Source organism: Leifsonia poae (assembly GCF_027921845.1).
GTDB lineage: Bacteria > Actinomycetota > Actinomycetes > Actinomycetales > Microbacteriaceae > Leifsonia > Leifsonia poae.
The window spans coordinates 57672-111121 of sequence record NZ_BSEN01000013.1 but is presented as its reverse complement, the minus strand read 5'-3'; the positions used below and the strand labels follow the sequence as shown (position 1 = coordinate 111121).

The 53450-nt window shown below is 68.3% G+C and carries 60 protein-coding genes (1 of these 60 only partly in view); 34 read left to right on the top strand and 26 right to left on the bottom strand.

Translation table 11 applies throughout. The features are described 5' to 3' along the window. Window positions 1-84: 84 nt before the first annotated feature. Window positions 85-570 (bottom strand): hypothetical protein, encoded by a 486-nt coding sequence (locus tag PKE84_RS13545; RefSeq protein ID WP_271177787.1) that lies wholly within the window; start codon window positions 568-570, stop codon window positions 85-87. Between the two features lie 394 nt (window positions 571-964). Between PKE84_RS13545 and cls the strand changes: the two genes are divergently transcribed. Continuing rightward, the gene (gene cls / locus PKE84_RS13540; protein ID WP_271177786.1) at window positions 965-2434 is read left to right on the top strand and encodes a cardiolipin synthase; all 1470 of its coding nucleotides are present in this window, start codon (window positions 965-967) and stop codon (window positions 2432-2434) included. Window positions 2435-2454: 20 nt separating this feature from the next. On the opposite strand, the gene PKE84_RS13535 is transcribed toward cls, so the two are convergent. The 6 genes from PKE84_RS13535 to PKE84_RS13510 all read right to left on the bottom strand — a co-directional run bounded on the left by PKE84_RS13535 (window position 2455) and on the right by PKE84_RS13510 (window position 6282). Further along, the gene (locus PKE84_RS13535) at window positions 2455-3459 is read right to left on the bottom strand and encodes a glycoside hydrolase family 6 protein (protein WP_271177785.1); all 1005 of its coding nucleotides are present in this window, start codon (window positions 3457-3459) and stop codon (window positions 2455-2457) included. Window positions 3460-3626: 167 nt separating this feature from the next. Beyond that, window positions 3627-4001 (bottom strand): thioredoxin, encoded by a 375-nt coding sequence (gene trxA, locus PKE84_RS13530; RefSeq protein WP_271177784.1) that lies wholly within the window; start codon window positions 3999-4001, stop codon window positions 3627-3629. Between the two features lie 57 nt (window positions 4002-4058). Continuing rightward, window positions 4059-4250, bottom strand: a complete 192-nt coding sequence (locus tag PKE84_RS13525) for a hypothetical protein (protein WP_271177783.1) — start codon at window positions 4248-4250, stop codon at window positions 4059-4061. 243 nt (window positions 4251-4493) lie between these two features. Next, window positions 4494-5063 carry a DUF3618 domain-containing protein gene (locus PKE84_RS13520; protein WP_271177782.1) on the bottom strand — a complete coding sequence of 190 codons (570 nt, stop codon included), beginning with the start codon at window positions 5061-5063 and terminating at the stop codon, window positions 4494-4496. Continuing rightward, entirely contained in the window at window positions 5060-5476 is a 417-nt protein-coding gene (locus tag PKE84_RS13515) for a phage holin family protein (protein ID WP_271177781.1), read from the bottom strand. The genes PKE84_RS13520 and PKE84_RS13515 overlap by 4 nt, the downstream gene beginning before the upstream one ends. Continuing rightward, window positions 5473-6282, bottom strand: coding sequence for a hypothetical protein (locus PKE84_RS13510; RefSeq protein WP_271177780.1), 810 nt, complete (start codon window positions 6280-6282; stop codon window positions 5473-5475). Before PKE84_RS13510 ends, PKE84_RS13515 begins: the two co-directional genes overlap by 4 nt. Window positions 6283-6546: 264 nt before the next feature. Here PKE84_RS13510 and PKE84_RS13505 point away from each other — a divergent pair, with 264 nt between their 5' ends. After that, entirely contained in the window at window positions 6547-6705 is a 159-nt protein-coding gene (locus PKE84_RS13505; protein ID WP_271177779.1) for a hypothetical protein, read from the top strand. Between the two features lie 45 nt (window positions 6706-6750). Here the strand turns inward: PKE84_RS13505 and PKE84_RS13500 are convergent, their stop codons facing one another. Continuing rightward, window positions 6751-7704 carry a manganese catalase family protein gene (locus PKE84_RS13500; RefSeq protein WP_271177778.1) on the bottom strand — a complete coding sequence of 318 codons (954 nt, stop codon included), beginning with the start codon at window positions 7702-7704 and terminating at the stop codon, window positions 6751-6753. A 206-nt stretch (window positions 7705-7910) separates the two neighbouring features. Here PKE84_RS13500 and PKE84_RS13495 point away from each other — a divergent pair, with 206 nt between their 5' ends. Then, on the top strand, window positions 7911-8585 hold the full coding sequence (locus tag PKE84_RS13495) for a flavin reductase family protein (protein ID WP_271177777.1): 675 nt from the start codon (window positions 7911-7913) through the stop codon (window positions 8583-8585). Between the two features lie 69 nt (window positions 8586-8654). Here PKE84_RS13495 and PKE84_RS13490 read toward each other — a convergent pair whose 3' ends face one another. After that, window positions 8655-9344, bottom strand: a complete 690-nt coding sequence (locus tag PKE84_RS13490; protein ID WP_271177776.1) for an MgtC/SapB family protein — start codon at window positions 9342-9344, stop codon at window positions 8655-8657. A gap of 207 nt (window positions 9345-9551) precedes the next feature. On the opposite strand from PKE84_RS13490, the gene PKE84_RS13485 reads away from it, so the two are divergent. After that, window positions 9552-10562, top strand: coding sequence for an aldo/keto reductase family protein (locus PKE84_RS13485; RefSeq protein WP_271177775.1), 1011 nt, complete (start codon window positions 9552-9554; stop codon window positions 10560-10562). A gap of 60 nt (window positions 10563-10622) precedes the next feature. Here the strand turns inward: PKE84_RS13485 and PKE84_RS13480 are convergent, their stop codons facing one another. The 3 genes from PKE84_RS13480 to PKE84_RS13470 all read right to left on the bottom strand — a co-directional run bounded on the left by PKE84_RS13480 (window position 10623) and on the right by PKE84_RS13470 (window position 13897). Next, a complete protein-coding gene (locus PKE84_RS13480) occupies window positions 10623-12647 on the bottom strand; it encodes a DUF6777 domain-containing protein (RefSeq protein WP_271177774.1) in 2025 nt (674 codons plus the stop codon). Between the two features lie 241 nt (window positions 12648-12888). Next, complete coding sequence (locus tag PKE84_RS13475; protein ID WP_271177773.1) at window positions 12889-13251, bottom strand: hypothetical protein; 363 nt, start codon at window positions 13249-13251, stop codon at window positions 12889-12891. Window positions 13252-13396: 145 nt separating this feature from the next. Beyond that, the gene (locus PKE84_RS13470) at window positions 13397-13897 is read right to left on the bottom strand and encodes a pyridoxamine 5'-phosphate oxidase family protein (RefSeq protein ID WP_271177772.1); all 501 of its coding nucleotides are present in this window, start codon (window positions 13895-13897) and stop codon (window positions 13397-13399) included. A 17-nt stretch (window positions 13898-13914) separates the two neighbouring features. On the opposite strand from PKE84_RS13470, the gene PKE84_RS13465 reads away from it, so the two are divergent. Beyond that, complete coding sequence (locus PKE84_RS13465; RefSeq protein ID WP_271177771.1) at window positions 13915-14277, top strand: YciI family protein; 363 nt, start codon at window positions 13915-13917, stop codon at window positions 14275-14277. After that, window positions 14274-15572 (top strand): RNA polymerase sigma factor, encoded by a 1299-nt coding sequence (locus PKE84_RS13460; protein WP_271177770.1) that lies wholly within the window; start codon window positions 14274-14276, stop codon window positions 15570-15572. The genes PKE84_RS13465 and PKE84_RS13460 overlap by 4 nt, the downstream gene beginning before the upstream one ends. On the opposite strand, the gene PKE84_RS13455 is transcribed toward PKE84_RS13460, so the two are convergent. After that, window positions 15569-16315, bottom strand: coding sequence for a class I SAM-dependent methyltransferase (locus tag PKE84_RS13455; protein ID WP_271177769.1), 747 nt, complete (start codon window positions 16313-16315; stop codon window positions 15569-15571). The genes PKE84_RS13460 and PKE84_RS13455 overlap by 4 nt on opposite strands. A 127-nt stretch (window positions 16316-16442) precedes the next feature. Here PKE84_RS13455 and PKE84_RS13450 point away from each other — a divergent pair, with 127 nt between their 5' ends. The 15 genes from PKE84_RS13450 to PKE84_RS13380 all read left to right on the top strand — a co-directional run bounded on the left by PKE84_RS13450 (window position 16443) and on the right by PKE84_RS13380 (window position 27379). Then, window positions 16443-17024, top strand: a complete 582-nt coding sequence (locus PKE84_RS13450; protein ID WP_271177768.1) for a mismatch-specific DNA-glycosylase — start codon at window positions 16443-16445, stop codon at window positions 17022-17024. 230 nt (window positions 17025-17254) lie between these two features. After that, window positions 17255-17707: a hypothetical protein gene (locus PKE84_RS13445; protein ID WP_271177767.1), complete on the top strand. Its 453-nt coding sequence runs from the start codon at window positions 17255-17257 to the stop codon at window positions 17705-17707. A gap of 76 nt (window positions 17708-17783) precedes the next feature. Then, a complete protein-coding gene (locus PKE84_RS13440) occupies window positions 17784-19229 on the top strand; it encodes a dihydrolipoyl dehydrogenase family protein (protein ID WP_271177766.1) in 1446 nt (481 codons plus the stop codon). Window positions 19230-19268: 39 nt separating this feature from the next. Continuing rightward, a complete protein-coding gene (locus PKE84_RS13435; RefSeq protein WP_309297489.1) occupies window positions 19269-19709 on the top strand; it encodes a VOC family protein in 441 nt (146 codons plus the stop codon). Beyond that, window positions 19706-19909: a hypothetical protein gene (locus PKE84_RS13430; RefSeq protein ID WP_271177764.1), complete on the top strand. Its 204-nt coding sequence runs from the start codon at window positions 19706-19708 to the stop codon at window positions 19907-19909. The genes PKE84_RS13435 and PKE84_RS13430 overlap by 4 nt, the downstream gene beginning before the upstream one ends. Before the next feature lie 95 nt (window positions 19910-20004). Further along, window positions 20005-20475, top strand: coding sequence for a MarR family winged helix-turn-helix transcriptional regulator (locus PKE84_RS13425; RefSeq protein WP_271177763.1), 471 nt, complete (start codon window positions 20005-20007; stop codon window positions 20473-20475). Continuing rightward, window positions 20472-21131, top strand: coding sequence for an NADPH-dependent F420 reductase (locus PKE84_RS13420; RefSeq protein WP_271177762.1), 660 nt, complete (start codon window positions 20472-20474; stop codon window positions 21129-21131). Before PKE84_RS13425 ends, PKE84_RS13420 begins: the two co-directional genes overlap by 4 nt. Window positions 21132-21174: 43 nt before the next feature. Further along, the gene (locus PKE84_RS13415) at window positions 21175-22275 is read left to right on the top strand and encodes an LLM class flavin-dependent oxidoreductase (RefSeq protein WP_271177761.1); all 1101 of its coding nucleotides are present in this window, start codon (window positions 21175-21177) and stop codon (window positions 22273-22275) included. A gap of 260 nt (window positions 22276-22535) precedes the next feature. After that, window positions 22536-23462 (top strand): DUF2510 domain-containing protein, encoded by a 927-nt coding sequence (locus PKE84_RS13410; protein WP_271177760.1) that lies wholly within the window; start codon window positions 22536-22538, stop codon window positions 23460-23462. A 208-nt stretch (window positions 23463-23670) separates the two neighbouring features. After that, window positions 23671-24183, top strand: a complete 513-nt coding sequence (locus PKE84_RS13405; protein ID WP_271177759.1) for a methylated-DNA--[protein]-cysteine S-methyltransferase — start codon at window positions 23671-23673, stop codon at window positions 24181-24183. 37 nt (window positions 24184-24220) lie between these two features. After that, on the top strand, window positions 24221-24706 hold the full coding sequence (locus PKE84_RS13400; protein ID WP_271177758.1) for an RNA polymerase sigma factor: 486 nt from the start codon (window positions 24221-24223) through the stop codon (window positions 24704-24706). Further along, window positions 24703-25323, top strand: a complete 621-nt coding sequence (locus PKE84_RS13395; protein ID WP_271177757.1) for a methylated-DNA--[protein]-cysteine S-methyltransferase — start codon at window positions 24703-24705, stop codon at window positions 25321-25323. Before PKE84_RS13400 ends, PKE84_RS13395 begins: the two co-directional genes overlap by 4 nt. 1 nt (window position 25324) lies before the next feature. Further along, window positions 25325-25969, top strand: coding sequence for a hypothetical protein (locus tag PKE84_RS13390; RefSeq protein ID WP_271177756.1), 645 nt, complete (start codon window positions 25325-25327; stop codon window positions 25967-25969). Between the two features lie 121 nt (window positions 25970-26090). Next, window positions 26091-27068, top strand: coding sequence for a PrsW family intramembrane metalloprotease (locus PKE84_RS13385; protein WP_271177755.1), 978 nt, complete (start codon window positions 26091-26093; stop codon window positions 27066-27068). A gap of 146 nt (window positions 27069-27214) precedes the next feature. After that, window positions 27215-27379, top strand: coding sequence for a hypothetical protein (locus PKE84_RS13380; protein WP_271177754.1), 165 nt, complete (start codon window positions 27215-27217; stop codon window positions 27377-27379). On the opposite strand, the gene PKE84_RS13375 is transcribed toward PKE84_RS13380, so the two are convergent. Beyond that, window positions 27357-27626: a hypothetical protein gene (locus PKE84_RS13375; protein ID WP_271177753.1), complete on the bottom strand. Its 270-nt coding sequence runs from the start codon at window positions 27624-27626 to the stop codon at window positions 27357-27359. The two genes, PKE84_RS13380 and PKE84_RS13375, sit on opposite strands and share 23 nt — an antisense overlap. A 208-nt stretch (window positions 27627-27834) precedes the next feature. On the opposite strand from PKE84_RS13375, the gene PKE84_RS13370 reads away from it, so the two are divergent. Further along, window positions 27835-28017 (top strand): hypothetical protein, encoded by a 183-nt coding sequence (locus PKE84_RS13370; protein WP_271177752.1) that lies wholly within the window; start codon window positions 27835-27837, stop codon window positions 28015-28017. A 47-nt stretch (window positions 28018-28064) separates the two neighbouring features. On the opposite strand, the gene PKE84_RS13365 is transcribed toward PKE84_RS13370, so the two are convergent. The 5 genes from PKE84_RS13365 to PKE84_RS13345 form a co-directional block, all read right to left on the bottom strand. Further along, window positions 28065-29042, bottom strand: a complete 978-nt coding sequence (locus PKE84_RS13365) for an aldo/keto reductase (protein WP_271177751.1) — start codon at window positions 29040-29042, stop codon at window positions 28065-28067. A 135-nt stretch (window positions 29043-29177) separates the two neighbouring features. Further along, window positions 29178-30680 (bottom strand): glycoside hydrolase family 36 protein, encoded by a 1503-nt coding sequence (locus PKE84_RS13360; RefSeq protein ID WP_271177750.1) that lies wholly within the window; start codon window positions 30678-30680, stop codon window positions 29178-29180. Window positions 30681-30744: 64 nt separating this feature from the next. Then, entirely contained in the window at window positions 30745-32085 is a 1341-nt protein-coding gene (locus PKE84_RS13355; RefSeq protein WP_271177749.1) for an ABC transporter substrate-binding protein, read from the bottom strand. A gap of 47 nt (window positions 32086-32132) precedes the next feature. Next, window positions 32133-33131: a carbohydrate ABC transporter permease gene (locus tag PKE84_RS13350; protein WP_271177748.1), complete on the bottom strand. Its 999-nt coding sequence runs from the start codon at window positions 33129-33131 to the stop codon at window positions 32133-32135. A 9-nt stretch (window positions 33132-33140) separates the two neighbouring features. Then, complete coding sequence (locus tag PKE84_RS13345) at window positions 33141-34070, bottom strand: carbohydrate ABC transporter permease (protein ID WP_271177747.1); 930 nt, start codon at window positions 34068-34070, stop codon at window positions 33141-33143. Window positions 34071-34302: 232 nt separating this feature from the next. Here PKE84_RS13345 and PKE84_RS13340 point away from each other — a divergent pair, with 232 nt between their 5' ends. From PKE84_RS13340 to PKE84_RS13325, 4 genes are all read left to right on the top strand, one after another. Beyond that, entirely contained in the window at window positions 34303-35442 is a 1140-nt protein-coding gene (locus PKE84_RS13340; RefSeq protein WP_271177746.1) for an ROK family transcriptional regulator, read from the top strand. A 168-nt stretch (window positions 35443-35610) separates the two neighbouring features. Further along, window positions 35611-36582, top strand: coding sequence for a diacylglycerol/lipid kinase family protein (locus PKE84_RS13335; RefSeq protein ID WP_271177745.1), 972 nt, complete (start codon window positions 35611-35613; stop codon window positions 36580-36582). 248 nt (window positions 36583-36830) lie between these two features. Further along, window positions 36831-38702, top strand: a complete 1872-nt coding sequence (locus PKE84_RS13330; protein WP_271177744.1) for a potassium transporter Kup — start codon at window positions 36831-36833, stop codon at window positions 38700-38702. A gap of 72 nt (window positions 38703-38774) precedes the next feature. After that, window positions 38775-39893: a magnesium and cobalt transport protein CorA gene (locus PKE84_RS13325; RefSeq protein WP_271177743.1), complete on the top strand. Its 1119-nt coding sequence runs from the start codon at window positions 38775-38777 to the stop codon at window positions 39891-39893. Window positions 39894-39906: 13 nt separating this feature from the next. Here the strand turns inward: PKE84_RS13325 and PKE84_RS13320 are convergent, their stop codons facing one another. Then, entirely contained in the window at window positions 39907-40521 is a 615-nt protein-coding gene (locus PKE84_RS13320) for a TetR/AcrR family transcriptional regulator (RefSeq protein ID WP_271177742.1), read from the bottom strand. A 117-nt stretch (window positions 40522-40638) separates the two neighbouring features. On the opposite strand from PKE84_RS13320, the gene PKE84_RS13315 reads away from it, so the two are divergent. After that, a complete protein-coding gene (locus PKE84_RS13315) occupies window positions 40639-42378 on the top strand; it encodes a CocE/NonD family hydrolase (RefSeq protein ID WP_271177741.1) in 1740 nt (579 codons plus the stop codon). A gap of 26 nt (window positions 42379-42404) precedes the next feature. On the opposite strand, the gene PKE84_RS13310 is transcribed toward PKE84_RS13315, so the two are convergent. Together PKE84_RS13310 and PKE84_RS13305 are read right to left on the bottom strand one after the other, a co-directional pair. Next, window positions 42405-42671, bottom strand: a complete 267-nt coding sequence (locus PKE84_RS13310) for a hypothetical protein (protein ID WP_271177740.1) — start codon at window positions 42669-42671, stop codon at window positions 42405-42407. Window positions 42672-42689: 18 nt separating this feature from the next. Then, entirely contained in the window at window positions 42690-42986 is a 297-nt protein-coding gene (locus PKE84_RS13305) for a hypothetical protein (RefSeq protein WP_271177739.1), read from the bottom strand. 193 nt (window positions 42987-43179) lie between these two features. On the opposite strand from PKE84_RS13305, the gene PKE84_RS13300 reads away from it, so the two are divergent. Next, the gene (locus PKE84_RS13300) at window positions 43180-44055 is read left to right on the top strand and encodes a CPBP family intramembrane glutamic endopeptidase (RefSeq protein WP_271177738.1); all 876 of its coding nucleotides are present in this window, start codon (window positions 43180-43182) and stop codon (window positions 44053-44055) included. 28 nt (window positions 44056-44083) lie between these two features. Further along, entirely contained in the window at window positions 44084-44497 is a 414-nt protein-coding gene (locus tag PKE84_RS13295) for a hypothetical protein (protein WP_271177737.1), read from the top strand. Here the strand turns inward: PKE84_RS13295 and PKE84_RS13290 are convergent. Further along, window positions 44430-46850, bottom strand: a complete 2421-nt coding sequence (locus tag PKE84_RS13290; protein WP_271177736.1) for an HAD-IC family P-type ATPase — start codon at window positions 46848-46850, stop codon at window positions 44430-44432. The two genes, PKE84_RS13295 and PKE84_RS13290, sit on opposite strands and share 68 nt — an antisense overlap. 24 nt (window positions 46851-46874) lie before the next feature. After that, window positions 46875-47741, bottom strand: coding sequence for an alpha/beta hydrolase (locus PKE84_RS13285; protein ID WP_271177735.1), 867 nt, complete (start codon window positions 47739-47741; stop codon window positions 46875-46877). 100 nt (window positions 47742-47841) lie between these two features. On the opposite strand from PKE84_RS13285, the gene PKE84_RS13280 reads away from it, so the two are divergent. The 4 genes from PKE84_RS13280 to PKE84_RS13265 are packed head-to-tail and all read left to right on the top strand — an operon-like array spanning window position 47842 to window position 50544. Next, a complete protein-coding gene (locus tag PKE84_RS13280) occupies window positions 47842-48582 on the top strand; it encodes an SDR family NAD(P)-dependent oxidoreductase (RefSeq protein WP_271177734.1) in 741 nt (246 codons plus the stop codon). Between the two features lie 46 nt (window positions 48583-48628). After that, on the top strand, window positions 48629-49093 hold the full coding sequence (locus tag PKE84_RS13275) for a MarR family winged helix-turn-helix transcriptional regulator (protein ID WP_271177733.1): 465 nt from the start codon (window positions 48629-48631) through the stop codon (window positions 49091-49093). A gap of 31 nt (window positions 49094-49124) precedes the next feature. Next, window positions 49125-49547, top strand: coding sequence for an organic hydroperoxide resistance protein (locus tag PKE84_RS13270; RefSeq protein ID WP_271177732.1), 423 nt, complete (start codon window positions 49125-49127; stop codon window positions 49545-49547). Window positions 49548-49566: 19 nt separating this feature from the next. Then, entirely contained in the window at window positions 49567-50544 is a 978-nt protein-coding gene (locus PKE84_RS13265; protein ID WP_271177940.1) for a zinc-binding dehydrogenase, read from the top strand. A gap of 44 nt (window positions 50545-50588) precedes the next feature. Here PKE84_RS13265 and PKE84_RS13260 read toward each other — a convergent pair whose 3' ends face one another. Both PKE84_RS13260 and PKE84_RS13255 read right to left on the bottom strand, forming a co-directional pair. Next, entirely contained in the window at window positions 50589-52298 is a 1710-nt protein-coding gene (locus PKE84_RS13260; RefSeq protein ID WP_271177731.1) for an ABC1 kinase family protein, read from the bottom strand. Between the two features lie 5 nt (window positions 52299-52303). Then, window positions 52304-52843 (bottom strand): PadR family transcriptional regulator, encoded by a 540-nt coding sequence (locus PKE84_RS13255; RefSeq protein WP_271177730.1) that lies wholly within the window; start codon window positions 52841-52843, stop codon window positions 52304-52306. A gap of 159 nt (window positions 52844-53002) precedes the next feature. Here PKE84_RS13255 and PKE84_RS13250 point away from each other — a divergent pair, with 159 nt between their 5' ends. After that, on the top strand, window positions 53003-53450 hold the 5' portion of the coding sequence (locus PKE84_RS13250) for a DUF1440 domain-containing protein (protein WP_271177729.1). Its footprint extends 140 nt past the window's final position; 448 of the gene's 588 nt are visible here — the first part of the coding sequence; its start codon is at window positions 53003-53005; its stop codon lies off the right edge, out of view.

The following is a 53450-nucleotide window of genomic DNA, read 5'->3' as shown; positions in this document are numbered from 1 at the left end:
ATCACACTTCGTCGAGGGGCGGCAAACGCAGCCAAAACCGCGGTTTTGGCTGCGTTCGCCGCCCCTCAACGGATCGTGACTTGGCTAGAGGAGGCGGCGGAACTGCATCACACTGAGCGGCTCCTGCGGATAGTTCGCGTCGAAGAGGCAGAACTGCATGTAGGCCCAGCCGCGGCCGAGCGTTCCGTAGCCCTGCTCCTTCTGGTCGACGGTGAACGCTCCGAGATGCTTGCGTCCGTCGCAGGTGAGCGACGCCGCGTGCGTCTGGCTCCACGCGGTCGCGATGTGGCCGCCGCCGGATCCCTCGTCCTTCAACGCCGGATCGGCCGTGCGGGTCGCGTTCTGCTTGACCGAGATCCACACGTGCGTCTGCTCGGCGGTGCCGGTGCACGAATAGACCGCGAACAGCAGCGCGGTCGTCGCCGACGTCTTCCAGATCGGTCCGATGACGTTCACAGACGTCACCTTCGGTTGATGCTCGTGCCCTGAGGCGGATGCGGGCGCGGCCGTTCCGAGCAGCGCGCCGAGGGCGACGACGGCCGCAGCCACGACGGTGATGATCTTGCGCATAGTGCTTTCTCCTTCGGGAGTAGCGGTGCACATCCCGGATCCCCCGGAACGCGCGATGCCGGCAGGCGCAGGCGGAACGCTCCGCCGGATGCGCTCGCGTCGAGTCGCGAGCGCTGGTGTGGTGTCGGGCCGCGGCGCCTTCGCCGGGCCGGGTGTCACGGGCGCCGGGCGTCATGCGCACTCCGGCACTCGGTGACGTGCGTCTCGTCTCCGCCCGAACAGAGGCGCAACGTGGATCCGGATGCCCGGACCGCTCACCGTCGTCGACGGGTTCGCGACGACACGCCCACCGTACTGCCGCCACCGGCCGCACGGCTAGGTCGCCGACCGCATTCGGGTCGGTCTCATCCGAACTAGGTGATGTGCGGCAGCAGGTTATGCGGTGCGATGAGGTGTGAACGACCAGTTTCCGCTCATCGGCGGCATCCTCATCCTGATCGATCTGGCGATCCGGATCACCGCGCTCATCATCGTGCCGCGAGACCGCAAGCCCACGGCCGCCATGGCCTGGCTTCTCGCGATCTTCCTCATCCCGTTCGTCGGCATCCTGCTGTTCCTCATCATCGGCAACGTCAAGCTGCCCAAGAAGCGCCGGGACAAGCAGAAGGAATTGGACCGGATGATCCACGAGCGTTCGGAGGCGTTGGAGCCGCCGTCCGGTCGGGCGGCGTGGCCCGACTGGTTCAGCGCGCTCGTGCGCCAGAACCGCAAGCTCGGTGCCCTGCCGGCCGTCGAGGGGAACAGGGCGACACTGCTCGGCGACTACAACGCGTCCATCGACGCGATGGCCGCCGAGATCGACACCGCCACCCGATTCGTGAACATCGAGTTCTTCATCGTCTCGTTCGACGCGACCACGAAGGGGTTCTTCTCGGCGATGGAACGTGCCGTGCAGCGCGGTGTGGCCGTGCGGCTGCTCGCCGACTTCGTCGCATCCAGGCGGGCAGCGCACCACGACGAGACCTTCGCCGAGCTCGACCGGATCGGCGTGAAGTGGAGCTACATGCTGCCGGTGCGGCCGTTCAAAGGCGAATACCAGCGGCCCGACCTGCGCAATCACCGCAAGCTGGTGGTGGTCGATGGCCTCGTCGGCTACATGGGGTCGCAGAACCTCATCGATCGCAGCTACAACGCCCCCAAGAACATCAAGCGCGGGCTCCAGTGGCAGGAGCTGATGGCCAGGACGACGGGACCGGTCGTGGCGGCGATCAACGCCGTCTTCCTCTCCGACTGGTACCTGGAGACCGACGAACTGCTCGGCGACGAGGCGAACGTGCGCGCGGTCGACATCGCTCCGGATGCGTCCCCGGACGCCCTCGTCTGCCAGGTCGTGCCGAGCGGGCCCGGGTACGAGGGCGAGAACAATCTGCGCCAGTTCCTCACGCTGGTGACGTCGGCACAGCAGAAGGTGATCATCACGAGCCCCTACTTCGTGCCCGACGAGGCGATGATGTACGCGATCACCTCAGCGTGCGACCGCGGACTCGACGTGCAGTTGTTCGTCTCGGAGGTCGGCGACCAGGGATCCGTCTGGCACGCCCAGCGCTCCTACTACGCTCCCCTGCTGAAGGCCGGCGTGCAGATCTGGCTCTACCCCGGCCCGTTCATCCTGCACGCGAAGCACCTGTCGATCGACGACGACGTGGCGGTGATCGGCTCGAGCAACATGGACATCCGCTCGTTCGCCCTCAACGCCGAGGCCACCCTGCTCGTGCGCGGCGCGTCGTTCGTGGAGCAGATGCGTGCGGTCGAGCAGGGCTATCGGGATGCCGGCCGCCGGCTCACCCTCGAAGAGTGGGAGAAGGAGCCGGCCTCGGCGACCTTCCTCGACGGCGTCGCGCGGCTGACCTCAGCGCTGCAGTAGTTGTCGGCAGCGTCCGCTCGTCAGCGCGACCGCACCAGGGACTCCGCCGCGCTCTGGAACCACGCTCCGGCATCCGGGCCGCCGTTGCAGGTGCCGTCGCTCGCGCCCGGATGCTTGACCCACAGCAGAGCATCCAGTTTCGAGTCGGGACCCTCGGTGATCTGCGGATCCTGCCCGAGAGCAGCGCCCGGCGGATTGCACCAGGTGCCCGTCCAGCCGTTGCCGTTGCGCGACACGTCGATGATGAAATGCTTCCAGCCGACGCGTGACGACACCTTGCCGGCGTAGTCGCGCTCGGACTGCGTGCGGTCGAAGTTCGAGACGTTCGTGAAGAAGCCGCGCGCGTCGGCGATTCCCGCGGCCTTCAGCCGGTCGGCCTGCGCGGCGGGAGACAGCCAGCGGGCGTTGCCGCCGTCGAGGTACGTGGCGACTCCCGCCGAGGCGAGGATCTTCACCGCCGAATGGATCACGCTCGGACGGGATGCGGCGACACTCGCGCACTTCGCGCTCGCGAGCATGGCCAGCGAGTCCGGCTCGACGAGCACCACGGCGTGCCGGCCCGCGAGTTCGGAGGCGATGACGCGATTCCACGCGAGGTACTGGTCCGGTGCGAGTCCGCCGGCGGAGTACCCACCGCAGTCGCGGTTCGGGATGGCGTACGTGACGAAGACGGGCGTCGCGTGCTGCGCCTCGGCGGCGCGCAGGTGCCGTTGCAGCACGCTGCGCAGCAGGGTGGGTGACGCATACCAGTCCCCCAGCCAGACGGCCGTCGGCTGATCGGCGATCGTGTCGATGAGCGCGGCGCTCGTGGTCTGGCCGCGCACCGCCAGCCAGTCGGCGACGATGCGGGCGTCGCTGTACGGGTCGACGTAAAGGCGACCGGGGAAGACCGGGGCGTCGGCGGCCGCGATCGCGGATGACTGCGCCGGCGGTCGGCTCGGGCCGTTGGCAGGCGCCTGTGCGGTGCCGACGGGCGCGAGGGCACCGAGCATCACGACGACGAGTGCGGCGATGAGACTTTTCATGAGGAACCTCGGTCCTCTCCGTGTGAACGATCGACCGGATGTCCCCTTCGACTATCGACCGATTGTCACCCTCGGTCAGCGATCGCACCACCCGCCACGCAAAAACCGCCCTCCGAGGATTGTGATCCTCGGAGGGCGGTTCGTCAGGCCGTGCGTGGGGCTGTTGCTCAGCGCCCCTCGGCCGCAGCCTTCTGCTTCTCGTACTCGGCGCGGATCTCGGTCATATCGAGAGCGCGCAACTGACCGATCAGGTCTTCGACCGCCTCAGCGGGAAGAGCACCGGCCTGCGAGAAGAGCGGAATGCCGTCGCGGTAGGCGACGAGGGTCGGAATGGACTGGACGCCATACGACGCAGCGAGGTCCTGCTCGGCTTCAGTGTCGACCTTGCCGAAGGTGATGTCGGAGTGCTTCTCCGACGCGCCCTCGAACACGGGAGCGAACATGTGACACGGGCCGCACCAGTCGGCCCAGAAGTCGAGGAGAACAATGCCGTCGGCGACCGACTGGTCATGGTTCTGGCTAGTGATTTCTGTGGTTGCCATGCGGTTAATAACAACCTCCGACCGGGGATATTCCATCCGCCCGACCGCGTCGGACCCTCAGTCGGCCGAAGCGGGCGATTCCGTCCGCGCCGTGTTCCGGTCCGGGGCAACCGTGTTCGGATTCGCCAGCTGCCAGTTGATCGAGTGCGCGAGCGCCGCGAGGAGCGCGATGGACAGCCCTGCGCCCAGCGCCCACAGTGCGAGAGCGACCGTCACCGTGTCGGACGTATCCGTCAGCCAGATGAGCAATAGGAGGACGCCGATCGTACCGAGGGTGGTTGCGATCGTGTAGAGGACGAAGAGGGGCCGGTTCTCCCGAACGGCCGGCCGGTTCAGCTACATGAGCGAAGCCTATGCGCGGCGCCCGTACCGGGACAGGACCCCGATGAGGTGACGGCCGGGACGCACCATGCGCGGTTCCGTCGTTTGCCACTTGTGGTGGTTATCCCGGCCGTGAGACAACCGCAAGTGGCAAACGACGGATGCGACTTCCTAGTCGGTCGACGAGCTCTGCTGCTGTACGGCGTCCTTGCTCGACTGCGCCTGCTCCCGCACGCCGTCGGCCGCGTCGGACGCCTCGGCCTTCACCGTGTCGACCGCATCCGTCGCCGTAGACTTCACAGCGTCGAACGCGTCCTGCGCGGGTTGCTTCAGGTCGCTCGCGACGCCCTTGGCCGTGCTTGCGAGGTCGTCCATCAGCGGTTGCGCGGCATCCTTCACCTGCGAGGCCAGCTTCTTCTCGGCGTCGCTCGCGGGGATGAGGGATGCGGCCAGCCAGCCGATCCCCACGGCGATGAGGCCGACGGCGAGCGGGTTGCCCTTGACCGCGGACTGCGCCTTGTCCGCCGTGTCGGACACCGTGCTCGAGGCCGAGTCGCGGGCGTCCGAGGCGGAGCCCATCACGTGTTCGCGAGCGGAGCGGAACGCGCCCTTGACCTTGTCCGCCTGACGTTCGGCGATCTTCGACGGGCTCACCTTGTCGGCCAGCGCGTCGACGTTCGTGCCGAGTTCGCGACGTGTCTCTTCGATGTTGGAGCGGATCTCATCCGGATTGTTGCTCATCGGTTCTCTTCATTTCGTTTCAGTGTTTCGGGAATCTCTTTGATGGTGTCGACGGTCTGAGGCGCTCCCGCGACGGACTTGAGGGCCTTGCGTCCCTGCAGGTACAGCACCAGGGCGACGACCAGCCAGATGACGGCGACGATCAGACCGGACCAGGCGTTCCCGACCAGGTAGCCGAGCGCCCACCAGACAGCGATCGAGATGAACAGCACGCCCATGACGGCGGCGTAGCCGGCCCCGCCGAGCAGTCCGGCGCCTTTGCCCGCGCGGGTGGCGGACTCCTTCACCTCGGCCTTCGCCAGCTCGAGTTCCTGACGCATCAGGGTGGAGACGTCGCGGGTGACCTCGCCGAGGAGGTCGCCGAGCGAGGTGTTCGCCGCCTTCTGCTCCGACGGGGTGGGGATGTCGGTCATCGGGTGATGTCCGGATCCTGGCCCTCGTCGTCGCTTGCGACATCGTCGCTGCGATCGGTGAGGAGTTCGGCGTACAGGGGCGTCGTGGGCTCGGCGGGCGCATCCGGGGTCGCGTATGACGCGTTCTGGATGCCCGGCTCGCGGACCTCGGGAGCGGGGACCGGCGACTGGCCCCACGGCATCTGGGGCTCGGGCTGCGCATCGGCGTGCGGCGCAGCAGCGGATGCGGACGAGCCGGAGCTCCCTGCGCCGGACGCGTCCGAGGTACCGGAAGCATCCGAAGCGTCGGAGGCGCCCGAGGCGAGCGAGCGCGTCAGGCGCCCGGCCACCGCACCGGCGGCGACGGCGAGCGCGATGAACGCGCCCGGCCGGCGGGCGGCGTACGACTTGAGCTCGGTGAGCAGCGATCCGGGGTCACGGGAGTCGAGGTACGACGCGGCGCTTCCGGCGCGAGCAGCGGCGCGCGAGACGAGGTCGGAGGCGAGTCCTCCGGACGAGTTGCGAGCCATGTCGGCGAGTTCGTCGCTGACCGACTGCAGACCGTCTGCGACGCGCTGCTGCTGCAGGGCCGCCTGCTCGCGGAGCTCGCTCTGCGTCTGGTGCAGCAGGTCGGTCGCCTGCGACTTGGCCTCTCCGACGACGTCGGCGGCCTGGTCTTTCGCGGTGTCGAGGACACGGGTGCCGCCGTCGACGACCTCGTCCTTCATCGCGCCCGCCTGATCGGCGACGACCTGCTTGGTGGACTGGTCGGCGGCGGCGTCGCGCGGGAATGCGTTCGGTGCAGCGCCGGAATAGGTGTCTGTCATGATGTGGTTTCCTTCGGGTCGATCTGGCGGTCGATGTCGGATGGACCGCCGTTGGTGGTCTCAGTGTTCGTGCACGATGCGGCACCGACAAGGGATTGTGGAGTGCACGGGTGGCGGGTACACGCGGGGGCGGAAGACTGCGAGGCGGCGGCTTTCGCGTGTCGCCGGTATCTCGGACGCGACCATTGACGCGGACCCGATGCAGTGGTTCATTCGGGTGAGTTGCCAGGACCTCGGCGGCACCCAAACGATCGGAGACCGCTGATGAGCGACACGGACAAGACCACCGGCACGGACACGACGGGCTCGGCCGACCCGAGCGACGCCGAGAAGAAGCGGACGGACGACATCCCCGACGGATCGTCGTCGGAAGGTTCCGATGACACCGACCGTGACACCGCGTCAGGCGGCCCCGCCGAGTAATCCCGGGTGACCCCTCGATCGTCCGATCGAGGGGTCACCGCCGGGCTACTTGCCGATGCGGCCGTACATGGCGTCGACATCGGCCAATTCGAGATCCGCCGTCGCCTGGATCAGCTTCAGCAATTCCGGATCGAGTCCGGGTGCGTACTCTTCGAAGCGCTCCGTCGCGATGACGGACGGGACGCCCTCCGGTGCCTGCTCGGACGCATCGAGCTCCGTGCCGTCCTTCGACGGCGACAGCCCCCGGAAGATCTTGCCGGCCTCGGATTGGCCGGCGAGGTCGAACGTGTACTGCTTGCTCTGCAGGCCGAGGTCGGTCAGCTTCTTCACCTCGGGAAACTTCTCGGCGTTGGTCTTCGGGATCGGGAGCAACTTGTTCCAGTCGACTCCGAGAGTCTCGAGGGCCTTCGCATAGCCGTTCTCGTGAGCCTGGTCGCGAACGATCAGGTACGAGATCGTGGATCGCGCCGTCTTGTTCTCGGTCATCTCGTAGATGCGGCACTTCTGCAGCCGGCCCGTCGATTCGAGCATCAGGTTGTACAGCAGGTCGAGCACGAGGTTGCCCGAGTTGTAGACGTAGCTGCCCGACCACGGGTTGCCCACCGCGTCCACCGGGAGCGCACCCTGTGCGCCCACCAGATAGTGGTGGATGTTGCCCTCGGAGAGCGCGATGTTGAGCGGGATCGCACCGCCGGCACCCGGCTTGTCGAGCGGGTCGGTCTTCTTGCCCTGGTACTGCGGCGAGCCGTCGAGCAGGCGGGAGATCGTGGTTCCGATCAGCTCGACGTGGCTGATCTCCTCGGTGCCGATGCCCTGGATGAGGTCACGGTACGGCTTGGCCGCGGGACCGCGGAAGTTCATCGCCTGGAAGAGGTACTGCATCATCGTGCGCATCTCGCCGAACTGGCCGCCGAGCCCTTCCTGGAGCGCGTTGGCGGCGCCGGGATCGGGCTCGTCCTGCTCGATGTCGTTGATCAGATTCTGGACGTGAAAGAACATGAGACCTCCAGGTCTTGTGCCGGCGCGGGATGGCCGACTCCCTGTTGACGGTCCTCAGATAACGGGCGACCACCACCCATTGACCTCAGGTCGATTGACGGATCGGGACGCGGCGTCCGAAACCCGCCAGCGTTGAGGAGCGACGCGTCGAAGGATGGACTCGAGGCGCGGATGTGAGCGCGCCGCCGACCAGCGAAGGATCCTCAGTGACCAGCACCCACGTCGCCATCGACCCGGCCATTCTGTACTTCGGCACCCCCGTCGCCCTCATCAGCACACAGGACGAGGATGGCGTGCAGAACCTTGCCCCGATCTCGTCGATCTTCTGGCTCGGGCACCGTGCCGTGCTCGGCGTCGCCGCGCGGTCGCAGACCGGCCTCAACCTGACGGGCACGCGCGAATGCGTAATCAATCTCCCCGATGCCTCTCTCGTCGACGCCGTCGATCGGCTCGCGCTGACGACGGGGCGGCATCCGGTCTCCGAACGCAAGTCGGGCGTGGGCTACCGACACGTGCGCGACAAGTTCGCACATGCCGGCCTCACTCCCCTGCCGTCGGACACCGTTGCGCCCGCGAGGGTCGCCGAGTGCCCCGTGACGATGGAGGGGCCGGTCATGCGCCTGCACGAGCTGGAAAGCGATGATCCGGCCCGAGCAGGCGGCATCGTGCTCGCCGAGGTTGCGGTGACACGGGTGCATGTGCACCAGGAACTCCGGATGGCCGGACATCCGAATCGCGTGGACCCGCTGCGCTGGCATCCCCTGCTGATGTCATTCCAGCGGTTCTTCGGCATGGGCGGCGAGGTCAGCCCGTCGCGTCTCGCCTCGATCGACGAGGAGTGGTACCGGCCGGGGGCCCCGGCACGGGTCCTCGTGCAATGAGGGGTCGCAACACGCCGTGTGGTCGACCCCGAAGCGGCGTGTTGCGACCCCTCATTCCGGCGTCTCGCCTCAGGAGAGCCCCGTCGTGTCCGCGGAGACCCGCTTCACGCCGTCGAGTTGCGCGATCGCGGAGATCAGCGCCTCGACGTCGGACCTGCGACCCTTCACGTGGATGCTGAACTCCATCGCCGCGCCGTTCTCGGCCTGACTCATCTCGTCGATGCGCGTTTTCGCGCCGTTGGCCGCGCACAGGTCGATCACCGCCTGGATGGCGTCGCCGTCATGCGCCGCGAGCACGACGACGGTCGCCCCGGTCGTGCGCCGGATCAGCCGCCCGGCGATCGGCATCGACCCCACCGTCACCAGATGGAGCGCCGTGCCCGCCACCGCGAGGATCGGCAGGCCGGCGGCGCAGGCCATCCCGACCGCGGCCGTCACCCAGATGGACGCAGCGGTCGTCAGGCCAACCACGTTCCCGCGATTGACGAAGATCACGCCCGCGCCCACGAATCCGATCCCCGTGACCACCTGGGCGGCGATCCGGGTCGGGTCGATCGGATGCAGGCCGAGGCTCGTGAAGCCGTAGGCGGAGACCAGGGTGAACAGGGCGGCGCCCACCCCGACCAGGATGTGCGTCCCGAGCCCCGCGCTCTTGAACCGGCGCTCGCGCTCGAACCCGATCACGCCCGACAGCACGAACGCGAGCAGGAGCAGCAGAAGCTGGGTCGCGAGACCCCCTCCGCCGAGCCACACCTCCACGCGACCACCACACCTTTCCTCGTCCGGCCCCGCAGTGCCGAAGTCCCGGTGGTGTCGCACGGTAGCGCCGCACGGTGATCGAGGGCATCACCCGGACCGGATGATGTGCCGGCGGTGCTGTGTCCAGGCGGTTGCGCATCCCGTCGTTCGAGGACATCATCGCTCACGGAGTCGCCATCGTGGCGTCGCCATCGAAGGAGAAATCGCATGCAGTTCAGGTACCTCGGCAACTCGGGTTTCAAGATCTCGGAGATCACCTACGGCAATTGGCTCACTCACGGGTCGCAGATCGAGAACGACACAGCCACCGCATGCGTGCGAGCAGCTCTGGATGCCGGGATCACCACCTTCGACACGGCCGACGTCTACGCCAATACGGTGGCCGAGTCGGTGCTCGGCGAGACCCTGAAGGGCGAGCGCCGCGCCTCGATCGAGATCTTCACCAAGGTGTTCGGGCCGACGGGACCGAAGGGCCACAACGATGTCGGGCTCTCGCGCAAGCACATCCTGGAGTCGATCAACGGTTCGCTCGAGCGCCTCCAGACCGACTACGTCGACCTCTACCAGGCGCACCGCTTCGACTTCGAGACCCCGCTCGAAGAGACCATGCAGGCCTTCGCGGACGTCGTGCGCCAGGGCAAGGCCCTCTACATCGGTGTGAGCGAGTGGACGGCCGAGCAGTTGCGCGCCGGTGCCGCCCTTGCGAAGGAGCTCAACATCCAGCTGATCTCGAACCAGCCCGAGTATTCGGCCCTCTGGCGCGTGATCGAGGAGGAGGTCGTTCCGACGTCGAAGGAGCTCGGCATCTCGCAGATCGTCTGGTCGCCGATCGCGCAGGGGGTGCTCACCGGCAAGTACAAGCCGGGCGCTCCGCTGCCCGAGGGCAGCAGGGCGACCGACGAGCGCGGCGGCAAGGACACCGTCAAGCGCTTCCTCGGCGACGACATCCTGACGCGGGTGCAGCAGCTCGAACCGATCGCCCGGGAGCTCGACCTGACGTCGGCGCAGCTCGCCGTCGCGTGGGTACTGCAGAACGACAACGTGGCTGCAGCGATCATCGGGGCCTCCCGCCCGGAGCAGGTCGCCGAGAACGCCGCGGCGTCCGGGGTCACGATCCCGGCGGAATTCCTCTCACGGATCGACGACGTGCTCGGCGACGTGGTGGAACGCGACGCGTCCCACACGGCGACGCGCTCGCCGGCAACACGCGAGGCGTAGCGCTCGGTGCAATGCGACCCGGGCGGCCGGGTCGCATCGCCAGCGGCCCTGCCGCGAACGTCAGTTGCTGTGGCAGCCGAGTTGCACGAGGTCGGCGGGCAGCAGGTTCTCGGCGCAGACGTTGTTCCTCGACCGAACCGTCCAGGCGCCGTCGACCCACTCGAACACCGCCGTGATCTCCGACTGCTGCAGGATGACGGCGGCGATGGCCCACGTGCCGCTGCACTGCGGATGATCGATCGTGCCGTCGAGCCCGGCGCGCGTGCGGGCCGCCTTCAGCAGGTCGGCACTGCACTGCGGAGATCCGGCCGCCGCCGTCGGTGACGGTGTCGGTGAAGGGGCGGCGGAGGGTGTCGCCGAGGGCGTGGTCGGCGGTGCCGTCGCCCCACCGCGCGACGGCACCGCCCCGTATCCGATGGCCCCCATCGGACCGGCGATCTGGCCGATCATCGCCCACGTGTTTCCATCGGAGCTCGACGCGACCCTCGAACCGACGAGCGCGTGCATGGGATTCGGCAGGTCGGACTCCTCCGTCGCGACGAGCCAGCGGCCGGAGCCGTAGCCGGCGGCTTCGACCCTGGTCCCCTCGAGACCCGCGGCAGGAGCTGTCTGCCACGACGCGCCGTCCGTGCTCGTGTCGGCGAGGCCGTCGGTCGGCGATGGGGTGAACGTCAGCGGATCCGGGAGCGCGTGGGTGTTCGCATTGATCAGCCAGGTCCCCGATCCGTAGGTCACGGCTCCTCCCGTCTGGTTCTCCAGCGCGTCCGCCGCCTGCGGCGTCCAGTGCTCGCCGTCGGTGCTGCCGTAGACCTTCACCGGCGGAGCGAGCGCGATCCCCGCGACAGCAGTCCAGCGGCCGTCTCCGTAGGCGACCGACGACAGCCCGGTGAGGCCGTACTTGCTCGTATCGGCCACCGTCGCGACCGGTCGCCAGTCGGATCCGTTCGAGCTGGAGTAGACGATCCCCGCTCCGCCCGCCTGCGATTGATAGCCGAGCGAGCCGGCCGGCGCATCCCCCACCGCCTCCCATCGGCCGCCGCCGAAGGCGACCCCGTTGAGCTGTCCGGGAACACTCGCCGCCTTCTTCCACGTGCGCAGATCCGCGCTGGTCAGGATGTCCGACTGAGGCACGTCGAAGACCGGGGGCAGCGTGACCGCGACCCAGTGCCCGTTCGCGTAGCCGAGCCCGGAGATCAGTTCATGCGGAACGGTGGCGACGTGCGCCCAGGATCTTCCGTCCGCGCTCGTCCAGACCTCCGTCTGGTCGACGATGCTGGTGCCGGTCGATGTGCTCCAGGATGCCGCGGCCCACAGCGCGGTCACCGGTCCGACCGCCTGCTGATAGACCGTGCCGGTGCCGAGATCGACGAGTTGCAGGTCGCCACCGCTGGCCCCGGGCTTCACCGCGATCACGTTCTTCGGGGCGTAACCGGCCCACCGCTTGCCGACCACATGCGCCGCGGTGAGAGACAGGGGCTGGGGCGCGGTCAGCGGGTTGCCGCAATTGCACTTCACCCGTGGCGTGCCGGTCGCATCCACCATCACCGCCGTGCCCGCCTGCAGAACGGAGACGAGCGTTGTCGCCGCCCCGTTGCGGTAGCCGTGGTTGATCACGAGGGTGTCGCTGTTCAGGATGACCGGCGTCAGCGACGCCACGTACGCGCCGATGTTCTTCGCCCGGACCCCCAGTACGCGGGCCCAGGCCGCAGCCTTCGCCGGGTTGGCCGTGAGGAACGACACCAGCTTCTGCGGATCGCAGACCTGGGCGTCCCCGCTGCCGCCGTAGAGTCCTGGCGTCGTTCCGGTCGCCACCGGCGTGTGCGTGGCTTTGGCGACGGGGAGCGTCTTGCGCAGCTGGGCGCTCTTCTGCACGACGGTGTCGGCGGCGTCGGGCGTCGCACTCGCGACGGTCGCGGTGAACGGATTCGCTCCCGGCGTGGACGACGGCACGAGAGCCACCGACACGGCAGCGTTGCTCGACACGGCGAAGTACACCGCGCCCGCGGCGCCGACGAGCACCACGGCCGCGACGATCGCGCCCACGATCCACCAGCGCCGACGGCGCCCGACGGATGTCTCGGTCACGGCTCACCCGCTCACGACATACGACGGCAGGCGGCGAGACCCTCGCCCGTCGAGTCGTTGCTGTTCAGCGGTTGATCGTGAAGTCGTTGTCGCCGTTGCCGTCATCGTCGGCATCCGGTCGCGTGGCCGGCTTCCCACCATCTTCAGGCATCTGAGCCTCCTCGAGGCGGCCTCGGGTGCCGCCTGATGGCTGGATACTAGTCCTCCGGGTCAGTCGCGGTAAAGCTAAATTGAGGATTCGTCATTCATTCTTGCGACGCATCCAGTGCTCGCGCAGGAAGACCCGGCCGAACCACGCGCTGAGGCCGTTGCCCTCGTACTCGTTCGGATCGGCGTCGAGCACCTCGGTTCCCTGGGGCTCCGGCAGCGCGGCGGCGTCGTCGACGGTCAGCGTGGTGTGCACGGCCGCGGTCGTGATCCGCCCCACGAGGTCGGCGTCGACGAAGCGCAAGCCGGCGCTCGTCTTCACGGCGATGCCGTCGAAGAGGTCGATCGAGGGGTCCTGCAGCACGTGCTCGACCGTGCCGAGCTCGGTGCCTTCGGCTGTCAGGATCGGCGTGCCCTTGGCGAGCGCGGTGTAGGCGATAGTGGTCTCATCCGTCATGCCGGCCACTGTAACCCCGCCGCTCGCGCGCGGGCCAGCGCACGATGACCGCGTACTGTGCATCTCGCCATACTCACCGTGCCGCGGTAGCCTGTGCGCATGACCTCGGGGAGCGGTCAGGTGGGGATCCGGTCGGAGTCGTCGCTCAGGGCCCGAGGTCCACGTCGCGCATCTCGGCACCCCGACCGCGAAAATCGCCGTAACGGGCCCACATCAACCGCACCCGGATGACCACCACGCCCGACGCGAGGGAATCCGCGAACTGCGGGAACGCCGATACGTACGCCGCTGCACAACGCTCGAGTTCCTCCCCCTCCGGCAGGTCTGCCTCGCCCTCGCACTGCAGAGTCGTGCCGTCGGCGCCGCCGATCACCACGGCCACGCGCGAATCGCGCCGGATGTTCGACACCTTGCGCGACGACGGCCGGGCATCGAAGACCAGTTCGCCTCGATCCGTCGCGGCGACGGACAGGTACGCCGCTTGCGGTGCGCCATCCGGACCGATCGTGGACACGACTGCGTCACCGTGCCCCCGCACATATCCGATGAATTCCGTTCGATCCATGCGTTGCATCGTATTCGGCGCGGTGCTGTCGATTTCTGCATTGCTGTTCGACAGACAGGTGTAAGGAAAGATAGTCCCCACCGGAATTGGAGAACCCCATGGCCCAGTACGCGGTCCTGATCTACACGAAGAACCCCGCCGACGAGAACCTGACCACCGACGATCGCGACGCGCACAGCCGCTACGCCGACGAACTCGTCGGGTCGGGCGCGATGGTCGCGGCCTTCGCGCTGCACCCGGCCGCCACCACGGCGACCTCGATCCGAAGCGATGCGGTCACCGACGGTCCCTTCATCGATGCCAAAGAGGTCGTAGCCGGCTTCTATGTGATCGAGGCACCCGATCTGGATGCCGCGCTGGAGATCGCCGGACGCAACCCGATCACCCAGCAGGGCGGCGGCGTCGAGGTGCGGCCCGTCGAAGGCGGCTTCATCGTCGACAGAGCCGCCGTCGACGGATGACGGACGACGCCGCCGCCGTGCGCGCGGCGATCGCGGATGCGCACCGTCGCAGCTGGGGCCGTGTCCTGGCGACGACGGTGCGCGTCACGCGCGACCTCGACCTCGCGGAGGAGGCCGTGCAGGAGGCGTACGTCTCGGCCGTGGCGGCCTGGCAGCGCGACGGAATCCCCGAGAATCCGGAGGGGTGGCTCACCACGGCCGCCCGCCGTCGCGCCGTCGACGCGATCCGGCGAGAGAGCGCGCTGCGGGCGAAACTGCCGCTGCTGCTCGAGCCGGAGGCCACGGACGGGGCGGACGCGTTCGTGGCCGAGCTCGCGCCCGTCGCCGACGATCGCACCGCCGACATCCCGGATGAGCGGCTGCGCCTGATCTTCCTCTGCTGCCACCCGGCCCTCGCCCAGGATGCCCAGCTGGCCCTGACGCTCCGCCTGGTGTGCGGCGTTCCGACCGCCGACATCGCGCGGCTGTTCCTGGTGCCGGAGCCGACGATGGCCGCCCGGATGACGCGCGCCAAGAAGAAGATCGTGACGGCCCGCATCCCGTATCGCGTGCCGGCCGCCGCCGAGTTGCCCGACCGCCTGCGCGCCGTGCTGGGCGTCATCCACCTGTTGTTCACCACCGGTCACACGTCTCCGTCTGGCGCGTCTTTGATGCGCACCGAACTCGCCGATCAGGCGCTGGCTCTCGCCCGGATGCTCAGCGAACTGATGCCCGACGAGCCGGAGGTGCGCGGGCTGCTCGCGCTCATCCTGGTGACGGACGCCCGCCGCTCGACGCGGGTCGACCCGGATGGCCGGCTCGTTCGGCTCGAACATCAGGACCGCTCGCAGTGGGATCGGAGCGCGCTGGCCGAAGCGCACGACCTGATCGTGGACGGCCTGCGCGTCGGCGGCGCCGGGCGCTACGCACTGCAGGCCGCGATCGCCTCGCTGTACGCCGAAGCGCCCACCTACGAGCGGACCGACTGGCCGCAGCTCGTCGAGCTCTACGACGCGTTGCTCGTCACGTGGCCATCGCCGGTCGTCGCCGTGAATCGCACGGTGCCGCTGTCGATGGTGCGCGGCCCCGAGCAGGCGCTGGCCGAGCTGGAGGAACTCCAACAGGATGCGCGGCTGGCCGGCTATCCCTACCTGCCGGCGATCGTGGCCGAGCTGCTGCTGCGACTGGGCCGCGACGACGAAGCCGTGGTCGCGCTCGAGCGGGCGCGCGAACTGACCGCCAACGAGACCGAGCGGACGTTTCTGAGCGAGCGCATCGCTCAGGTGCGAAACACGGCTCGAGAATCGTCCCGCTAGCGCTTCGCGAGCACGATCAGGGGCGTGACGTAGTGCTCGGTGACCAGGCCGCCGAGCTCCCGCACCGCGATGGCCGCCTCGTCGGCCTCTGCCGGGGACCAATCGCTGAACGTGGTGAAGAGCCCGCGGACCTGCTGCTCGTCGAGGTCTGTGCTCCAGCGGAGCTCCTCGATCAACTCGATCGCGAAGTGGCCGCGGGCCGTGAGCTCGCGCGCCCACCGATCGGTCTCCAGCTCGCTGGGGCCCGGTCGTTCGAGAGCGTCACGCCGGGCAACGATCGCCTCGATCCGCTCGCGGAACGGTGTCACTGCTACCGACGTATCACCGTAGGCGTTCCGCCACACGGCGAACCGGCCGCCTGCGGTCAGAGCGTGGTGGACTTTCGGGAGCACGACCTCCCGTTTCATCCAGTGGATGGACGTGGCGGCCACGGCGAGCTCGAACGATCCCGGAGCGAGCACCGCGTCTTCGGCACGCGCCACCTGCACCGTCGCGGCCGGATAGCGCTCGCGGAGCCGTGCGGCCAGCCGCTCGCCCGGTTCGACCGCCGTCACCTCGAGTCCCGCACGCAGCAACGGACCCGTCGCCTGCCCGGTGCCGGCGCCGAGATCGACGGCTCGACCACCGGTGCGCAGCGCGCCCAGCTCACGCAGGCGGCTCCATAGAGCATCCGGATAGGCGGGTCGCGCCCGCTCGTAGAGCTCGGCGAGCGCGTCGAAGTGCATCGGGTCCGGCGTGGCCATACCCGATGATGGCACGGTCGCCGAGAACCGAACAGGCGCTCGATCGGCCAAGATCGTGAGGTGACTGACGTTCTCGGGTCGAAGGGCGCGAGCACGGCAGACGGAACGGATGGGAGCAAGCGGAACGATGCGATTCAGCCAGGCCGAACTGCAGGCCTTCACCGGCAAGACTCTGCCCGACCTCATCCCGCGGCCGACACGACTGCTGATCGTCGGGATCAAACCGGGGCTGCTCACCGTCGCCGTGCAGGCCCACTTCGCCCGGCGCGGCAACCGCTTCTATCCCGCGCTGTTCCGGGCCGGCATCACGGACCACGTCATCGACGCGTCCTCCGGCTTCGACCCGGCCGACGTGCGGCAGCTGGAGGATCGCGGGATCGGCATCACCTGCATCGTTCCGGGAGCGACGGCGCGCGCCGCCGAGCTGACCCCGGCGCAGTTGCGCGCGGGCGGGGCGGCGCTCCGTGAGCGCGTCGCGGACATCCGGCCCTCGGTCGTCGCGTTCCTCGGCATCAGCGCCTATCGCATCGCCTTCGACGAGCCGAAGGCGCTGGTCGGCCGTCAGCCGCTCGACTGGGGTTCGTCGCAGGTCTGGGTCGTGCCGAACCCGAGCGGGCTGAACGCGCACGCGTCGCTGGCCGACCTCACTGCCGCGTACCGCGAGGTGGCGGTCGCCGCCGGCATCGACCCCTACCCGGTGGTCGCCTGAGCTGCGATCGAGTCGACCCGTAATCGAGTCGACCTGCGATCGAGTCGACCTGCGATCGAGTCGGGGGATATTCACGCGTGGACCTCGAAAGGTGCGATTAATCCCCGACTCGATCGCACGCAGGTCGCGGCAGGCGCGACGGACGCTTCCGGGCCCTGACGCCGTGGCGGAGGTCGGGGCTATACTCGGGCACCATCACGGTCCCCGGTCACTCCATGAGAGGACAGCCGATGTCACTGTTCAAGAGACATCCGAAGCATGATGACGGCCACTCACGCGACGACGACGTCGCCGTCGAGCGGTACGAGTATCTGCTCGCGACGGCCCAGCCCGACATGATCACCAAGATGCACCTCGAGGCGTTCGCGAAGCTCTCCGACGAGCAGCGCGATGTCGTCTTCCAGCGGTTCGTCGACCATGCGGCGACCCCGGATGACCGGCCGATCGACGCCACACCGGCCACGCTCGCCCGGGTGGCCACCGACGCCGAGACACGGCGACCGGGCAGCCTGCTCCGCATCCTCGGGCCTCAGGGTGCGGATGGGAGCGGAGACAACGTGCTGCTCGCGACCATCTCCGGGCTGATCGTCGCCTCCCCCCTCGCCGCCGCTCTCTTCCCCTACGACTACGGGGCCGGCACCGGACTCTGGTCGGAAGATGCGGACGACAGTTTCGACTACTAGACCCTCCGGCCGCGGCCGACGCCGCCGCGTGCACGCCTGACACAACAACACGACACCACACGACAGGGGAAACAGTATGCAGCGCAGCGAATACGACGTCATCATCATCGGCGGGGGCGCGGTTGCCGAGAACGTCGCGGAGCGAGCGGTGCAGGGCGGATTGTCGGCGGCGCTGATCGAGCACGAGCTCGTCGGCGGGGAGTGCTCATTCTGGGCGTGCATCCCGTCGAAGGCGTTGTTGCGGCCGGCTCAGAGCATCCGCGAGGCGCAGGCGGTCGAGGGTGCGGCGGAGGCGGTGACGGGCACGCTCGATGTGGAGGCGGTGCTGCGGCGCCGCGATCGACTCGTCTACGACTGGAACGACCAGAGCCAGGTCGACTGGGTCGACAGCACCGGAATCGACCTGATCCGCGGGCACGGCGAGCTCGCGGGCGAGAAGCAGGTGAACGTCACCGCAGCGGACGGCTCGACGACGCTGCTGACGGCCCGCGCGGCGGTAGTGGTGTCGACCGGCTCCGATCCGGTCATCCCCGACACACCCGGCCTCGCCGACAGCGCCCCGTGGACCAGCCGCGACGCCACCAGCGTCAAAAAAGTCCCGAAGCGCCTGGCCATCCTCGGCGGCGGAGTGGTCGCGACCGAGATGGCGACGGCCTACGCGGGTTTCGGCTGCGAGGTCACACTCGTCGCCCGGCACGGCCTGCTGACCGCCATGGAGCCGTTCGCCGGCGAAATGGTCACCGACGCACTGCGGGAGCAGGGCGCGACGGTGCTGCTGAACACGAACGTGACCAAGGTCGAGCGCGCCGCCGACGGGGTGCACCTCGACATCGAGGGCGGCGACCCGATCGTCGCCGACGAGATCCTGGTCGCAACCGGCCGCAAGCCGCGAACCGAAGCCGTCGGCCTCGAGACCGTCGGCCTGAAACCCGGCGACTGGCTGCCGACCGACGACACGATGCGCCTGCCCGGCTTCGACTGGCTCTACGCCGTCGGAGATGTGACCCACCGCGCCCTGCTCACGCACCAGGGCAAGTACCAGGCACGCATCGTCGGCGAGGTGATCGTCGCCCGCGCGAACGGCGACGAGGTCTTCGACGAACCGTGGGGCGCACACGTCGCCACGGCCGACCACGAGGCGGTGCCGCAGGTGACGTTCACCGAGCCGGAGGTCGCATCCGTCGGGTTGACCGAGGCGGCAGCGCGCGCGGCCGGCTACACGGTCAGCGTCGCCGACTACGACATCGGCTGGGTGGCCGGCGCCGTGGTGCGGGCCGATGGCTACAAGGGACAGGCCCGGATGGTCGTCGACGACGACCGGCGCGTCGTGCTGGGCGTGACCCTGGTCGGGCCGGATGTCGGCGACCTGCTGCACGCCGCGACCACCGCCATCGTCGGGCAGGTCCCCATCGACCGGCTGTGGCACGCCGTGCCGTCGTATCCGACGGTGAGCGAGATCTGGCTGCGGCTGCTGGAGACGTACCGGCTGAACATGAGGAAAGCCGCGCAAGCCGACCGATAACGCGCAAGCCAACCGATAAGGAGTCGTGACCGTATGTACATGAAGCTTGAAGTCGTCCTCCTCCCCGTCTCCGACGTGGACAGGGCGAAAGAGTTCTATGCGACGAAACTCGGCTGGCGCTTGGACGCCGACTTCGCCGTCGACGACAGCTACCGCATCGTCCAGCTCACCCCGCCCGAGTCGGAGGCGTCGATCATCTTCGGCACCGGCCTGATCGACACCCCTCCCGGCTCGGTTCAGGGACTGCAGCTGACCGTGTTCGACATCGAGGAGGCCCGGGATGCGCTGGTGAAGGCGGGCGTCGCGGTGTCGGAGATCTTCCACGATGTCACGGGCGTCTTCCATCACGCCGGTCTGAAGGACCGCGTGACCGGCCCGGCGCCCGAAGGCAAGTCGTACGGCTCGTTCGCCTCGTTCGATGATCCGGATGGCAACGGCTGGCTTCTGCAGGAGATCAAGACAAGGCTCCCGGGACGATGAGCGACACGAACGAGCCCCTCAGCGATGAAGAGATGACCCCGGTCATCCTCGACCACCTGAAGCAGGCGGCGGACGCGCACGGCGTGCACGAGGAGACCGAGCTCAACGGCGTCTACGACGAGCAGTGGCCCGAATGGTATGCCGCGCACATGGTGGAGACCCTGCGCGCGGCCGGCTATCGGCTGGTCCGCACAGCGTAGAAGACCGCACGCCAGGCGCGGGAACAATTCCGGCCGACCCACCGTTTACTGACATGTCAACTACTTTGTTGACACGTCAATGAACTGAGGTCATCATGGTCAACCCCGAGCGTCTGACAGACGACGAGCTCGCGGTGTGGCGCTCGCTGATGGACACGACGACGGACCTGCGCCGGCTCCTCGCCGCGCAACTGCAGGAGGTCGCCCTCTCGCCCGGCGATTACGCCGTGCTGCTCGCGCTCACCGAGGCCGCCGATCGCACACTGCGCTCCTCGGAACTCGCCGACGCCATCGACTGGGAGCGCAGTCGCCTCTCGCACCATCTCGGCCGGATGGAACGGCGCGGGCTGCTGCGCCGCGAGGAATGCCCCGGCGACAACCGCGGCGCCTTCGTCGTGCTCACCGACGACGGGATCGACGCGCTGCGGCGCGCATCCGGACCGCACCTGCGCGCCGTCAAGCACTACTTCGCGGACGCCCTGAGCGCCGAGCAGGTCGCGCACCTCGCCGACGCCCTCGGCACGGTCCGCACACATCTCGAGACCGTGGGAGGACACGAATCATGACCGAGATCACTCTGGGACGTCCCCGCGTCGCCATCCTCGGGGTCGGCCACGTCGGTTCTGCGCTCGCGCGCGTGATGCTCGACGCCGGCTACGAGGTCTCGGTCGCGGCATCCGGCGATCCGGCCAAGATCGCCCTGATCGCAACCGTTCTGATGCCCGGCGCACACGCTACCTGGGCCGCAGAGGCGGTCGCGGAGGCCGACATCGTCGTGCTCGCCATCCCGCTGCACCGGTTCCCGTCACTCGACCACCGGATGCTCGACGGCAAGATCGTCATCGACACGATGAACTACTGGGCGCCCACCGACGGGGTGCAGCCCCTGTTCGAGGACACCCCGCTGACCAGCAGCGAGGTCGTGCAGAACCTGCTGCCCGACGCGACCGTGGTCAAGACCTTCAACCACATCGGCTACCACGAGATGGAAGAGGAACGCCGCCCGGCCGGCTCCGCGGAGCGCCGTGCGCTCGGCGTCGCCTCGGACGACCCCGAGGCGGCCGCGCTCGTCGGAACACTCGTCGACGCGATCGGCTACGACGTGATCGCCCTCGACAACCTGCGCGACGGCGTCGCGTTCGAGCCCGGTGGACCCGTATTCGGCGCGCGGCTCACCGCCGACGAGTTCGAGCAGGCCGTATCGGTTCGGGCCGCGGCCTGACGCCGCGGCGCACCACCACCACCATCACCAGAAAGAACCATAAATGAACACCGAAACCCCCACTCCCGCCTTTCCTCTGCAATTCGGCCTCGACACCTTCGGCGACGTCACCTTCGACGCTGCCGGGCATCCCCTCTCTCACGCCCAGACGATCCGGAACCTCGTCGAACACGGCGTCGCCGCCGAGCAGGCCGGCCTCGACTTCTTCGGCATCGGCGAACACCACACCGACGACATGCCGTTGTCGGCCGCCGACACGGTGCTGGCCGCGATCGCCGCCCGGACCGACAAGATCCACCTCGGCTCTGCCGTCACCGTGCTCAGCTCCGACGACCCGGTGCGCGTGTTCCAGCGCTACTCGACGCTGAATGCGATCTCGGATGGTCGCGCCGAGGTGATCCTCGGCCGCGGATCGAGCATCGACTCGTTCCCGCTGTTCGGCTTCGAACTCTCCGATTACCAGGAGCTCTTCGAGGAGAAGACCAACCTCTTCGCGCAGCTGCTGCAGGGTGGTCCGGTCACCTGGGAGGGCCGCACCCGCGCCGCCCTGAAAGACCAGGATGTCGTCCCGCACCTCGAGACACCCCTGCCGACCTGGATCGGCGTCGGCGGCAGCCCCGAGTCGGTCGTCCGTGCCGCACGCTACGGGTTCTCGCTCATGCTGGCCGTGATCGGCGGCCCCGTCGGCCGCTTCGCGCCGTACTCGCAGCTGTTCCTGCAGGCGCTCGAACAGTTCGGTCACGCCCCGAAGCCGATCGGACTGCACTCCCCCGGACACGTCGCCCCGACCGACGAGCAGGCCCGTGAAGAGTTCTGGCCGCGCTACCTCGAGGTCATCCGGCGCGTGAGCAAGACCCGCGGTTTCGCGGTTCCGACCGAGGCGTCGTTCCTGCACGAGATCGGCCCGGATGGCTCCCTGTACGTCGGATCGCCCGAGACGGTCGCGACCAAGATCGCACGCAGCATGACGACGGTCAACGCCAACCGCTTCGACCTCAAGTACGCGATGGGCGGCCTCTCCGACGGCGCGCTGCTGACGAACATCCGGCTCTACGGCGAGGAGGTCGTGCCCCAGGTGCGCGAGCTGCTCGCGGCGTCGGCGCCCACGACCGCCTCGGCGCCCACGACCGCCTCGGCGGCCTAGGCGGCGGCCCGTCGGGGGTCGCTTTTCGTTGAGGGGCGGCAAAGTCACCCAAAACCACGGTTTTGGCTGAGTTAGCCGCCCCTCAACGCGTCCTCCTCCCCGGCGGGAGCGGACTTGTTGACAATTCCTCATAAGCCGAGGAGATTTGTAGTGTTCCAGCGAGAGCGTCGTACGGCGAGGTGCGCGCAGGGGTGTGCAAGCCGCGTCCTAAGGGAACGTGCACTCCCGCTGGAACCGCGAACCATGCGAACGAGGCGCCCATGAGCAACGTTGCCGAAGCGAAGCCGCGGTTCTCCGAGCAGTCACCGGTCGGGGTGCTGGTCGGGGTGGCCGCGCTGTTGCTTACGGCAGCGATCTGCGGCATACTGCGCATCGATCAGGGCGTCGCGAGCACCGCGACAGCCGTGGCCGGCGCCGTTCCGGCGACCATCGCCCTGGTCGCCAACCGCAAGCGCCGGAATCTCCAGAGGGATGTCACGCAGATCAGGGCGGGCAACCTGGACCGCCCCGTCGGCCTCATTGTGGTCCTCGCCACGGCCGCACTACTCGTGTACGACACGATCGCCGGGATTCTGATCGCGCTGCTCGGTCTCGATACGACCGGAACGCTGCTCGTGACCCTGGTAGGAACGGTTGGAGTGTTCTTCGCGGCCGCCTGGCTGTCGAACTACCTGGGTCCGCGTCCCTACCTATGGATGACCGTGATCGTGGTCGCGACATTCGCGGTGCGTACTCTCATCGTCGGCATCTCGCTCTCGTTCGTCATCCAGGTGTTCGGCGCCGACATGGTCGGCTACCTCTACCTCGGCGTGGTGATCGGCCATCTTCTCTATTTGCTGGCCGCACTCCTCGGCACGCGCTTCGGGCGTCGCCACTACAACGAGTTCCTGAAGCGGAAGGCCGCAGAGGTCGAGGCGCGGATCCGGGCGCAAGGCGTGGCACCGGCGACCGCCGCGACCGCCGGGTTCGCGACACCTGCTCAGCCGGCTGCGGAGGCCCCGATCGCGATGCCCGCGGCCGCGCATCCGGCGTCGGTACCTGGCACCGAGCAGCCGCCCGCACCCACTCCTCCCCCGCCTCCGCCCGTCATTGCGCCTGCCGGCTGGTATCCGGATGTCGAACTCCGCGGCATCCAGCGCTGGTGGGATGGAACGCAGTGGACGAACCACCGGAGGAACGCGCACTGAGTCGCCGATTGCTCGACCGCACCAGCTCTGATCTCGCGCGCCATCCCCTAAAGGGGTCCGCGCAGGAGCATGTCGCATTTCCGCGAGCCACCGACACGCGCCTGATGGAGAGTGGAACGAACGAACGAGCCTCACGACCTCACGTTCCCCGCCGCTGGCGCGTCTACCAAGTGAAGGCAACCGCGAACCGAGGAGCACACGACCTCTCATGTATGACCGTCACGCCACCATCACCACGACCATCGGCGAGCTCACGCTCGTCGCCTCCGACGACGTACTGATCGGCATCTACTATCCGCACCACTGGGTCGGCATCGAGCGCGCGGCCCGCGGTATCGAGGTCGACGCCGCCGCCGATCCGGTGCTCTCCGAGGCCGCCGCACAGCTCGACGCGTACCTCGCCGGCGAACGCACCGAATTCACCCTGAAGACCGCGGCCGAGGGCGACCCGTTCCAGCAGCGCGTCTGGGCCATCCTGAACGAGATCCCGTTCGGTGAGACCCGCACCTACGGCGAGATCGCGGAACGATTCGGCGACCGCTCGCTGGCCCGGATGGTCGGCAGAGCCGTCGGCTCCAACCCACTGTCGATCATCGTCCCGTGCCACCGGGTGGTCGGCACCAGCGGCACGCTCACGGGTTACGCTGGCGGCCTGGAGCGCAAGCAGCGTCTCCTCGAACTCGAGGATGCGCCGGTCGTCACCGCAGGCAGACTGTTCTGACGGTGGCCGGGCGAAAGGCGCCGGGAGCACGGGAGCGATGAAGAGACCGTTCGAGCAGCTGGTCGCCGACCACGGCGCGGCGGTCTTGCGTGTCTGCCGCAGCATGGTCGGGATGCACGATGCGGACGATGCCTGGTCCGACACCTTTCTGGCCGCCCTCCGCGCTTATCCGGAGCTGCCCGAGACCGCCAACACCGAGGCCTGGCTCGTCACCATCGCCCATCGCAAGTGCATCGACATCCTCCGCGCCGGCGCACGGCACGCCATCCCGATGGCCGACCCACCGGAACGCGCATCGACGCTCGGTGTGCCGGATGACGGCGACGAGCTCTGGGATGCGGTGGCCCGCCTCCCCGACAAGCAACGCGAGACCATCGCCTACCACTACGGCGCAGGTCTCCCCTACGCCGAGATCGCCGACCTGATCGGCGGGACCGCGGCCGCCGCACGCCGCGCCGCCTCCGACGGCATCGCCGCACTCCGCACGCAGTTCGAGACCCAGCGGGAGGACATCCGCTCATGAACCCCACCCCCACTCCGCAGCCCCTGATCGAAGAGTCCTTGAGCTCGGCGATCGATCCTGCTGTCTTGGAGCGACTGCACCGACGGCTCGAGGATGCCGCAGCCGACGACGACCTGCTCGACGTCAGCTACCGTACTGTCGACACTCCCGTCGGGCCCCTGCTGCTCGCGGCCACCCCGCGCGGCCTGGTCCGCGTCGCCTACGCGATCGAGGGGCACGACCATGTGCTGGAGACGATCGCCAGCCGGATCAGTCCGCGCATCCTGCGCAGTGGCAATCGATTGGATGCTGCGGCGCGCGAACTCGACGAGTACTTCGCCGGCACCCGCCACACCTTCGACCTTCCGCTGGACTTCAGCCTCTCGCGCGGCTTCCGTCGACTCGTGCAGCAGCAGCTGCCCGACATCGCGTACGGCCAGACACGCAGCTACGGACAGGTCGCCTCGCTCGTCGGCAACCCGCGCGCCGTGCGAGCGGTCGGAACGGCCTGCGCGACCAATCCCCTCCCCGTCGTGCTCCCCTGCCATCGCGTCGTGCGCTCGGACGGCACCCTCGGCAACTACGCCGGCGGCCCCGAAGCGAAGGAGATCCTGCTTCGATTCGAAGGCGCGGCCTGACGTGCCCGAGCGCAACCGCGTCACCCCGTTCGGCGACATCATCGCTATGCCGACGCGGGGCGCGTGGACCGGCAACCGCGGGCAGTTGCACCGCGGCCACGAGATCGTCCGGAACCATGCCGGCGATCTCTGGATCACGTGCGAGCTGCAGTTCCGGGGCCGGTGGCACGAGCAATGGCAGCCGGGACGGTACACGTACCTGTATTTCTTCGACGAGGCCGTATCGCTCGCCGCCGGCCACCGGCCCTGCGCCGAGTGCCGCCGCGAGAGCTACAACGCGTATCGCGCGGCGTGGGCGGAGGGCCTCGGCGTCGCCCTGCCGCCGGCGAAGGAGATGAACCGGCAACTGCACGCCGAGCGGACCGTGCGCGGCACGCACCGCCGCCGACTGCACCGGATGCCGTGGGCAGACCTGCCCGCCGGCACCTTCGTCTCCGTCGGCGATGCCCCGTGGTTGGTGCTCGCCGACGAGCTCGTCGAGTGGACGACGTCCGGCTACGAGCGGCACACCGACCGGCCGCGGAGAGGCGATGCGACCGTAATCACGCCGCCATCCAGCGTCGCCGTGCTCGGAAACGGCTACCCGGTACAGATCGATCGCTCGGCTGCGAACGGGCGGGTGCTGGATCCCGGTCGCCGCCCGTAGCGCACACAGGGCGTGTCGCCTCCGGCCTCTGCGCCGGGACCCTTCCCCCGCCGGGCACGACAGGAGGACGATGGTCCCATCGTTCAGTCGCCATCCAGCGCGCGCAGACAGGAGCATTCCGATGGGCACTCACGCCAGCGCTGCCGCAACCGTCGATGTCTCCGGCATCCCGCTCCCCACGCAGACCCGGCATCATCCGCACCATCACCACGGCTGGTGGTGGAAGACACTGCTCGCCGGCCTCGCGCTGTGGATCGTGACCATCGTCGTCACCGCGATCACCGGCAACACCAACCTCGTGCCGACGCTCATTCTGCTCGGCAGCTTCCTCGTGCCGTTCTGCGTCGTGCTGTTCGTCATCGAACGGGTGACCGGATCGATCAGCACGCTTCAGCTGATCCTTGCGTTCTTCGTCGGCGGCATCTTCGGTGTGCTCGGCGCATCCCTCCTCGAATTCCCCCTGCAGCAGACGTTCTGGGTCTACGGGCTCGTCGGGCTGATCGAGGAGTTCGTGAAGGGCGTGCTGCTCATCATCATCGGCTGGCGGGTCGTGCCGAAGACGGCGAAGCAGGGCGCGCTGCTCGGCGCGACGATCGGGGCCGGGTTCGCCGCCTTCGAGTCGGCGGGCTATGCCTTCAACGCCGCGATCACCACGCAGGGCATCGACCTCTTCTCACTGCTCGAGACGGAGGTCGTGCGTGCGACGCTGGCGCCCGTGGGGCATGTTCTCTGTACCGCGATCTTCGGAGCGGTCCTCTTCGGCTGCGCGCACCTGCGGCCGCGCTTCCGGTGGTCGGCGTGGATCCTCCTGACCTACGCCGTCAGCGCCCTGCTGCACGCGCTGTGGGACTCGTCATCCGAGGTCGCCTCGTTCATCGCCCTGCTGCTGAACGGCGAGGCGATGCAGGAGTTGCAGAACGGCTTCCTGACCACGGCCACCGAGAACTCGATCGCCGCGCTCGCCACCGTCCTCTACATCGTGGGCCTGGCGGTCATCTCGGCCGCCGGCATCATCACCCTCTGGCTGATCCTCCGGCACTTCAAACGGGCCGAACAGCTCTGGCTGGCGCCTGTGCCCGTGCCGTTGCCATTGCCCTGACACGCCGGATGCGCCATCCCGCCCGCTCTCCGCGCGACACCCGTTGTGGGGTCATCGCAGCGTCAGCGATACGCGTACTCTCGTAAATAGTGAGTAGAACTCATTATGTGGAGAATGATCTTCGGGGCCGAGCGGGAGGGATGCGGATGGACTCGACGGGCAACTCGAGCGAGGCCCTGGTCGTCGTCACCGACCGCATGCTGAACGCGGAGGAGGCCGGGGACTACGTCGCCGCCGTCTACTGGGCAGCCGTGCGCGCGCGGGTCATCATCCGGATCGCCAACGAGGTCAGCCGGCCGGGTGGCGATTAGGCGGACCGTTCCAGAATCCCAGCGGATTGTGGTTGTTGTAGAGCACGAGCCCGTCCGCCTTCTCGAGCGAATCGCACACGGCCATCAAGGTCCTCTTCGCCGGGTCGAGATCCCACTTGACGAGCAGGTACTGGTCAACGCCCCTGCGATCGGTGAACCGTTTGACGACCGCCTTGGGCAGCACGTCGTCGTTCCGCATCACCAGCCAGGTGTCGCGGTCGTAACGGATGGGCTTCGGGCGGTCCACGACACCATTAGAACATACGTTCGAATGTCGCGCGCTCCAAGCTTCCCGTTGACGGGTGGCAAATCGGGGTAAACACGCCGGCAGGGGCTGGATTTGCCACCCCTCAACGGAAACGCTTCGGTCGGCGTGCTGGCGCTCGCGTCGGCGGGGGCGTAGAACAGGCACCAGAACACACGGACCCGAGAGAGAACCAGCCGATGGAGGACCGATGACCGACCGATTCGATGACGATGACGATGCCCTCGACGTGGATGAGCTGGTGGCGGGCGGTCGAACGCCGTACGACGCCGACGGCTTCGTGGAGCCGTCCCACATCGTGACGAGCGACGACGAAGACGCCGAAGACGAGACGGACGAGGAGAGGGAAGAACCCGGCACCGAGTGGCCCTGACGCTCGCCTAGCTGTTCACGCAGCCGGATGCCCCGCCCGGTCCGGGCTCAGAAGCCTTCCGGGTCCCGCGGGGTGTACGGCGCTTCGAGTTGCGCGAGCTCGTCCTCGGTCAGCGTCACGTCGACCGATGCCACCGCATCCTCGAGGTGCCGCATCTTCGTGGCGCCGACGATCGGAGCCGTGACCGCGCTCTGCTGCCGCACCCACGCCAGCGCCACCTGCGCCCGCGAGATCCCGCGCGCCGCCGCGACGGCGGCCACCGCCTCGACGATCCGCCGGTTGGACTCCTCCGTGCTGCGGTACAGCGTCTGCCCGAACCGGTCCGTCTCCGAGCGGTCGGTCGTCGTTCCCCAGTCGCGCGTCAGCAGTCCGCGCGCGAGCGGCGACCACGGCAGCACACCGACGCGCTGGTCCTCGCAGAGCGGATGCATCTCCCGCTCCTCCTCGCGCTGCACCAGGTTGTACTGGTCCTGCATCGAGACGAACGGCGTCCATCCGTTGGCCCGCGCGACGTGCTGCGCCTTCGAGAACTGCCACGCCCACATCGACGACGCTCCGATGTAGCGCGCCTTGCCGGCACGCACGACGTCGTGCAGCGCCTCCATCGTCTCCTCGATCGGCGTCTCCGGATCCCACCGGTGGATCTGGTAGAGGTCGACGTAGTCGGTTCCGAGGCGGCGGAGGCTCGCATCGATCGCCGACAGGATGTGCGCTCGCGACAGTCCCGCGCTGTTCGGCCCCGGCCCCATCCGCCCGTGCACCTTGGTCGCGATCACGACGTCGTCGCGCGACGCGTGGGCGCCGAGGGCCGCGCCGACGATCTCTTCGCTCGTGCCGTCGGAGTACACGTCGGCGGTGTCGAACGTCGTGATTCCGGCTTCGAGGGCCGCCCGGATGAACGGCTCGCTCTCCTCAGCCCCAATCGACCACGGATGCGCGCCCCGGTTCGGCTCGCCGAAGCTCATGCAACCGAGCACGACCTCCGAGATCTTCAGTCCTGTACCGCCGAGGTTCACGTAGCGCATCCTCCGACCCTATCCCCGCCGCCTTTCGTTGAGGGGTGGCAAATGCGCCTAAACACGCCGGGCGAGCCCGGACTTGCCACCCCTCAACGAGAGCGGGCCACCCCTCAACGAGAGCGGGCCACCCTCGACGAAGAGTCAGACGACGACGGAGGCGGCCTCGGTCGCCGACGTGCCCGTCATGATCGGCGTCAGATCGACCTCGCGGCCGTTGATGCGGAACGCGTAGCGGCCCGTCTGCTCGATCACGGCGGTCTCCTCCATGTAGTCGATCAGCTGCGCGCGCTCCTCCGTCGTGAGCCACTCGACCGGGTCGGACGTCGAGCGGAACTCGAGGATCGCCGCCGTGTCGCGCAGCACCTGCCGCTCCCCCTCGGAGAGCAGACTGCGTGCCGAACGGAAGTAGATCGCATCGGGGTCCACCTCGTAGAGCCGTTTCATCCACACACGGTTGATCGACGCCACCAGCGAGTTGCGTGCGCCGACACCCGACGGATCGTCGGCCCGCTCGGCGTTGTCCCAGAACGCGCCGACATCCGGGCCGACCCGGGTGCCGTCGAACACCCCCACCGACGGGAGCATCGGCACCCCGCACCCCAGCAGGTACATCGAGTCGCCGACGACCTCCCGAATGTGCCGGATGGCGTCCCGGTACGCCGTCTCCCGGTGCACGTTCTCCCGGCGGTTGCCGGTGATCGCCCCCGCGTACATGAAGTCGAGCTTGAGGTAACCGAACCCCCAGCCGACGACGCGCTCGAACACTTCGCGCAGGTGGTCCTTCACTTCGCTCTGCGTGGTGTCGAGGGAGTAGTAGTGCGAGTTCCAGTTGTAGCCGCTGACCAGCGGCCGCCCGTCGTCGTCCTGCACGAGCAGATCCGGGCGGGTGCGCGCGATGTCGGAGTCCGGCAGAGCGATCATCGGCGCAAGCCAGAGCCCGGGGCGGAAGCCGGCGTCGGCGATGCGCGACGCGGTCGTCGCCATCCCCGACGGGAACTTCGCACCGGCGATCCAGTCGCCGACGATGGGCTCCCAGCCGTCGTCGAGCTGGAAGACGTCGAACGGATAGCCGGCGAGGTCCGACACCGTGCGCGCCACGAGGTCTTCGTCGATGTCCTCGAAGAACGAGTACCAGCTGCTCCAGACGGTGCCGGCGCGCTGTGAGCGCCGTCCCAGGCGTTCCGACACGGCATCGGCGTAGTCGGCGAACACCGTGCGCTCGGGTCCGTAGGCGACGAACCAGTCGCAGACATCCTCCTCACCGCGAGCCCACAGCACGTTCGCATCCGCGCCGACCCGCGGGGTCCCCAGCCCGAGGGCGCCGACGAGCAGCACGTTCCCGTCCGGACCGGCGACCGCGCCGACCGCGCTGCCGGAGTGGGCGTGCGGCGTCTCGTTCACCGCGTCATCGGCCGTCAGGAGTCGCCGCGGACTGTTCTTGATCCCGATGGTCGCGCCGTCGGTGCGCGCCCACCCGCTGGGGCTCCACGAGTTCCACCCGTGGCGGTAGAACTCGGTGTCGCCGAAGGGGTGCAGGAGGGCGAGCGGACCGGCGGGGACGATGTAGCCCGAGGGGGTGCTCGTGGGGTGACCGGAGACGTTCGCGGGGATCCGGACGGTTCCGAAGTCGAAGGTGTGCAGCATGGACGATCTTTCTACGCGGGTCGCGGGGGCGGCTCAGCACCGCCCCCGCGATCGAACGAACGGACTACTTGAAGAGGGCGTTGACCTGGTCGTTGGCCTTGGTCAGCGCAGGCGCCGCCTTCGCCGATCCCAGCGCGACGCTCTGGATGGCGTCCTGAACGATCTGGCTCAGCTCGGTGCCGTGGTAGCTGATCGGCAGGATGAACGTGCCGTCCTTCGCCTGCTGCTCGTCGAGGAAGACCTTGGCGTTCAGGCCCTCCTTCTCACGCACGGCGGCCGACTTCTCCGAGGCCTCCTTGATGGCGGGGAAGACGACACCGGTGGCGGCCACGGTGTTCTGGCAGTCGGAGGAGGCGAGGTACGAGACCCACTTCCAGGCCTCCTCCTTGTGCTTCGAACCGGCGTAGATCGCGTCGGACAGGCCGTTGATCGCGGACTTGCGACCCTCGGGGCCGATCGGCAGCGGGGCGAAGCCGTACTGGTCGGTCTTGCCCTTGTACGCCGCGAGGTTGAACGAGCCGAGCGTGGTGAGCGCTCCGCCGCCATTCTCCAGGACCTCGGAGCGCGCGAGCGTCGACTGCGTGTCGAGCTTGGGCGCGTAGCCCTTGCCCGAGAGCCCGGCCAGCCACGCGACCGTGTCGGTCAGCTTGCTGTCGTCGTAGTTGAACTTCGTGCCGAACGGGTTCTTGTCCGCGTACGTCCAGCCGTTCGAGACGGCGAGGTTGCCCCAGCCGTTCTGGCCCTGCGATCCGTCCGCCCACTCCGGCAGGAAGCCGTACGTCTTGACGTTGTTCTTGTCGAAGGCGGGGTCGAGCCCGTTGTGGCCCTTCTTGTCGACCGTGAGCTTGGCGATCGTCTGCTCGAACGTTCCGCCGTCGGTCGGGTTCCACGTGAGGTTCGCGAGCGAGGCCTCATCGATGCCCGCCGCCTTGAGGTCGGCCTTGTTGTAGACCAGGCCCATCGTGTCCCAGTCCTTCGGCAGCCCGTAACGGGCGTCGCCCACCTTCCACAGCTCGGGCAGCCCCTCGACGTACTGGCTCAGGTCGATGTTGTCCTTCTTGACGTACGGCTCGATGTCGACGATCTGCTTGTCCTGCACGAACTGCGGGTAGTACGACACCTGGTCGACCCACACGTCGGGGGCGCTCCCCGCGGCGATCTGCGTCGTCAGGTTGGTCCAGTACTGACCCCACGCCGACTGGCTGATCTTGACGGTGATGTTCGGGTTCTCCTTCTCGAACTGGTCGACGCACTGCTGATAGGCCGGCACCTGGGTGTCGTCCCACATCCAGTACTGGAGGGTGACTTTGGCGTCAGAGCCCGACCCGGAGGACGAGCAGGCCGAAACACCGGCGAGGAGTGCGGCGGCGGCAGCAATGGCGGCGACGCGACGTACCTTGTTCATCTGTTTCTCTCTCTGTGTGATTGATGGTGCGTTGGGGGTTGGGTGGATCACTTGATGCCGGTGAAGTTGAGGGACTCCACGATGCGGCGGCCGAGGAAGATCAGGAGCACCAGCACCGGGATGACCGAGAGGGTCGAGCCCGCCATCAGTCCTGTCCAGTCGGGTTGCGTGTTCGGGGACTGCTGCAGGTACACGCCGAGGGCGACGGTCATCGTGCGCACGCTCTCGTCGCGGCCGATCAGCAGGGGCCACAGGTAGTCCTTCCACGCCCAGACCACCGTGATGAGGCCGATCGTGATGAGCGGCCCTTTGCTCATCGGGAGCGCGATCCGCCAGAACACGCGCGCCTTGCCGGCGCCGTCGAGCAGGGCCGCCTCTTCGACGTCGACCGGGATGTTGAGGAAGAACTGACGCAGGAAGAACAGGGCGAACGGCGTCATGAGCAGGCTCGGGGCGACCATCCCGAACACGTTGTTGAGCAGCCCGAGGTCGCGTACCAGCACGAAGTTCGGCAGCAGCGTGAAGATGCCGGGCACCATGAGGGCGGCGATCAGGATGGCGAACAGGATGTTGCGGCCGGGGAAACGCAGCCGCGCGAACGCGTATCCGCCCATCGCGCAGAACAGCGTCTGGAAGAAGCCGATCAGCGCGCAGTAGATGATCGAGTTCCACAGGTAGAGCAGGAAGTTGATCGATGCACCGGATCCGCCGGCGGCCTGATCCTGCGCCGGGGTGAGGAAGCCGAGCACGCGTGCGAAGTTGATGATCGTCGGGCTGCCGGGGAACAGCGAGCCCGAGTCCCTGATGACGTCGGCGGCCGGCGTCAGAGCGGTCTTGAGCATCCAGTAGAAGGGGAAGATCGTCAGCACCAGCGAGACGATCAGCACGATCCATCCGAGGGTGCGTCCGAGGGAGAAGGGGCGGCGCACGCGCCCGGCCGTCTTCTTCGATGACGTGGATGACGTGGATGTCGTCGCGGTCTTCGCGATCGCGCCGGCGGCCGCCGGGGCGGTGACGAGGGGAACGGAGGGCTTTGTCGTTGTCATGAGCGGGTCCTAGGCGAGCTGGGATTCGGAGGCACGGAGCAGGCGCAGCTGCACCGCGGTGAGGATGCCGAGGACGAGGACGAGGACGATGGCCATCGTCGCGGCGTAGCCCATATGGAAGTAGTTGAACGCCTGTTGATAGATGTAGTAGTAGATGACCCTCGTCGCGTTCACCGGGCCGCCCTTCGTCGTCACCGCGACCGTGTCGAAGATCTGGAACGATCCGATCAGCGAGACCACCAGCACGAGCGCCAGGATGGGCCGCAGCAGCGGCAGGGTGATGCGGGTGAAGAGCCGCCACTCCCCTGCGCCGTCGAGCGACGCGCTCTCGTACAGGTCGCTCGGGATCTGCAGCATGCCCGCGTAGAACAGCAGGGCCGTGTAGCCGGTGAACGCCCACGTGTTCACGATCGAGATCGTCGGGATGCTCAACGCCGGGTTGGTGAAGAAGCCGACAGCCGGCAGCCCCATCGACGTGATCACGTGATTGACGAAGCCGAGGTTGGTGTCGAGCAGCCACAGCCAGATCAGGCCGACCGTCACGTTCGGCACCAGCCACGGCAGCAGCAGCGTCGTCCGCAGCACCACCGAGCGGGTCAGGCGGTGCATGAGCGCTGCGAGCAGCAGGGCGAGCACGGTCTGCGTCGTGACGTTGAACACGACATAGTAGAGCGTGACGCCCATCGAGTTCCAGAACTCGCCGTCTTGGAGCACCGCCGCGTAGTTCGCGATGCCCACGAATTTCGGGTCGCCGAGCAGCGAGTAGTCGGTGAACGACCACCACACCCCGCGCACCGTGGGGTAGAGATAGAAGACGACGAAGCCGACGAGCACCGGCGCGATGAACAGCCAGGCGACCTTGCGGTCGTCGCGCCGACGGCGTCGCGGAAGGCCGGGCGCAACGCTGCGAGCCGGCGCTCTGGACAGAAGGGCTGACATAGGACCTCCAGCGCCACGAGTGAAGGAACCGTCGTTGGCGCACGTTCGTTGAATGCTGGAAGACACCGGGGTTTGAGCTCCACAGCGGGCTTCGCTCGCGGTAAAGTTCTGGTGATCGCGTTAATTATGCAAGTTGCCGTTATAAAGCGCAAGCAGGAAAGGGAACATGTCACGAGAGGCTGTAGTTCAGTCGGCCTTCGGGCCCACCGGGAGTCGATCCCTCCTGCGCCGGATGAATTCGCTCGGCATCCTGCGTGAGGTCATGGCCCGCCCCGCGACGATGCGCGACCTCGCCCGCAGCTCGGGCCTCTCCCGCACCGCCGTGGATGCCGTGGTCAACGATCTCGTCGAGATGGGCTGGCTCGAGGCGTTCGAGGGAGCGGCTGAAGGACGCCTGGGCCGTCCGGCCGCGTCATACCGCGTCGCGGCTGCGCTGGGGCATTTCCTCTCGATCGACGTCGGCGCCAACCACATCTACGCCGTCGTCACCGATCTCACGAGCGAGGTGCGCGGGCACCTGACCGCGTCGATCGATGAAGACGCCGACGCCTCCGTGCGCGTGTCGACGGCCCTGGAGGTGAGCGACCGGCTGCTCGACTCGCTCGGCCTCGATCGCGGCTCCCTGTGGGCGGTCGCCGTCGGCTCCCCCGGCGCGATCAGCAGCGACGGCGTCGTCTCGCACTTCGGTGGAACGGGCATGCCCGGCTGGGTGGGGCTCGACCTGCGCGAGCGGTTCGGCCGGGAGTTCGACGCCGTGGTGCTCGTCGAAGGCGATGTCGCCCTGGGCGCGCACGCGGAACTCACGATCGGCGCCGCGCAGCACTTCTCCGACGTCGTGTACGTCCTCTGCGGCATCCGGACCAGTGGGGCCGCGATCGTGGACGGCAAGGTGCACCGTGGGGTGCACGGCGCGGCCGGCATCGTCGGCGAGATGCCCGAGCTGCGCTGGGCCGAACTCAATGAGCTCTACGGCAGCTCGGTGCTGACCTCGCCGCGCCCGTCCCGCGAGGAGATCTTCGAGTCCGCCCGCGCCGGAGACCCGGCCGCCCTGGCCGCGGTCGACGAGTTCGCCGACGACCTCGCCACCGGGGCGGCGGCCATGGTGCTGACGCTGGACCCCGACCTGGTCGTGATCGGTGGCGGCAGCTCGCCCGCGGCCGACGTGTTCCTCCCGCGCTTCGAGCGGACGCTGCGCGAGATCGTCCCGCTCCCCCCGAGCGTCACGGCATCGACGCTCGGCTCCGAGGCTGTCGCGATGGGCGGCATCAGCCTCGCCGCCGGACACCTCGACGCCCTGCTCGAGAGCGCCGTGCGCGAGCGCGAGGCGTTCCCCGACCCGGCCGCGACGCAGACGCTCCTCCGCTCCCCCTAACTCCGTCGAGGGGTGGCAAATGTTCCGTTGAGGGGTGGCAAATGCGCCTAAACACGCCGGGCGAGCCCGGATTCGCCACCCCTCAATGAAAGCGGGCCACCCCTCGACGAGAAGAGGGTCGCCCTTCTCCGAAACGGAACGGTCACACAACGCCCCTAGGATTTTGATATGTCTGATCCAGGGCGCCCGCGCGCCGCGGTGATCTTCAATCCTGTCAAGACGAACGAGCGCGCCCTCCGCGCTGCGGTCGCGCAGGAGGAGACGGCCGCCGGCTGGGCGCCGACCCTGTGGTTCAAGACGTCGATCGAGGACCCCGGCACGGATGTCGCCCGCGAGGCCCTCGAGGCCGGCGCGTCCGTCGTCATCGTGGCGGGCGGCGACGGAACCGTGCGGGCGGTCGCCGAGACCATGCGCGGGAGCGGAGTGCCGCTGGCGCTCGCACCCGCCGGAACCGGCAACCTCCTGGCGCGCAACCTGCGGCTGACGCTCAACAACCTCCCGCACGCCGTTCACACGGCCTTCACCGGCGACGACCGGATGATCGACATCGCTCTCGCCGAACTCCGGCGTGAGGACGGCGCAGTCTCAAAGGCCGCGTTCCTCGTGATGGCCGGCATCGGCCTGGACGCCCGGATGGCGACGGCGACGAGCCCCGAACTCAAGCGACGCGTCGGATGGCTCGCCTACGCCGACCCCATCGCGCGCTCCGTCCTCACCAACACCCGCTTCCCGATGGACTACCGCCTCGGCGACAGCCGGCGCCGCTCCGCCCAGGTGCACACCGTCATCGTCGGCAACTGCGGCACCCTTACCGCGAACGTCCTGCTCCTCCCGGACGCCGTGGTCGATGACGGACTGCTCGACGTGATCGTGATGCGACCGCGGCGCCTCGCCGGCTGGGCGCGCATCGGCTCCCGTCTCGCCTTCAACCGCTTCCTCCACCGCACCAAGACGGGACGGATCATCCTGGCCGGCGCACCGAAACACGAAGCACTGCAGTACGCGCAGTCGGAGACGATGACTGCTCGGTTCGAGTCTCCGCAGGAGGTCGAACTCGACGGCGACAGCTTCGGTCCCGTCACGGCGCTGCGGCTCACGGTCGACCATCTCGGGCTCACGATCAAGGTCCCAGCCACCTGACGGAGATCGCGGGGGCGCCCCCTCGTCGACGCGGCTTATGCCAACTCGCCGTGTACTCGTGCGATGCGGGCCGAATGCACGCCAGACAGGCGTAACGTTGCGAAAATGCAAGGTAGCTGGTTTCGCCGCCCGTGGCGCAGCAGGGTCACATGACCCGGTCGGTTTCGACCCGGCCGGATAGCGCCGGTTCGGGACACAGGAATCAGCCGGGTATCCCTCCGGTCACCGGGCACGCTCGAGGGCCGCTCGTGGCGGTCGCGATCGCTGCGCTCGGGGTGGTCTTCGGCGACATCGGAACGAGTCCGCTGTACGCGTTGAAGACGGTCTTCCTCCTCGACGGCGGCGCTGTGCGCGCGAACGAGAGCGACGTGTTCGGCGTCATCTCGCTGATGTTCTGGAGCATCACGATCATCGTGTCGATCAAGTACCTGGGCATCCTGATGCGCGCCGACAACGACGGCGAGGGCGGCGTGATGGCATTGGCCGCGCTCGCGCAGCGGCTGTACTCCAAACGCGCGGGCAAGGCCGGGATCCTCCTCGTCATCGGCATCGTGGGGGTCTCCCTGTTCTACGGCGACTCGATCATCACGCCGGCGATCAGTGTCCTCTCGGCCGTCGAAGGTCTGCAGGTCACCGTGCCCTCTATCGCGCACCTGATCATCCCGATCTCCGCCGTGATCCTGATCGGGCTGTTCGTCGTTCAGCGCTTCGGAACGGGCAAGGTGGGCGGTCTCTTCGGCCCGGTCATGGTGCTGTGGTTCGTGGTGCTGGCCGCCGCGGGCCTCGCCATGGTGATCCAGTATCCGTCGGTCCTGCTCGGACTGTCCCCCACCTACGCGGTCGTCTTCATCTTCTCGCATCCGTCGATCTCGTTCATCGCGCTCGGCGCGGTGGTGCTCGTCATCACGGGAGCGGAAGCTCTCTACGCCGACATGGGGCACTTCGGGCGCTCGCCGATCCGCCGGGCGTGGTTCTTCCTCGTCTTCCCCGCGCTCACGATCAACTACCTCGGCCAGGCTGCGCTGGTGCTGCATCATCCCGCCGCCAAGGCCAATCCGTTCTTCCTGCTGATCCCGGAGTGGGGTCGACTCCCCGTGGTCATCCTGGCGACGGTCGCCACGGTGATCGCCAGCCAGGCTGTCATCTCCGGAGCCTTCTCGCTGTCCCGGCAGGCCGTGCAGCTCGGCGTGCTGCCTCCGCTCACCATCCGGCAGACGTCGAAGCGCGAGGGCGGTCAGATCTACATGCCCGCCATCAACGCGCTGCTGTTCATCGGCGTCATGACCGTGATGCTCGCGTTCGGCTCCTCCGAACGGTTGTCGACGGCCTACGGCATCTCCGTCACCGGCGCCCTCGTGGTGGACACGCTGCTGCTCGTGCTGGTCGCCCGCCCGCTCTGGAGCTGGGGACCATGGAAGATCGGGGCCGCCGCCGTCGTGTTCGGCGGCCTCGAGCTGGCATTCCTCGCCGGCAACCTCTCGAAGATCGTGAACGGCGGCTGGGTGCCACTGCTCATCGCCGCGGCGGTCATCACCATCATGACCACGTGGCGCCGGGGCCGGCAGCTCGTTCAGAACGATCGGAAGAAGAAGGAGGGCTCGCTCGCCCAGTTCATCGAGGACGTGCGCGTGCAGAACCTGCCACGGGTGCCCGGGGTCGCCATCTTCCCGCATCCGAACAAGGACAGCACCCCGCTCGCTCTGCGCGCGAATGTGAAGCACAATCACGTCCTGCACGAGCACGTCATCATCGTCTCGGTGTCCACGGCACCGGTGCCCCATGTGCCGCCGTCGGAGGCGTTCACCTACGACGATCTCGGCTACGCCGACGACGGCATCGAGCACCTGGCGATCCGTTTCGGCTTCTCGGACAAGCCGGACATCCCGCGGGCGCTCCGCGCCGCCTGCCATGCCGGAGCCCTCCCCCTCCACGCCGGCGACTTCAAGAACGCCTCGTACTTCATCTCCCGCGGAGCGATCCGCACGACGAAGAACAAGGGCATGGTCCGGTGGCGGCGTTCGTTGTTCGTCGCTCTCGCCCACAATGCGGCCGACCCCGCCGCCCGTTTTGGGCTGCCGGCGCTCCGCACCGTCACGATGGGCAGCGACGTCGAGATCTGACGCAGCCACTGCTCAGAATGTCGTTCGTCGTAGTCTGACCTGTGAGACGCGCGGCCGCGAAGGAGGCACGGAGTGATCCAACGACGAAAAGAGTCGACATCGCCCCGGCGCATGGAACTCCTGCGTCGCCGAGCACCGGCGGTCGCGACGGCCATCGAAATCGAAACTCCGCGGCTGACCAGGTACGTCACAGGAGGGCTGCCCGCAGCGGCCCCGAGCGATGCGACCGTCGCCGATGGGCTCCGCTTCGCCGATGGGGCGCCGGACAGGATGACGATGTTCCTCTACCCCGCGCCGACGGCGGACTCGATCAGCGAGCTGGCCAACGCCTGGAACCTGCATCCCCTGCTCGTCGAAGATCTGCTCCACGCGCATCAGCGGCCGAAGCTCGACCGCTACGGTGACGTCCTCTTCCTCGTCGTGCGCTCCGCGCGGTACATCGACGAATCGGAGGAGGTCGACTTCTCCGAGTTCCACATACTCGTGCGCCCGAACGCGGTGGCCGTGCTGTGCCAGGACAAGCGCTGGATCGACGGCACCGACGGCACCAGTTTCGACGAAGAGGAGATCATGCGCTCCGATCGCCCCGAGCGCACGCTTCTCGCCGACGAAAGTCTGCTGAGGCTCGGTCCGGAGGCGGTCGTCTACCGACTGCTCGATGCGATCGTCGACGGCTACACGCCCGTGCTCCATGGCGTGGCCATCGACAAGGAGCAGATCGAACGCCAGGTGTTCAGCGGCGATGCGGCGGCGGCCGAGCGGATCTACCGGCTCAGCCAGGAAGTGATCGACCTGCAGCAGGCAACGGCGCCGCTCGCCGAGGTGCTGCACGCCTTGAGCGCCGGCTTCGGCAAGTACGACATCCCGGATGCACTGCAGGCTTATCTTCGTGACGTCTCCGACCACCTCACGCGGGTCAACACGCGGGTGACCGAGTACCGCGAAGCGCTGTCGCAGATCCTCAGCGTGAACTCGACCCTCGTCGGTCAGCGTCAGAACGAGGACATGAAGAAGATCTCCGGATGGGCGGCCATCCTGTTCGCGCCCACCCTGATCGCTGCGGTCTACGGCATGAACTTCGATCGGATGCCCGAGCTGCACTGGACGCTCGGCTATCCGTTCGCTCTGGTACTGATGCTCGCGTTCGCCGCGCTGCTGTACTGGATCTTCAAACGCAGCAAGTGGATGTAGGAGGGTGCCGCGGTCAGCGCGGAGCCAGAACCTCTTGGATGGCCGGCGCGACGATCGCGATCAGTTGCTCGGTGTCCGCCGCGACCAGCATCGGTACGCCGATGATGCGCCGGCCGGTCACCAGCCCGACCAGCATCGATGACGCCAGTCCGGCTCGAAGGGCCGCTTCGGCACTGTCGTCGACACGGTCTTTGACGCCCTCCAGCAGCCTCGACTGGATGAATTCCCGCAGCTGGGCGCTCGCCTGCTCATTGACGATCGCCCCGCGCAGCATCGCCATCAGCGGTTCCGACTCCTCGGGCGTGCCTTCCCACGCCTGGAGATAGGCGCGCACCACCCGTTCACCGAGGTGCTCATCCGGCCCCTCGAACGCCGTATCGAACCGGACGAGCGCCGACGGCGGAACGGCCATCACGGCGGCGAAGAGCTCGTCCTTGGAGCGGAAGAACTGCATCACCTGCGACGCGTCGACTCCGGCGTCGGCCGCGACGAGCCGAATCGTCGTCGCGGCGAATCCGTCACGGGCGAACCTCGCCCTGGCCGCGTCGAGCACCGTCTGTCGCGTATTGCCGGGGCCGGGCCGTCGACCCCGACGTGCCGTGTTCGCTGATCCCTTGTCGACGCTCATCCCCCGAATCTACCGGGTGCTGAGAACTATCTCAACGCCTGTTGAGTTTTAGGATCCGCGGACGTACGCTCACTCAGGAAGCCCGTTCACAGGGCTATGAGATCCGAGGAGATCGTCATGAGCGATGACCAGAAGCTGTTTGTTCCCTCCCAGCCCCTGCCCGCCGGGCGGACGGGTGTGCTGACCCCGTTCGAGCCGGGCACGCGGACTCTGACCGCCGGCACCAGGATCGCCCCCGCCTTCCGCGCGCTGCCGGTGGATATCGTGCTCGAGAAGGATGTCGCGGTCACCCTGCGCGACGGTGTCACTATCCATGTCGACCTGTTCCGCCCCACCGGAACGGACCCGGTCCCGGTGATCGTGGCGTGGAGCCCGTACGGCAAGGCGCAGGGCACGTCGCCCAGCGTGATGGGCATCTTCGGCATGGTCGGGCTGGACAACTCGCTCGTCTCGGGCCTGGAGAAGTTCGAGGGACCCGACCCGGCGTACTGGTGCGCACAGGGCTACGCGATCTGCAATCCGGACATCCGCGGCGTCGTCGACTCCGGCGGCGACAGCGTCATCTGGGACCGTCAGGAGGGTCGCGACTGCTACGACCTCATCGAGTGGCTCGCCGAGCAGGAGTGGTGCTCCGGCAAGGTCGCGATGAGCGGTACCTCGTACCTCGCGGCCTCGCAGTGGTTCACCGCAGCCGAGCAGCCGCCGCACTTGGCGGCGATCAACCCGTGGGAGGGCATCAGCGACACGTACCGCGACCTGGTGATGCGCGGTGGCATGCCCGACACCGGATTCGCTCGGCAGCTCCAGGAGGGGAGCTTCTTCGGTGAGAACCAGAAGGAGGACATCATCGCGGAGGCGGAGCGCCACCCTCTCATGGACGGTCTGTGGGAGAACAAGATCCCGCAGTTCGAGCGGATCACGGTACCGGCCTACGTCGTGGCCAGTTACTCGAACACCCTGCACACCGCCGGAACCTTCCGCGCGTGGCGCCGGATGGCGTCGGAGGACAAATGGCTGCGTATTCACAACAGCCAGGAATGGCCGGACTACTACGACGAGGGCAACCGCGAGGATCTGCGTCGCTTCTTCGACCACTTCTTGCTCGGCGACGACAACGGATGGGAGAAGACGCCTCGCGTCCGCTACTCCGTGCTCGACCTCGCGGGCGCCGACCGCGTCGCTGTACCGGCCGATCAGTTCCCTCCGGCCGACGTGATCTCGACGAGGTACTACCTCGACGCCCGCACACGCACGCTCAATGCCACTGCCCCGACGGACGAGGCGACCGTCGCCTACGCCGTGGGAGGGAACCCGGACGCCGTATCGTTTCTGACGCGGTTCGCTGAGGAGACCACGCTGGTCGGCTATCCGAAAGCGCACCTCTGGGTCGAAGCGCAGGGTTCAGACGACATGGACCTGTTCGTGCTCGTCCAGAAGCTCGACGCGAACGGCACTCCCCTGCAGGCGTTCACTACGCCGAACCAGAGCGCGTTGGCCCACGACATCACTGAGCGGGGCGCGTCGATCCTGCGCTACAAGGGATCGGATGGCCGCCTGCGCGTGTCCCTGCGTCACCTCGACGAGACGCTGTCGACTGACGAGGTACCCGCCCACACCTTCGACCGGGTCGAGAAGCTCTCCCCCGGCGAGGTCGTCGACATCGAGATCGACCTGCTCCCGATCGGCCTGGCGTTCCACCCGGGCGAACAGCTCCGCTTCATCATCAGCGGCCGGCACCTGCTGGGCACGATGATGCCGGGAACGCGCGAGTACACGCCGGCGAACAGCGGACGGCACGTCATCCACACGGGCGGTGAGCACGCCTCCTACCTGCAGCTCCCCGTGCAGTCGGCGTAAGGGTCGCTGCTTACGCGCGCCGTCGGTCAGGCGGTGTCCGGCCGGCCGCGACGACTCAGCATCGTGAGCGCCTCCGGGAAGGTGCGGAAGCGGGTGCGCCGACCCGGCGCCCCGACTTCTGTCACCTCGAAGCCCGCCTCCGTCTGTCGGATCACGCCGATCAGCGACGCGCCGCCGGCGTCGCGGCCGCCGCCGTCACGGTCGCCGACCCCGCTCACGCCCCACTCGGTCTGCGAGAGCTCGACCACCACCACGCCGAGGTCGGTGTAGACGAAGGTCTCGTGCCGGGTCACGGCGCCGGTTCTCCCGCGTCAGCGCGGCGCGCGGCGGCGCGGACGCAGCCGTGGGGGCAGGACGGGGCCGACGGCCTGAGGCGAGCGATCACGTCGGGTCGCCAGCCATTCCAGCGCCTCGGTGAAGTCGCGGAAACGCGTGCGTTTCCCTGGTGCGCCGATGACGGTGATCTCGAAGCCCTGGCCGCGCTGCTCGATGAAGCCGAGAAGCGAGAGACCGTCCTGCTGATCGGCATGGCGCATGTCGCTGACCCGCCATTCGGACGGCGACAACTGGATCACCTCGACTCCGAGAGCCGGGTGGATCACCGCCATGTGCCTTTCCATACCGCCCATTGAACTCGTCGTCGCGGGTGGCGTGCAGGGGTTGACATCCGAGGGGCTCGCATCTGGCGCACAGATGTGCAGACTCGCCGTCGCCAGGAGCCGGACTCGGTCTCGTTAACGCGTGCCCGATAGTGTTGCGTGACTGTCCCGGAGCGGGACCACGAAACAAGGGGTGCAGGCAGTGGAATCGTCGGTTCAGCAGGAGCAGCAGTCGAAGTGGCGCCAGTTCTGGGACCGCGGCGGCTGGTGGAAGGCCCTGCTGGTCGCAGCGGTCTACTACGGCCTCTATCAGCTCGCCGGCTTCCTCATCGGGCTGGCCTTCGGCGACGCGATCGACAAGCATGACGTCCTCGCCAACGGGCTGAGCGTCTTCATCGCGATCGCCGCGTCGATCCTGGTGGGGAGCATCCTGCTCGTGCTCTTCGCTCTCTCGATCGGCTGGCTGAAGGAGCTCTTCGCCCGGCAGCCGATCCGCGGATCGTGGTGGATGTGGATCGGCGTCGCCATCGTCGTGGTGTTCAACATCCTGCGGTTCGCCAGTGTCGACTACGCGGGCTGGGACGCGGGCGCCGTCGTCGCCGTGCTGTTCACGGGCCTGTGCGTCGGGTTCGCCGAGGAGGTCCTCACCCGCGGTTTCGCCGTCAACCTGCTCCGGCGCGGCGGCTACGGCGAGCGTTCCGTGATGCTCCTCTCGTCGCTCATCTTCGCGGCGATGCACTCCGGAAACGTTCTCTCCGGCCAGAACCCGATCGCGGTCGCGTTCACGGTCGTCTACACCTTCGCGTTCGGCATCGTCATGTACGTGACGCTGCGGGTGACGGGCAACCTGATCTGGCCGATCCTGCTCCACGCCTCCACCGACCCCAGCCTCATCCTGCTGACCGGCGGTGTGGATGCGAGCAGCGGGACACTGCATCCCGGACCGCTCGCCGGCATCGCCGGACTGGCGAACTACGCGGTGATGATCTTCGCGATCATCCCGATCATCTTCGTGCGCGGTCGCGTCGACCGTGCCGATGCCTACGGCCTCGTCGAACCTGCCGCTAAGCTCGCCTGACCCGGCCGATCCATCGAGAGGAGGGGCGATGCCACGGTCTCGCATTCCGGTCGAGCTGCTGCTGAGCGTGATCGCCAGTTACGTCGTCGGGATCGTGCAGATCCTCGCGGGCATCGCCCTGATCTTCGTTCGCTACGCCGACGGCCTCACGGCGACCGATCGCACGGTCGTCACCATCGCGGGCTCGATCACCATCCTCATCGGACTCCTGGTCGTCGCACTCGCCTCCGGCCTCACGCGGTCCAGACGGGACGCGCGGGTGCTGCTGACGGTGCTGATCTCGATCTCGATCGCACTCGGCGTTCTCGTGCTGATCGCCGACGGCGAGGTGACGGCGTTCCGCCTCATCGACCTGGCGATCTCGGCCGCCGTGATCATCGTCTTGTGGACAGGGCGCGTTGCTCGCTCCTTCGCACGAAGCGACGATGGACGAACCGGATGATCTCGATCAAACCGATGGTCACTACCGAGTAGAAGAGCACCAGCGCCGCCGTCACGATCGACGGGTCGACCAGCACCAGGAACGTGCGGGCGATCGGCACGGAGTAGACGAGGATGAGCCCGACCATCATCGAGCCGATGATGAGGATCTTCCAGCCGTCGATCGGCCGAGAGAGCACGATCAGTACCCACAGGCCGACGATGGTCAGGATGAGCGTCGACCCGGTGCGCAGCTCGGCTTCCGGAATGCCCGCCTGCGTGGCAGACCACGAGTAGGCGAGCAGCATCAGCGCGATCACGGCGCCTGCAGGTGCCGCGAACGAGAGCGACCGCGCGAGGAATCCCGGGATGTAGCGCCGCTTGTTCGGCATCAGGGCGAGGAAGAAGCTGGGCAGCCCGATCGTCAGTCCGTCGATGATCGACAGCTGGCGCGGCAGGAACGGGAACTCCAGCAGGAACGCCCCGAACAGCACCGCCAGCGCGGTCGCGTAGGCGGTCTTCGTGAGGAAGAGCATCGAGACGCGCTCGATGTTCGCGATCACCTGGCGGCCCTCGGCCACCACGCTCGGCAGATGCGAGAAGCGGCCATCGAGCAGCACGATGCGCGCCACGGCCTTCGTCGCGGCGGCCCCGGACTCCATCGCGATGCCCATGTCGGCCTCCTTGATGGCGAGGGCGTCGTTGACCCCGTCCCCCGTCATCGCGACCGTGTGCCCGGCCCGCTTCAGCGCCACCACGATCGCCTTCTTCTGATCGGGCGTCACGCGCCCGAACACGACGTGTTGCTCGAGCACCCGAGCGAGCTCGTCCGGATCGTCCGGCAGGGAACGCGCGTCGAATCCATCCGGAGCATCCAGCCCGACCTGCCGCGCGATCGCCGCGACCGTCTGCGGGTTGTCGCCCGAGATCACCCGCACACCGACCCCCTGCTCGGCGAAGTAGCGCAGCGTCTCCGCGGCATCCGACCGGATGCGCTCGCGGAACGTGAGCAGCGCGACCGGCTCCAGGTCGGCGGGGAGCACCTCGTCGTGGGAGAGCGGTTCGGCGCTGCGCGCGAGCACCAGCGTGCGCCGACCCGACGCGGCGAGCTCGGCCGAGCGCGCCGAGAGTCGATCGTCGGGGAACACCATCTCCGGGCCGCCGAGCACCCAGCTTCCGGGCGCCTCAGCACCGGTCGCCACGTCTCCGAACGAGACGGCACTCCACTTGCGCGCCGACGAGAACGGGATGCGCCCCGTGGGAGCCGTCGCGACCGGATTCGCGTAGTCGGTCACGAGGCAGCGAGCGGTGGCATTCGCATCCGGCTCGGCGCCGTACCAGGCGAGCACCGACCGCCATCCCGCCGGCTGCTCGTCGGAGAGCAGATGCTCGGCATCGAACTCGATGTCGCCCTCGGTCAGCGTCCCCGTCTTGTCGAGACAGATGAGGTCGACGCGGGCGAGTCCCTCGACGGCGGCCAGCTCCTGCACCAGTACCTGCTGCCGCGCCAGCTTCACCGCGCCGACGGCGAACGCGATGCTTGTCATGAGCACGAGCCCCAGCGGGATCATCGCGACGACCGCCGCGATCGTGTTGACCGCGGCCTGGCGCCAGGCCCCAGAACTGAACGTGTCGGCCCAGCCGCCCAACGCGATCACCTGTGCATTGAAGACGAGCACAGCGATCGGGCCGACCACCCAGGTGACCCAGCGGAGCACCCGGTCGATCGACGAGCGCAGTTCGCTGGCGACCAGCGAGAACTTCTTGGCCTGCGCCGACAACTTGTTGGCGAACGAGTCGGCGCCCACGCGGTCGACCTGAGCCGTCCCCTCGCCTGCGACCACGACCGAGCCGGAGAGCACCTCGTCGCCAGGAGCCTTGTCGATCGCGTCCGCCTCACCGGTGAGGAGCGATTCGTCGAGTTGGAGGTGACCGGCCACGAGCACCCGGGCGTCGGCGGGGACCTGGTCGCCGGCGCGCAGCACGAGCAGATCGTCCATCACCACGTCGGCGACCGCGATCGACGTCTCGCTGCCGTCACGCAGAACCCGCGCGTTCGGCGCGTGCAGCACCGCGAGCCGGTCGAGCGCGGCCTTGGCGCGGAACTCCTGAACCGAGCCGATGACGGTGTTGGCGATCGCGCTCAACCCGAACAGCGCGTCCTGCCAGCGGCCGAGCAGAAGCAGCACGAGGAAGCACGCGGCGATGATGCCGTTGAAGAGCGTGAGCACGTTGGCGCGGATGATGCTGCCGACGCTGCGACTCGCATCCTGCCGGAACGCGTTGGTGCGTCCGTCGGCCACACGTTCGGCCACGTCGGCCGCGGACAGTCCGCGCACCGCGTCCGTCGTGCCCACGATGGTCTCACTCGCCATGGCCGCTCCTCCCCTGCGCCAACCCTAGGGCGTGGGATCGTCGCCCGGCAGCGGCGCGGCGCTGCGGGGATCGGTGACGGACGACAGGAACGCGCCCGCCTTCCGGATGGTGTCCTCGACGATCGCGACGTCGGAGCCGCCCATGAAGCCGTGCACCGCGCCCGGCACGACGTGCAGTTCGGAGCGCGCACCCGCATCCCGGCAGCGCTGCACCAGCCGGCGCGCGTCGGGCAGCAACGAGTCGGTCGAGCCGACCGCGACGAAGACGGGCGGCAGCCCGCGCACGTCGGCGGCGAGGTCAGGGGCGTCGTGGAGCCGGCCGCCACCGGCCCAGCGCGCGAAGGCCCATTCGGACAACTCCCGGCCCGGCCCTCCGGTGGCCGTGTCGTCGAACCCGCGCAGGGTGAGGTCGACGTTCGGGTTGGTCAGCACGAGCGCTGTCGCGCCCGCACGCCGAGCGACGGCGAGCGCAAGGGCGCCCCCCGCGGAATCTCCCCAGAGCACGATGCCTCCTGTGCCCGAGTCCCGCAGGGCGCCGACCACGGCGAGCGCGTCATCGCCGGATGCCGCCAGGCTCGCCTCCGGCGCGAGCCGGTAGCCGACCGAGAGCACCGTGACTCGCAGGATGCCCGCGATGCGGCGGCAGTAGGCGTCCTGAAGTTCGAGGTCGCCGAGCACTCCGTAGCCGCCGTGGAGGAACACGACTACGGCGTCGGGATGCGTATCGGCCTGCGGAACGTAGCGGCGAATCGGGACCGTGCCGATCGTGTCGTCGCCGACGGTGCCGGCGAACGGCAACCGGGGCCGTCCGGACGCCCGTTCGGAGGCCTCGCGTCGAAGTCGGTCGATGTCGGGATCAGCCACGACAGCCACGACAGCCACGACAGCCACGACAGCCAGCATGCCAGGTCTGACGATCGCTACGCGTCGCCATCTCTTAAGCAGCAGCGATGTCGATCCCGTGCTTCGCGCGCGCGAGAATGAAGACACCATGTCTCGCATACTGGTCACCGGATCGGCCGATGGACTCGGCTTCGCCACCGCGCAGGCGCTGCTCGCTCAGGGGCACGACGTCGTCGTGCATGCCCGTAATGAGAGGCGGGTGGATGCCGTCCGGCCGCTGGTCGAGCGGGGCGCCGGCCTCATCGTCGCCGACTTCTCCGACCGAGAAGCGGTGCTCGGCGCGATCGCCGACTTGAACGGTCTCGCGCCGATCGATGCGGTGATCCACAACGCCGGCGTGATCTCCGGCGCTGCTCTGATGCCCGTGAACGTGGTGGCGCCCTATCTCGTCACGGCTCTGCTGGCCGGACCGCGCCGCCACATCTACCTCAGCAGCGGCATGCACAGGGGCGGACATGCTTCGCTGGACGGGGTCGACTGGGCGGGAGCTCGCGCTACGCGCACCTACTCCGACAGCAAACTGTTCGTCACCACGCTGATGGCCGCCGTCGCCCGGATCAGCCCGGATCTCCTCAGCAACGCCGTCGATCCTGGCTGGGTGCCGACCAGGATGGGCGGCGCCGGCGCGCCCGACGACTTCGGCCTGGGTCACGAGACCCAGGAATGGCTCGCCGCGAGCGACGATGCGGAAGCCCTCACGAGCGGAGGCTATTGGTACCACCGTCGTCGTCAGCAGGCGCACCCCGCGGTGAATGACCGCTCCTTCCAGGATGACCTGCTGGCACGTCTCGAAGACGCAACCGGAGTGCCCCTGTCGCGATCGCGGTAGCCAACCTTGAATTGTGCACAACCTAATTGCGTGCAATCATTGACTCATGTCCGTGACCGATGAGATGGTGTGCTTCTCCCTCTACGCCGCCACCCGCGCGACGACTCAGGCGTACCGATCGCTTCTCGAGCCGTGGGGGCTCACCTACCCCCAGTACCTCGTGCTGGTGACCCTGTGGATCGAGGGCGATCAGACCGTGAGCTCCCTGGGCGAGCACCTGCAGCTGGATTCGGGAACGCTCTCCCCCCTGCTTCGCCGCATGGAGCAGGCCGGCCTCGTCCGGCGCGAGCGGCGCTCCCCCGATGAGCGTGTCGTCACCGTGACGATCGGCGAGCGCGGCCGAGAGCTCCACCCCCAACTGGCGCACATCCCGGCCAGGATCGCCGCAGGCACGGGCCTGCCCGACGAACAGGCCGCCGCGCAACTCATCGACACCCTCCACCGCCTCACCGAGACCATGCACGCCGCGAGCGCGCAGCAGACAGCGGCCCAGCCCGCCGCCCAGCACTGAACTTCGCACCACCGAACCACGAAAGGCACACATGAACGCCCTCTACACCGCAGAAGCACTCTCGACGGGAGCCGGCCGCGACGGTCGCGTCGCCACGAGCGACGACTCGTTCCAGCTCGACCTCGCCATCCCCAAGGAGATGGGCGGCTCGGGTGCCGGCACCAACCCCGAGCAGCTCTTCGCCGCCGGTTACGCGGCCTGCTTCCACTCCGCCCTTCAGGCGGTCGCCCGCGGCCAGAAGGTGAAGCTGACCGACTCGTCGGTCGGCAGCCGCGTTCAGATCGGCTCGAACGGCGAGGGCGGCTACCAGCTCTCGGTGCTCCTGGAGGTCGTGCTTCCCGGCATCGAGCCCGCCCAGGCACAGGCGCTCGCGGATGCCGCCCACCTCGTGTGCCCCTACTCCAACGCGACCCGTGGCAACATCGACGTCACGATCACCGTCTCGGAGGACTGATCACATGACCGACGACACCATGCGCGCCCTCGTCCACCACGAGTTCGGCGACCCCGCCGCCCTCCTCGCCGTCGAGCAGCGAGCGCTCCCCCAGCCCGGTCCGGGCCAGGTCCGCGTTCGCACGCTGCTCTCCGCCATCCACAACCACGACCTGTGGACGGTGCGCGGCACCTACGGCTTCAAGCCCGAGCTCCCTGCCCAGGCGGGCACGGAGGCGGTCGGCGTCGTCGACGCCCTCGGCCCCGATGTGGATCAGCTCGCTGTCGGTCAGCGCGTCACCACCGGCGGCACCTTCGGCGTGTGGGCCGAGTACTTCGTGGCCGATGCTGCAGGGCTCATCCCGGTTCCGGATGCCCTGCCGGATGAGGCCGCCGCCCAGCTCGTCTCGATGCCGTTCAGCGCGCTGAGCCTGCTGCACTCCCTCGACCTGAAGGAGGGCGACTGGCTGATCCAGAACGCCGCCAACGGCGCAGTGGGCCGGATGGTCGCCCAGCTGGGCGCCGCGCGCGGCATCAACGTCGTGGGGCTCGTACGCCGCGCGGCGGGTGTCGACGAACTCCGTGCGCAGGGCATCGATCGCGTCATCGCCACCGACTCCGACGACTGGCGCGACCGCCTCGCCGAGATCACCGGCGGAGCCGACATCCACGTCGGGATCGACTCGGTCGGCGGCCGCTCCGCCGGCGACGTCATGTCCACACTCGCGGTCAACGGCACGCTCGTGGTCTTCGGGGCGATGGCATCGCCGACGCTCGAGATCTCCTCCGGTGACGTCATCTTCAAGCAGGGCACCATCAAGGGCTTCTGGGGCAGCGTCGTCAGCCGCGAGATGCCGGCCGACCTCAAGGGGAAGCTGTTCGGCGAACTGATCACCCGCGTTCTCGACGGATCGCTGACCCTCCCGGTCGCGGCGACGTACGACTTCGACGAGATCAGCGCCGCCGTGACGGCGAGCGACCAGCCGGGGCGCGTGGGCAAGGTGTTGCTCCGAGCCTGATCGCCGTCGCCTGATCGACGGACCCTGCGGGTCGTCGCGGTCGCTCAGCGGCCGCGACGGCCCGCGAACAGTGTGTACAGCAGAGGGAGTGCCGACGCGACCATGAGCACCGTGCCGAGCACGGCATCGTCTGCGCGCACCACGGCACCGGCGATGAGCAGAGCGCCGAACACGAGCGCGGAGACGAGTCGCCGCGCCGTGCGCTCGAGCCGGGCCACCCGCTGCTCGAGCCGGGGCGTCGCGACCTCCACCGTGCCGTCCTCGAAGCGGTCGATGAGCGCATCCAGCCGCTTGGGCAGCCGTAGCGCGATGCCCGCGATCTCCACGGCCTGCTTCGCAAAGTCCTGAACAACGTTGCCGCCCTCGTCGCGTAGGAGCTGCGCCGCGTACGGCTCGACCGAGTCCCACAGATTGAATCCGGGATCGAGCGCACTGCACACTCCGGAGGTGAGCGACATCGCCCGGATGATCAGCAGGAAGTTCTCCGGCAGCTGGAACGGCAGCGAACGGATCACATCGCCGAACTGCACCGCGAACTGGCGGAACTCGCGTGGGTCGACCTCGCGCAGCTCAGCGAAGCCCATCCCACCGAACCGGGCGAAGAGCTGTGTCATCGCCCTCTCGAGCTGGGTGGTCTCGGCCGAGGGCAGCAGCACGCCGACATCCTGCATCGCGTCCACCAGGCCCTTGCCGTCCCGCGATGCGGCCGCGATCAGCAGCTTCCTCAGGCCGCTGCGGGTGCCGGTCGGCACCTCGCCCATCATCCCGAAGTCGATGAACGTCAGCTTCCAGGGGCGCTCGCCCGGAACATCCGGCGTCGGCGTGACGAAGATGTTGCCCGGGTGCGGATCGGCGTGGAAGAAGCCGTTGGTGAACAGCTGATCGAACATGACCGCTGCGAAAACCGGGGCGACGTCTGCCGGGTCGATGCCCGCCGCGCGCAGCGCCTCGGCGTCGGTGATCTTGATCGCCGTGACGTCTTCGAGGGTGAGCACCCGCCGCGTCGTGCGCTCCCAGGCGATGGCGGGCACGGCGACACGCTCGTCGTCCGCGAAGTCCGCCGCGAAACGCTCGGCGTTCGCCGCCTCATGCAGGTAGTCGATCTCTTCGAGACTCGTCTGCGCGAACTCCTCGACGAGTTCGGGCGCGTCGACGCGGTCGGACACCAGGCGCACGCGGCTGAGCCATCCGCCGACCTTGCGCAGGGCCGCGAGATCGACATCGACGATCGCGTCGATCCCCGGCCGCTGCACCTTGATCACGACGCCGTCGAGACCGCTGTCGGCGGCATCCGTCCGCGTGAGGCGCGCACGGTGGGCCTGCCCGAGGGAGGCCGCGGCGACCGGGGTCTCATCGACCCACGCAAAGGCCCGCTCAAGCGGCACGCCCAGTTCCGCCTCCGCCAGCGCGCGGATCTGAGGGAAGGGAACAGCGGGCACCTCGTCTTGCAGGCCCTCCAGCTCGGCCGTGATCTCGGGTGGTAGAACGTCGAGCCGGGACGACATGAACTGCCCGACCTTGATCATCAGCCCGCCGAGGTCGACCGCGAGCACATGGAAGCGCTGGGCGAAGCGCCGCATCCGCTTCGACCGGGTGCGCTCAGCGACCTTCGCGAGCCCGATGCGCGGCAGGAACAGCTCGTACCACCAGGTGACGGCGAGGTTCCAGCCGGCGAAACGCAGGATGCGACGGTAGCGGGCGCGCGTGGCGCCCGCATCCGTCGATCCCTGTCGACTCCGACGACCCGACGGCACTCGCGTCAGTCCTGGGCGAGGATCGAGTAGAGCCGGCGGCGCGCCTCGTCGAGCACGACCGCGGCCTGCTGGATCTGCTCCGGGGTGCCGGTGCGACGCACCTGAGCCGCCGCCTGCGCGAGTTCGAAGCCCGCCTTCGGCAGAGCGCCGAACCCCGCGTCACCACCGGCGCCCGCGGACTCCCACGGCGCCGCGCCGGCCGCCTCGGCCTCCGCCCGGCCTTCCTCGGTGAGCGCGTAGGTCTTGCGACCGTTCGACTCCTCGGCACTGATCAGGCCCTCATCGGAGAGCAACTGCAGCGTGGGATAGACGGACCCGGCGCTCGGCTTCCAGCTGCCACCACTGCGCTCCTCGATCTCGCGGATGATCTGATACCCGTGCATGGGCTTCTCGGCGAGCAGCGCGAGAACGGCTGCACGCACGTCGCCCTTGCCCATGCGCGTGCCGACGCGCTTCTCGAACGTCGAGCGCAACTGCTCGAACGCCTGCCACATGCCCTCGGCGTTGCCGGCGCCGAAGCCGCCGCCCGGGAACGAACCACTCATGATGTCCTCCTCAGTGAACGTCAACGATACTCAACGATATATCGTTAACCGGTCCTGCGATAGGGGCACGAGCAGGCTGCGGCGAGCGCTCTTGACACGGGATCACGACCAGGAGGACATTCGGGACAGGGCGGTCTCCCAGCGGTGAGGAGCGAAATCATGAGTGCTGCAGCGCGCAACGGGATGCAATCGTGTGCGCATACCTCGACGGAGTCACGACGACCCCAGGTCACCCCGGTGGGCGCCGTCGCGCGAGGTGCCGCCGCGGGCGTGGTCGGCACGCTCGCCATGGACCTGTGGCTCTACGCCCAGTACCGGCGGGAGCACGGTGACGAACCGTTCGCCGAGTGGGAGTTCTCGTCCGACGTCACGGACTGGGACAAGGCCCCGGCTCCCGCCCAGGTCGGGCGACGGATCATCGACGGACTGTTCGAGCGGACGCTTCCCGACTCGCGCGCTCGCCTCACCAACAACGTCATGCATTGGGGATACTCCCTCTCGGGCGCCGTGGTCTACGCGATGGTCGCCGCATCGCTCCGCAAGCCGCGAACCGGCTACGGGCTGATCTTCGGGGCCGGGATGTGGGCGTTCAGCTATGTCATCCTGC

Bases quoted from the DNA above. Each gene is read 5' to 3' on its own strand.
- PKE84_RS13545 (WP_271177787.1), bottom strand. From the start codon at position 570: ATGCGCAAGATCATCACCGTCGTGGCTGCGGCCGTCGTCGCCCTCGGC.
- PKE84_RS13535 (WP_271177785.1), bottom strand. From the start codon at position 3,459: ATGAAAAGTCTCATCGCCGCACTCGTCGTCGTGATGCTCGGTGCCCTC.
- trxA (WP_271177784.1), bottom strand. From the start codon at position 4,001: ATGGCAACCACAGAAATCACTAGCCAGAACCATGACCAGTCGGTCGCC.
- PKE84_RS13520 (WP_271177782.1), bottom strand. From the start codon at position 5,063: ATGAGCAACAATCCGGATGAGATCCGCTCCAACATCGAAGAGACACGT.
- PKE84_RS13515 (WP_271177781.1), bottom strand. From the start codon at position 5,476: ATGACCGACATCCCCACCCCGTCGGAGCAGAAGGCGGCGAACACCTCG.
- PKE84_RS13510 (WP_271177780.1), bottom strand. From the start codon at position 6,282: ATGACAGACACCTATTCCGGCGCTGCACCGAACGCATTCCCGCGCGAC.
- PKE84_RS13505 (WP_271177779.1), top strand. From the start codon at position 6,547: ATGAGCGACACGGACAAGACCACCGGCACGGACACGACGGGCTCGGCC.
- PKE84_RS13500 (WP_271177778.1), bottom strand. From the start codon at position 7,704: ATGTTCTTTCACGTCCAGAATCTGATCAACGACATCGAGCAGGACGAG.
- PKE84_RS13485 (WP_271177775.1), top strand. From the start codon at position 9,552: ATGCAGTTCAGGTACCTCGGCAACTCGGGTTTCAAGATCTCGGAGATC.
- PKE84_RS13475 (WP_271177773.1), bottom strand. From the start codon at position 13,251: ATGACGGATGAGACCACTATCGCCTACACCGCGCTCGCCAAGGGCACG.
- PKE84_RS13465 (WP_271177771.1), top strand. From the start codon at position 13,915: ATGGCCCAGTACGCGGTCCTGATCTACACGAAGAACCCCGCCGACGAG.
- PKE84_RS13460 (WP_271177770.1), top strand. From the start codon at position 14,274: ATGACGGACGACGCCGCCGCCGTGCGCGCGGCGATCGCGGATGCGCAC.
- PKE84_RS13455 (WP_271177769.1), bottom strand. From the start codon at position 16,315: ATGGCCACGCCGGACCCGATGCACTTCGACGCGCTCGCCGAGCTCTAC.
- PKE84_RS13450 (WP_271177768.1), top strand. From the start codon at position 16,443: ATGCGATTCAGCCAGGCCGAACTGCAGGCCTTCACCGGCAAGACTCTG.
- PKE84_RS13445 (WP_271177767.1), top strand. From the start codon at position 17,255: ATGTCACTGTTCAAGAGACATCCGAAGCATGATGACGGCCACTCACGC.
- PKE84_RS13440 (WP_271177766.1), top strand. From the start codon at position 17,784: ATGCAGCGCAGCGAATACGACGTCATCATCATCGGCGGGGGCGCGGTT.
- PKE84_RS13435 (WP_309297489.1), top strand. From the start codon at position 19,269: ATGAAGCTTGAAGTCGTCCTCCTCCCCGTCTCCGACGTGGACAGGGCG.
- PKE84_RS13430 (WP_271177764.1), top strand. From the start codon at position 19,706: ATGAGCGACACGAACGAGCCCCTCAGCGATGAAGAGATGACCCCGGTC.
- PKE84_RS13425 (WP_271177763.1), top strand. From the start codon at position 20,005: ATGGTCAACCCCGAGCGTCTGACAGACGACGAGCTCGCGGTGTGGCGC.
- PKE84_RS13420 (WP_271177762.1), top strand. From the start codon at position 20,472: ATGACCGAGATCACTCTGGGACGTCCCCGCGTCGCCATCCTCGGGGTC.
- PKE84_RS13415 (WP_271177761.1), top strand. From the start codon at position 21,175: ATGAACACCGAAACCCCCACTCCCGCCTTTCCTCTGCAATTCGGCCTC.
- PKE84_RS13410 (WP_271177760.1), top strand. From the start codon at position 22,536: ATGAGCAACGTTGCCGAAGCGAAGCCGCGGTTCTCCGAGCAGTCACCG.
- PKE84_RS13405 (WP_271177759.1), top strand. From the start codon at position 23,671: ATGTATGACCGTCACGCCACCATCACCACGACCATCGGCGAGCTCACG.
- PKE84_RS13400 (WP_271177758.1), top strand. From the start codon at position 24,221: ATGAAGAGACCGTTCGAGCAGCTGGTCGCCGACCACGGCGCGGCGGTC.
- PKE84_RS13395 (WP_271177757.1), top strand. From the start codon at position 24,703: ATGAACCCCACCCCCACTCCGCAGCCCCTGATCGAAGAGTCCTTGAGC.
- PKE84_RS13385 (WP_271177755.1), top strand. From the start codon at position 26,091: ATGGGCACTCACGCCAGCGCTGCCGCAACCGTCGATGTCTCCGGCATC.
- PKE84_RS13380 (WP_271177754.1), top strand. From the start codon at position 27,215: ATGGACTCGACGGGCAACTCGAGCGAGGCCCTGGTCGTCGTCACCGAC.
- PKE84_RS13370 (WP_271177752.1), top strand. From the start codon at position 27,835: ATGACCGACCGATTCGATGACGATGACGATGCCCTCGACGTGGATGAG.
- PKE84_RS13365 (WP_271177751.1), bottom strand. From the start codon at position 29,042: ATGCGCTACGTGAACCTCGGCGGTACAGGACTGAAGATCTCGGAGGTC.
- PKE84_RS13360 (WP_271177750.1), bottom strand. From the start codon at position 30,680: ATGCTGCACACCTTCGACTTCGGAACCGTCCGGATCCCCGCGAACGTC.
- PKE84_RS13355 (WP_271177749.1), bottom strand. From the start codon at position 32,085: ATGAACAAGGTACGTCGCGTCGCCGCCATTGCTGCCGCCGCCGCACTC.
- PKE84_RS13350 (WP_271177748.1), bottom strand. From the start codon at position 33,131: ATGACAACGACAAAGCCCTCCGTTCCCCTCGTCACCGCCCCGGCGGCC.
- PKE84_RS13345 (WP_271177747.1), bottom strand. From the start codon at position 34,070: ATGTCAGCCCTTCTGTCCAGAGCGCCGGCTCGCAGCGTTGCGCCCGGC.
- PKE84_RS13340 (WP_271177746.1), top strand. From the start codon at position 34,303: ATGAATTCGCTCGGCATCCTGCGTGAGGTCATGGCCCGCCCCGCGACG.
- PKE84_RS13335 (WP_271177745.1), top strand. From the start codon at position 35,611: ATGTCTGATCCAGGGCGCCCGCGCGCCGCGGTGATCTTCAATCCTGTC.
- PKE84_RS13320 (WP_271177742.1), bottom strand. From the start codon at position 40,521: ATGAGCGTCGACAAGGGATCAGCGAACACGGCACGTCGGGGTCGACGG.
- PKE84_RS13315 (WP_271177741.1), top strand. From the start codon at position 40,639: ATGAGCGATGACCAGAAGCTGTTTGTTCCCTCCCAGCCCCTGCCCGCC.
- PKE84_RS13305 (WP_271177739.1), bottom strand. From the start codon at position 42,986: ATGGCGGTGATCCACCCGGCTCTCGGAGTCGAGGTGATCCAGTTGTCG.
- PKE84_RS13295 (WP_271177737.1), top strand. From the start codon at position 44,084: ATGCCACGGTCTCGCATTCCGGTCGAGCTGCTGCTGAGCGTGATCGCC.
- PKE84_RS13290 (WP_271177736.1), bottom strand. From the start codon at position 46,850: ATGGCGAGTGAGACCATCGTGGGCACGACGGACGCGGTGCGCGGACTG.
- PKE84_RS13280 (WP_271177734.1), top strand. From the start codon at position 47,842: ATGTCTCGCATACTGGTCACCGGATCGGCCGATGGACTCGGCTTCGCC.
- PKE84_RS13275 (WP_271177733.1), top strand. From the start codon at position 48,629: ATGTCCGTGACCGATGAGATGGTGTGCTTCTCCCTCTACGCCGCCACC.
- PKE84_RS13270 (WP_271177732.1), top strand. From the start codon at position 49,125: ATGAACGCCCTCTACACCGCAGAAGCACTCTCGACGGGAGCCGGCCGC.
- PKE84_RS13265 (WP_271177940.1), top strand. From the start codon at position 49,567: ATGCGCGCCCTCGTCCACCACGAGTTCGGCGACCCCGCCGCCCTCCTC.
- PKE84_RS13255 (WP_271177730.1), bottom strand. From the start codon at position 52,843: ATGAGTGGTTCGTTCCCGGGCGGCGGCTTCGGCGCCGGCAACGCCGAG.